This is a genomic window from Brachybacterium sp., from assembly GCF_052095815.1.
Taxonomy (GTDB): Bacteria; Actinomycetota; Actinomycetes; order Actinomycetales; family Dermabacteraceae; genus Brachybacterium.
This window is the reverse complement of record NZ_JBQDLF010000040.1, coordinates 1-40,519: the sequence shown is the minus strand read 5'-3', so window position 1 is coordinate 40,519 and position 40,519 is coordinate 1. Positions and strand designations below refer to the sequence as shown.

Sequence of the window (40,519 nt, the reverse complement as noted above, 5' to 3'; positions counted from 1 at the left end):
CCGTAGCGTGAATACCCGCCCCAGCAGGATCATTCACCACGAACCGCGAAGAGCCGGAAAAAGAGACCTATCGGCAGTCCGATGATCAAGGCCACGGCAAGAATGGCGATCAATACCTGGAACCTGTCGATCGTCTTCTCCACGGTGCCCCCCTTGCGCCAGAATCTGCCGATCTGGTGAACGCTACTGCGGCGCGATACGACTCAGGAGGGGTGATGGTGGGGGGTTTGTGAAGAGCTCTGGCCACGGAGACCATGGATGCCCTCCTGGCCGCGAATGCTGCGCTCCGCGCGTCAGCGTCGTTTCACAGCACGCGCTCGAGAGTCGGAACTGGCTGAGGTCGGTGCCTTCTGCGCGGCGGGGAGGTCGTGCTGCTCCGCACGTCGGAGGCTCAGATCCATGCGGGGATACCCTTCTGCAGGTCGGTCGGGAAGCGCAAGAGCGGTGCGGCAGAGCGTCAGCGGACGAGCCGGACCTCGGCGAGGTCGAGCGTCTCATCGACGTGACGGGCACCATCGGGAATGAAGCCGTTGCGCTCGTAGAACCGGCGCGCACGGGGGTTCTCCGCGGCGACCCAGAGCTGGGCCGGGACGTCGGCAGGCAGTACCGCGTCGAGCAGGATCTGGCCGGCCCCGCTGCCGTGATGCGCGGAGAGCACATAGAGCGAATACAGCTCTCGGTCGCGCACCGGCGTATGAGGACCGATCTGCCGCCCCGTATGTGCAATGGCGAAGCCGATGATCTGGTCAGCGGATTCCGCGACGGTCACGGCGACCCCGCCGTCGAGCCATTTCTGCCAGGTCGCAGTACGCTGCTCGAGCGTGTCGGTCTCCCAGTGCGATGCCGGAAGCAGTTCGGAGTAGGTCTCGACCCATGACGTGTGATGCACGCTCGCGCATCCGTGGGCGTCGTCCGCAGCGGCGGGACGGATGCTGAAAGCCGGGCGAGGATCGCAGTGCCAGCGAACCCACGTGGCTACCGTCCCGGGCCACGGGGCGGCGGTCGGGGCGAACCCCTCCCGCGCGTAGAAGCTGCCGGCGCTCGAGTTCTCCGAGACGTACTCGGTGAGCAAGCCGCAGCCGCGCGCCCGCGCACGATCCTTCGCGGCCGAGATCAGCTCATGCCCGATTCCTGAGCGCTGCTGCGAGGGCAGGACGTAGAGCTTCCACAGGACCAGGTCGTCCCCGAGCTCCGCGACCTCGGCCATGCCCACGACCCCCTCCGCGGTCTCCGCGACGTCGATGTCACCGGCCTCGATGGCAGCACGCAGGGCCTCCGCGCTCCAGTAGGTGTCCAGCGCGTCGAGGACATAGCGAGCACCCTTGAGCTGCCCATAGGTGGGAGGCCACGTCGAGAAGCCGAGGAAGCGCACTGCGTCGAGATCCTCAGCGACGGCTCGGCGGATTCTGATGCTCATGACCGGCATGTATACCAGCCCCCACACGGATCGACCCAGCCCTCAGCTCCCGCCTCCTGCACCCCGGGGCCACCCCGTCGCCATCTGTCACACCCCTCCCCGAGGCTTCGCATGTACGTTCGAAGTCACTGCCTGGGCACCTTGAGCCCCACCCCTCCGAGGCGTACAGTTCGAACCCCTGTTCGAACATATGTGCGAGGGGGACGGCGAGAGGCGGAAGGAGGAAACACGATGGGCACAGCTCTCCAGCGGGAAGAACGTGAGCAGCGCCTGTCCCGGGCTCGGGCCGCACTGGGCGCTGCCGAGCGCTCCGCCGCACGCTGGGGCGGCCGGATCGACCGCACCGCCCTGCAGTCATCGGCACCATCCCTCACACAGCCCGGCGCAAGGGCAGGCGCAGGGCCCGGCGCAGGTTCTGTCGCAGGGTCTGTCGCAGGACCCCGTGTGGAGCCCGCCGATGACGGCCTCGGCACGCGCCTGTCGGTCCCGGGACCTCTTGCCACGCTGTTCCCGCGCGGCAGCCTGCGCGCGGGCAGCTCCGTGGCGATCGAGGGCGCCGCGACCACCTCGCTGCTCCTGTCCCTCGCGGTCGCCGCGGTGGGGGAGGACTCCTGGTGCGCGATCGCCGGTATGCCCGACCTGGGCCTGCGCTCCGCCCTGGATGCCGGCCTGGATCCCTGCCGCCTCGCGCTCGCCCCAGCGGGCGGGGACCAGCGCCCCCAGGTGCTCTCCGCCCTGGCCGACGGCGTGGGCGTGCTCGTGCTCGGCCCCGACCTGGACCTCGCCCCCGCGCTCTGGCGCAGTCTGCTGAACCGCGCCCGCACCGCCGACACCCTGGTCCTCGCCGCCACCCCGCCCGGCCGCGCCGACCTCACCCTGCGCGCCACCACCCAGGGCTGGGCAGGGCTCGGGACCGGTTCGGGCCGGCTGCGCAGGCGCCGCCTCGAGATCACCGCCGACGGGCGAGGGATCGCCGGGCATCGCACCACCGATGTTCTGCTGCCCCAGGTGCGCGGGATGATCGCGGACGCTCCGCAGGGCAGAGAGGTCACGCAGAGCTCTGCGCGGAGCCTCGCGAGCACGGAGCCGGTGCGTCTGCTGCACCCGGTGCGGAGGGCCAGCTGATGAGCGCACCGGAGACCCCCCTCGCGATCGCCACCCCCGCAGCGCCCACCGCGACCCGCACCGCCGCCGTCACCGTCCCGGACTGGCCGCTGCTGGCGGCGCTGGACCGCCACCAGCGCCGCAGCGAGAGCGAGGCAGAAGCTGCGGCGGGGGAGGCCCCGCCCGTGCTCGACCTCGCCGTCGCTCCGGTGATCCTGCTGGACCAGCACCGCGTCACCCATGCCGGGGCCGCCGCCCAGGTGGCCGGGGTGGTGCCGGGGATGAAGCGTCGCGCCGCCCGCGCCGCCTGTCCCGAGGCGCTCGTGCTGGAGGCGGACCGGGAGCACGAATCCGCCTTGTTCGAGCTGGTCGCCGCCGCGGTGGATACGATCGCCGCCGGGGTCGATGTGCTGCGTCCCGGGGTGCTGCTGATGTCGGCCCGCGGCCCCGCCCGCCACCAGGGCGGCGAGGGACCCCTGGCGGAGCAGATCCTCGACGCCGTCGCCGAGCTCACCGGCTGGGACTGCACCGTCGGGATCGCCGACGGTCCCTTCGCTGCGCTGCTCGCCTCCCCGCGCGGGCGGATCGTGCGCGAGGGGCGCAGCGCCGACTACCTCGCCCCGCACCCGATCGCGACCCTGCGCAGCGCGCCCGTCGGCCCCGGCTGGGGACATCGCGGCCAGCCCTCGGCCACCCGCCCGGAACGCAGGCTGGATCTCGCCGAGACCGTCGACCTGCTGCAGCGCCTCGGCATCACCACCCTCGGGGACCTCGCCGCCCTCCCGTCGGCCGCCGTCGCCGACCGCTTCGGCCCCGACGTTGCGACCTTGCACCTGCTGTCCCGCGGTGAGGAGCCCACCCCGCCTGCGGCGCACCATCCCACCCAGCCGATCCTCGCCGAGACCACGCTGGAGACCCCGCTGGTGCGCACCGACCAGGCGGCCTTCATCGCCCGCCCGCTGGCCGAGCAGCTGCACGAGATGCTGGTCGCGAACGGCCTGGTGTGCACCCGGCTGCGGATCGTGGCCCGCACCGAGAGCGGCGAGGAGATGGAGCGCACCTGGCGGCACGACGGGGCGCTCACCGCCGCCGATGTCGTGGACCGCATCCGCTGGCAGTGCGACGGCTGGATCACCCGCGCCCGCCTGGGCGGCCCCGCGACCGGCGCGATCACCCGGATCGGTCTGCACCCGCTGCAGCTCGCCCCGGCCGGGGAGAACGCCCCCGCCCTGTGGGGCAGCGCCGGGGAAGCGGCCCAGCGCGCCTCCCGCGCCCTCGCCCGAGCCCAGGGCCTGGCAGGAGAGGACGCGGTGCAGGTCCCCGCCCTCACAGGCGGGCGGTTGCTCGCCGAGGAGGTGACGCTCGTGCCCTGGCGCAGCGAGAAGCCCACTCACCGCGACGGCCCCTGGCCCGGCTCCCTGCCGCGCCCGGTACCCGCCACCGTGTTCCGCGAGCCGCCCGCGGTGCGGCTCGAGGACGCCTCCGGCCGGCCCGTCGTGGTCACCGCCCGCGGCCTGCTGAGCGCCCCGCCCGCTCAGCTGCTGGTCAGCGCGCCCGGCGCTCCGGCCCTGCAACGGGCGGGACTGCGCGCCGGCTCCGGCTATCCGGTGCTCGGCCACGGTGCCCCGACGGTGATCGATGAGCGCTGGTGGGCCCGGGACGGCCATCGCGCCGCCCGCCTGCAGCTGGTCGTGCGGGGCGCGAGCGCCGAGGAGACCGCGGTGCTCGCGTTGTCGCGGACCGGCGACTGGGCACTGGAGGGACTCTATGACTGAAGCAGTGATCAACCCCTTGAGACTCACAATAATGGAGGATATCCTCCGTTATATGAGAACTGAAGCGCCTCTGCTTGCACCGATCTTCCGGTCGGACGGCCAGGCCCGACTGCTGTCCGCGCTCATGCTCGACGATGAGGAACGCAACCTCACCCAGCTCGCCGAGCAGACGGGGTTGGCATATCCCACCGTGCACCGGGAAGCCGCCCGCCTGCTCCAGGCCGGGATCCTGGCCGAACGGCAGGTGGGGCGCACACGTCTGCTCCGCGCCGATCCGAACAGTCCGCTCTTCACTCCGCTCCGCGAGATCCTGCTCATCACCACCGGACCCGTCGTGCTGCTCAAGGAGGAATTCTCCCGGATCCAGGGAGTCGAGAGCGCGTTCCTGCACGGCTCCTTCGCCGCCCGGATGCGAGGAGTCGACGGACCTGCCCCGAACGACATCGATGTCCTGGTCATCGGGACCCCCGACCCCGATGAGGTGTATGACGCCTGCGGACGGGTCGAGGAGATCGTGCGCCGTCCGGTGAATCCCACGATCGCCACCCGCGCCGAGTTCGACCGTGACTCGGGGTTCCACACCCAGGTGCGGAACAGTCCCACCGTCCCCGTCCTCGGAGAGCTGCCATGGCCCTGACCCCACTTGAGACCGCGCAGAGCCAGGTCATCAACGCGCTCGTCACCGCACATCGCCTAGAACAGGTGCCTGTCGACCTGAGACGTGCAGAGCTGTTCCTGGAGAAGGCGCGCCGGCGTCTCGATGACCTCGACAACCTCACCTGGGCCGAGAGCCGCTACAACCTCGCCTATGACGCCGCGCATGACGTCGGGGAGTCACTCCTGGCCGCCTACGGATACCGGACGACCAACGGCCCGGGGCAGCATGAAGCACTCGGTCGCTTCCTGAAAGCAGTGCTGACCACGCCACCGGGGCAGTCGGGCGCCCGACGCTTCGACCAGATGCGCCGGGCGCGCAACCAGCAGAGGTATGAGGCGCGCAGCGTCGGCGGCGCCGATGCAGAGACGGCGAGCAGGGCGGCACGCGCGCTCTACTCCGGCGCGGCAGCACGGGGGATCTGAGCATGGCCCGCTGGTTCCTCGGCCCACCCGCGTGGAAGGACCTCGAGGCGATCCTCTCGGACCGTCCCGCCGAGGTGGTCTCCCCGCCGGTCGTCATCGAGCACACCGGGCAGGTCACCGATGACGCCTACCGGCCTGAGCGCACCGTCGACTACGCGGAGCTGCACGCCCACTCCCACTTCAGCTTCCTCGACGGCACCTCGAGCCCCGAGGACATGGCCGCACAGGCCGCCCGGCTGGCGCTGGGGGCGATCACCCTGGTCGACCACGACGGGCTGCCCGGCGCGGTGCGCTTCGCGAAGGCTGCGGCGGAGGCGGGGATCGCCACCGTCTTCGGGGCCGAGCTGACCCTGGGCCTCGAACCCGGGGCGGACGCGGCGAGCACCACCCCGATCATCTCCGCTCCCCGGACCGGCGTGCCGGACCCGGAGGGGGAGCACCTGCTGGTGCTGGTGCGCGACACGGACGGCTACCGCCAGCTCTCGGCCGCGATCGCCCGCGCTCACCTCGACAGCAGGCAGAAGGCCGCCCCCCGCTACCGGCTCGCCGAGCTCTCCCGGCTCGCCCGCGAGGGGCACTGGCAGATCCTCACCGGCTGCCGCAAAGGCTCGGTGACCCGGGCCGCGGCCCCGCACCTGGAGGTCGGGGACCTCGAGGCGGCCGCCCACGCGGCCGCGGAGGCCATCACGCGACTGCTGGAGCTGTTCGGCCCCGGCAACGTCGCCGTCGAGCTGATCGCCGGCGGTGGGGGAGAGGCGGATGAACTCCACGACGCGCTCGCCCAGGGCGCCCGCCTGGTGCGCGAGAGCCACGGGCTCGATGCGGTCTCCCTGCCGCTGGTGGCGAGCACCAACGCCCACTACGCCCGCCCCTCCGACAAGCGCCTGGCGGACACCCACGCCGCCCTGCGCGCCGGAGTGCCGCTCGCCCAGGCTGATCCCCACCTCTCCTCCCGTCCCGCGCACCTGCGCAGCGGCGAGGAGATGGCCCAGCTGCTGCCCCGCTATCCCAGTGCGATCGCGCAGGCGGCACGGCTGGGACGGGACTGCGCTTTCGACCTGCGGCTGCTGGCCCCGGATCTGCCGCCATTCCCGGTGCCCTCCGGGCACGACGAGGCCAGCTGGCTGGTGGAGCTGGTGGAGATCGAGGGCCAGGAGCGCTACGGACCGCGCCCGACGGCAGAGCGTCCCGAGCAGATCCCGGGGGCGTGGGCGCAGATCGACCACGAGCTGAAGGTCATCATCGACCTGCACTTCCCCGGCTACTTCCTCATCGTCCACGAGCTCGTCGACTTCTGCGCCGGGGAGGGGATCCTCGCCCAGGGCCGGGGCTCGGCCGCCAACAGTGCCGTCTGCTACGCGCTGGGGATCACCGCGGTCGAGCCCGTCGGCCACCACCTGCTGTTCGAACGGTTCCTGGCCCCCGAGCGGGACGGCCCGCCGGACATCGACATCGACATCGCCTCCGACCGCCGCGAGGAGGTGATCCAGCACGTCTATGACCGTTACGGGCGGGAGAACGCCGCCCAGGTCGCCAACGTCATCACCTACCGGGCCCGGCTCGCGGTGCGCGACGCGGCTCGGGCGCTCGGCTACGACCCCGGCGCGCAGGACGCCTTCGCCAAGCGGATCGAGCGCTCCTTCTCCTCCCTCGCCTATGCGGACGTCCCCGCCGACGTGGTCGAGCTCGCCCACCAGCTGCGTGACGCCCCCCGCCACCTCGGCATCCACTCCGGCGGGATGGTGCTGTGCGACCGGCCGGTGATCGAGGTGTGCCCGGTGCAGTGGGCCGCGATGGAGAACCGCTCCGTGCTGCAGTGGGACAAGGAGGACTGCGCCGACGCGGGCCTGGTGAAGTTCGACCTGCTGGGGCTGGGGATGCTCACCGCGCTGGATCATGCGCTGCGGATCATCGCCGAGCACCACGGCCAGCACTTCGAGCTGCGCACCCTGCCGCAGGAGGACGAGGCGGTCTACGACATGCTGTGCGAGGGGGACAGCGTGGGCGTGTTCCAGGTGGAGTCCCGCGCCCAGATCTCCACCCTCCCGCGGCTGCGGCCCCGGGAGTTCTACGACCTGGTGGTGGAGGTGGCGCTGATCCGGCCCGGCCCCATCCAGGGCGGAAGCGTGCACCCCTACATCCGGCGCCGGAACAAGGAGGAGGAGGTCACCTTCCTCCACCCGCGGCTGGAGAAGTCCCTGGGCCGCACGCTCGGGATCCCGCTGTTCCAGGAGCAGCTGATGCAGATGGTGGTCGACGTCGCGGACTTCACCCCCGCCCAGGCCGATCAGCTGCGCCGCGCGATGGGCTCCAAGCGCTCCACCCAGAAGATGCTCGAGCTCTCCGACGCGCTGTTCGAGGGGATGGCCAAGCACGGGATCGTGGGGGAGGACGCCGACGCGGTCCACCGCAAGCTGCTGGCTTTCGCCAACTACGGCTTCCCCGAGTCGCACGCGTATTCCTTCGCGTACCTCGTCTACGCGAGCTCCTACCTGAAGTGCCACTACCCGGCCGCGTTCACCGCGGCGCTCCTGCGCTCCCAGCCGATGGGCTTCTATTCCCCGCAGTCGCTGGTCGCGGACGCCCGCCGGCATGGCGTGCTCACCCGCGGGCCCGATGTGCTCCGCAGCCGCGCCCGCACCGATCTGGAGACCGACGAGGAGCATCACGGCTACCGGGTGGATCCGCCGCGGGAGCAGATCCAGGGGGAGACCGCTGCGGCCGGTCCGGCGATCCGGCTGGGCCTGGATCAGGTGCGCGGCATCAGCACCGAGACCGCGGAGATGATCACGGGGGAGCGGGAGCGCGGTGGGGTGTTCGTCTCGGTCCCGGATCTGGCCCGCCGGGTGCGGCTGACCGCTCGGCAGCTCGAGGCACTGGCCACGGCCGGGGCGCTCGATGCGCTGGCGAGCTCGCGTCGGCAGGCTCTGTGGGCCGCGGGCGCCGCCGCGCAGGAATCCCCGGGCACCCTGCCGCATCTCGCAATCGGTGCCCAGGCGCCGATGCTGCCGGGGATGAGCGAGGCGGAGCTCGCCACCGCCGACGCCTGGGCCACCGGCATCACCCTGGATGACCACCCGATGGCGCTGCTGCGGAAGCAGCTCACGAGGGACGGGGTGCTCTCGATCGCCGGCACCCGCGAGGCGGAGGACTCGACCCGGATCCGGGTCGCCGGGGTGATCACCCACCGCCAGCGCCCCGCGACCGCCGGGAACGTCACCTTCCTCAGCCTCGAGGACGAGACCGGGATCCTCAACGTGGTCTGCTCCCAGGGGTTCTGGGTACGGCACCGGGCCCTGCTGCGCACCGCCCGGTCGATCGTGCTGCGCGGCATCGTGGAGAACCGCACCGGCGCGGTGAACCTCGTCGCCGACGACGTCACCGCCCTGGACCTGGTCGCAGCGGGCAGGTCCAGGGACTTCCAGTGAGCAGGGACTTCCAGTGACTGCTCCCGTCAGGCAGCCGCCGGGACCGCCCCCGCGCCCACCCGCACGGAACGCCGCGCGAAGCGGGCCCTGCGCGAGGCCACCAGGGTCAGCAGCAGCGACACCGCCGCCCACGCAACGATTCCCAGCAGGGTGCTCGAGGTGCTCACCAGCGACCCGCCGAGCGCCGCATGGACCAGGCCCTGGGTGACGATCGACAGCGGCATCAGCGAGCCGATCGACTGCAGCAGCTCCGGAGCAGTCTGCACCGGCACGATCCCCACCAGCGTCACCACCTGCAGCACCATCAGCACGATCGAAGAGATCCGGCCGATGCGATCGCCCAGCAGCGTCAGCAGCATCTGGTGCAGCGCGGCGAACATGACCGCCCCGGCGAAGGCCACCAGTCCCACCGACAGCGGGGACAGCGGCGAGATGCCGATGGCGGTGAGCACCGACAGCACCGCGACGGTCTGCACCACCGCGATCAGCAGCGCCGGTGCCAGCGAGCGCAGCACCACCTGCCACATCGGCAGCGCCCGGTCCAGCAGGCTGCGCCGCAGCGCCGGCAGCAGCAGGAAGGTGCCGAAGGCGCCCAGCCACAGCGCGAGCGCGGTGACGAAGGGGAAGGTGGCGGTATCCGCCCCGTTCGCCTCGTTCTGCCGCTCCACCTCGGTGCCGACGGGAGCGGCGGCCATCTCACCCATCCGGGTGCGCTCGGCCTCGGTGTACGAGGGCACGGAGTCCGCGCCCTCGCGCAGACCGCCGGCCAGCTCCTCGGTGCCCTCCGCGAGCCCGGTGGTGCCCTCGGCCAGCTCCTCAGTGCCCTCCGCGAGCTCCCCGGAGCCATCGGCCAGCTGCTGATTGCCCTGCGCCAGCTGCTGCGCGCCGGTGCCGAGCTCGGTCGCCCCCTCGGCCAGCTGATCGGTGCCATCGGCGAGGGTTCCGGCGCCATCAGCGCTGGTCCGGGTGCCAGTGGCGAGCTGCGAGGAGCCCTCCGCGAGCTGGTCGACGCCGTCGGCATACCGCACCAGCCCGTCATGCAGGCCGCTCACCCCGTTCACCAGTTCTCCGGCGCCGTCGGCGCTGGTGCGGGCGCCGGCGGCGAGCTGCTGCGCGGCCGCGGTGAGCCCGGGGTTCTCGGCGGTGCCGTCCCCGTCGACGGCGGACGCGATGCCCTGGGCGTAGGTCACCACGCCCTCGGTGCCCTGGACCAGGCCCGGCTGCTCGTCGGTGCCGTTGATGCCGTCGGCGATCTGCTGGACGCCCTCGGCAGCGGTCGTCGCGCCGTCGCCCACACCCTGCGCGGTGGCGGTCAGACCGGGGTTCTCGACGGTGCCGTCACCGTTCACGATGGTGTCGAGACCGCCGGCGGCCTCGCCCACCCCGGAGACATAGCCGGTCATCCCTCCAGCCTGCTGGCACAGGCCCTGGGCCTCAGGATCATCGGGGTAGCGCTCGGCGAGGCTGCACGCGGACTCCTGCATGGAGTCGGACAGTGCGGTCATGCCGGGATTCTCCGCAGTGCCGTCGCCCTGCACGAGCCCGTCGATCCCGCCGGCGATCTCTTCCACGGATTCGCCGTAGGTGACCACTCCCTGCGCGCCCTGGGCGAGGCCCGGCTGCTCGGGCGTGCCGGCGAGCCCGTCGGCGGCCTGCTGCGCGCCCTGGCCGAGCTCCGCGGTGCCCTCTGCGACGCCCTGCGCGGTGGGGACCAGGCCGGGGTTCTCCGCGGTGCCGTCGCCCGTGACCGCGGTTCCGGCCTGGGAGACGCCGTCCGCGAACTGCTCGATGCCGGTGGCGAGCTGGTCCGCGCCGGCCTCGAGACCCGGGTTCTCCGCGGTGCCGTCGCCTTCCACTCCGGCAGCGAGCAGCGAGGCGCCATCGAGCAGGCCCGGCTGGCCGTCGGTGCCGTTCATGCCGTCCTGCAGTCCGAGGACGCCGTCGGCGAGATCCTCACTGCCGGTGGCCAGCTCGTCGAGTCCATCGGCGAGCGTGCGGGTCCCGTCGGCCGCCTGCCAGGTGCCGTCGGCGAAGGTCCACACCCCGCCGGAGAACTCGTGCGCGCCCTCGGCCGCCTTCTCGGTCCCGTCGGCCAGGGTGCGGGTGCCCTCGGCGAGCTCCTGGGTGCCGCTGTCCAGATCGCTGGTGCCCTCGGAGAGGTCCTGCGCACCGTCGGCGGCATCGCGGAAGCCCTCGCCGAGGTCGTTGAAGCCGAGGTAGAGGCCGTCGAGGTACTGCTGTGCCATCTGCCCACCCATGGTGGAGGCGGACGCCTCGGCGACCGCAGTGCCCACCAGGGCGTTGATCTGGCCGCTGGCGTCGTTGGTGGTGACCTCGAGGATCGCCTGGGTGGCCTCGGGGGTGCCGATCGTGGCCAGATCCTGGGAGAAGTTCTCCGGGATCACCACCACGGCGGAGTAGGTGCCGTCCTGGAGACCCTGCGCGGCATCATCCTGGCTGGTCAGCTGCCAGTCGAAGCCGGTGGTGTCGGGGGCGTCCTGCCCCTCGACGGTGCCGGGCTGGGTCAGGGACCCGGCCAGCAGCCGGCCGAAGGGGACGGTCTGGACCTCGCCGTCGGCGTTCTCGATCTCAGCGCCCGCATCGAGGTTCACGACCGCGGCGGGCACCGTGTCCAGGCGGTCCACGCGCCCGCTGAGCGCCCACATGCCCAGTGCGGCCACCAGCAGCGGCAGCACCAGGACGACGATCAGGGTGCGGGGATGCGTGAGGCGGTTCATGCGAGGGCTCCTTCGAGGGAGGACGCGGTGTCTGGAGACGACGCGGTGGAGCGTTGGACGGACAGGGCGAGCAGCCGGCGCGGATCGCGCAGGCTCCCGGACAGGTGGCGTTCGGCGTCGACGGGACGGTCGGTGCGGGAGCCGACGACCACCGTGGCGCCCTTCTCCAGCAGTGCGTCGAGGCGTTCGATGAGGGTGTCGTCGCTGACAGCGGCGGCGTGGGCGAGATCCTCGATCTGCTCGATGACGATCACCGCCCGGCCGATGCCGTGGCCATCGATCTCAACCAGCCGGTGCGCGACAGGTGCGCCGGCGCCGATCCAGTGAGCACGTCCCTGGATCGCCCCGAGATCGTCAGGGGCCAGGCGGTCATGGACGGCGAGGATGCCGGAGGTCGGGGTGTGGCGACCCGCGGCGAGCGCGAGGAAGGTCGCGCGCGCGGCGTCGTCGGGCGCGCGCACCACCAGCAGGGTGCCCGGGGCGATGGAGCCGGTGAGCGGACCCACGGTGCCGGAGGCACCGAGCAGAGGCGCGACGACCTGGTCCAGACGCAGCGCGTGCTCGCCGTGCTCCCCGGTCCAGCGGCGGTGCTCGAGCACCGCGGCCAGCCCCTCGCCCTCGACATCGACCGTGGGCAGCGCGCGGGACAGCCATCCCGGCAGCCACCAGGCATGCCGTCCCAGCAGCGCGAGCACTGCGGGGACGAAGGTCATCCGCACCACGAAGGCATCGACCAGCACCCCCACCGCGAGCGCCACGGCGATCGGCTGCAGCATGAACCAGCCGGAGGTGACGAAGCCGGCGAACACCGCGACCATGATCAGTGCCGCGGCAGTGACCACCGGGGCGTTGGCGGTGAAGCCGCGTTCGATCGCGCCGCGGGCATCGCCGGTGTGCACGAACTCCTCGCGCATGCGGGAGACCAGGAAGACTTCGTAGTCCATGGCCAGGCCGAACAGCACGCCCATCACCATGATCGGCATGAAGGAGACGACGGGGCCGTTGACGTGCACGAACAGCGGTCCGTTGAACCAGCCGTACTCGAACACCATCGAGGTCACGCCGAAGGCCGCGGCGACCGAGAACAGATAGCCCACGGAAGCCTTGATGGGCACCCAGATGGAGCGGAACACGAGGGCGAGCAGGATCAGCGAGAGGCCCACCACGAACAGTGCGAAGGGCAGCAGAGCACTGGAGAGCTTGTCGGTGACGTCGATGCCGACGGCGGTCGCACCGGTGACCGTCACCTCGGAGATCGCCAGCTCGTCCTCCCAGCCGTCGGCGCTGCCGCGCAGCTCGGCGACCAGGTCCTTGGTGGACTGGTCGGTGGGCCCGCCGTCGGGGACCACGACCACCACCGCCATGTCGGCACCCCGGTTGGGGGTCGCCATCTGGATCTCCTTGACGTTGTCGAGGGAGGCGATGTCGCTCTCCAGCTCGTCGACCACGCCGAGCGGATCGGTGGTGTTGATGATGTCGGCCGTGACCAGCAGGGGTCCGTTGTAGCCGGGGCCGAACTCCTCGGCGACCAGGTCATAGGTGTCGCGGGCGGAGGTGCCCTGCGGCTCGGTGCCGAGATCGGGCAGTGCCAGCTCGAGGTCCTTGATCGGGATCGCGAGGGCGCCGACGCCGATGATCACCAGCAGGATCGTGAGCGCGGGCACCTTGGTCACCAGGCGCACCCAGGTGCGGCCGAAGCTCCGACGGGGTCGCGCGTCCGGCTCCGGGGCCGGCAGCGTCCCGCCGTGTTCTGCCATGGCCCGGCGGATCCTGCGCGGGCGCAGACGTTCACCGAGGATCCCCATCATCGCCGGGAGCATGGTCAGGGCGACGACCACGGACAGGGCAACGGTCGCCGCTGCGGCGACGCCCATCACGGTGAGGAAGGGGATGCCGGTGATGAACAGGCCCACCAGCGCGACGATCACGGTCAGGCCGGCGAAGATCACGGCGCTGCCGGAGGTGGCCAGGGCCTTGCCGATCGATTCGTGGACGTCATCGCCCTGGCTGAGCTGGTCGCGGTGGCGCGAGAGGATGAACAGGGCATAGTCGATGCCGACGGCGAGGCCGAGCATCGCGCCGAGCGCGGTGGTCACCGAGGGGATCTCGACCCCGGCGGAGAGTGCGACCAGGGCGAGCATCGAGACGCCGACGCCGACGATCGCGGTGATAATCGGGATGACCGCGGGGACCAGCGAGCGGAACACGATAGCGAGGATTAGCAGCGCGACGATGACGCCGATCACCTCTCCGGCGCCGAAGGGGATCTCGGCGCTCTGGAGCACCTGGCCTCCGACGTGGGTCTCGAGCGACGGGGTCTCCGCCTCCTCGATCAGCTGCGTGATCTCGGCGATGGACTCCGCGGGGTACTCGCCGTCATAGGGCTCCATCTGGAACTGGGCGATGATCGCGGTGTCGTCCTCGGTGCGGGTGCCGGGAGAGAGCTCGTCGAAGGGGGAGGGGGCGGCGGCGACGCCGTCGACGGCGGCGATCTCCTCCATGAGCGTCTCGATCTGGTCCTGATGCTCATCGACCGTGGTGCCGTCGGGGGCCACCAGCACCACCTGGCCGGCGGTGCCGCCCAGCTCCGGGAAGCGCTGGGCGAGGGCATCGATGCCGCGCTGTCCCTCGGTGCCGGGGATCTGGATGTCGGTGGCGAAGGTGCCGCCGAGGCCCACGGCGAGGCCGCCCACGATGAGCAGCAGCGCGGCCCAGGCGCCGACGATCTTCCAGCGCAGGGAGGCCATCAGACGACCGAGGCGGTACAGGGACGAGGACACGCGACCTCCAGGACGGGCACGAGCAGGGGGAGACGTCGGACCGCCCCACTGGAGACGCCCACGCATTCGATACACGAACGTATCGGTGCGATAGTATCGGCTGGTCCTCACGGACATCAACGTCCCCTGAGCATCACCGGGGTGAGAGTCATCCCACCCGCCCTGCCCTGCCGCAACCTGTCCCACCGCATCCCCATGAGGAGCCATGAGCGATCTGTTCGAGCCGCTGCCCGAATCCGCCGGCACCCGGCGCCGGGAGAACACGCGCGCGAAGCTCGTGCGGGCCTCGCTCGAGGTCTTCGTCGAGAAGGGCGTCGACGGCGCGACGGTCGACGACCTCGCCAAGGCGGCCGGGTTCACCCGCGGAGCCTTCTACTCGAACTTCTCCACCAAGGAGGAGGTCTTCACCGCGCTGTTCGACGAGGTGACCGCGGAGCTCATCGGCATCGCGAACAGCTCCGTCGAGGACGCGGTGACCCAGGCGTCGGCACAGAACTCCCAGCGCCTTCCCGACCTTGACGATGCCGACGTGATGCTCGCGGTGTTCGAGGGGATCCGACCCTTCGGCCGCCAGTGGTACCTGCTCTACTCCGATGCGATCGCGCACTCGCTGCGGGACGAGCAGATGCGGGTGGAGCTCGCCGTGCAGCGTGAACGGCTGCGGAACGAGATCGGCGCCATGCTCTCGATGCGGCTCGAGGCAACCGGGGCACGCGCACTGCTGGCGCCGGAGGATCTCGCGCAACTGCTGATCGGCATCTTCATCGACCTCATGCTGCGCGAGCACATGGAGCAGCGCGACGTCACCGAGCTCGCCGCGACCACCATCCTGGGCACGCTGCAGGCCTTCATAGCGCCGCGCGCGGACTGAGTGCCCCGAGAGGGCTGAGCGCCGGGACACGGCTGTGGGCCCGCTTCGGCGCGGTCTGCCCGATTCGTCGCGACACGCCGAGTTCTGCAGCTGCGGACCCCATGGGGGAGCGGTTCCGCGTACGGTGGCGGCGGTGTGACGGTCGTCGCACTGACTGTTCCTGCTTCCCCAGCTTCCCCGCTTCCCCAGGAGACGCCATGTCGTCCTATCGACCACGCCATCTCACCCCTCCTCCCGTTCCCGCCGATCCCGTCGGTGCCTCGCGCCGGTCCGTCCTGCGCGGAGGGGTCCTCGGCGCCGCGGCCCTCGGCGCCGGCACGGCCGCGCTGGCAGCCCCAGCGGCGAATGCCGCCGGCATCTACGGCCAGGACGTCTCCGGCTGGCAGGGGGAGGTCGACTGGGCCGCCCAGGCCGAGCTCGGCTCCCGCTTCGCCTACGTGAAGGCAACCGAGGGCCGCAGCTACCGCAGCCCTGCCTTCAATCACCAGTACACCGGTGCCGGGAACGCGGGCCTCGTGCGCGGCGGCTACCACTTCGCGCGCCCCGACTCCGGAGGCCCCGAGGAGCAGGCGGATTTCTTCCTCAACAACGGCGGCGGCTGGAGCGAAGACGGCGTCACCCTGCCCGGCATGGTCGACTTCGAGGGGTACAGCGGCTTGCCGCGCGACTACGGTCTCTCCCGGCAGGAGATGCGCGACTGGATCGTGGGCTTCTCCGATCACTACCGTGAGCAGACCGGTCGCCGACCGGTGCTGTACACGAACCTCCACTGGTGGAACGACGTGGTGGGGGAGTGGACCCCGAAGAATTCCCCGCTCTTCCTCGCCTCCTACTCCTCCTCACCTCCCAGCACGTTGCCGGGCCGCTGGTGGGGCTGGGAGATGTGGCAGTACTCGGACTCCGGCCCCTTCGCCGGCGACTCGAACCTCTGGCACGGCAGCGACGAGCAGTTCGGGCGCTTCGTCGGCGAGTACGACTACGGCGCCGACGGCATCTGAGCCTCCACCGGACTCCATCGCACCGGCCGGGCCGAGCCCTGACCGCGTGGTCTTGGCCCGGCCCGCGTGGTGTCGGTCCGGCCCACTGTGTACCCTGCCCCGGTGAACACTGAAACACCCCCCACCCCCTCCGCCCAGCACTCTGGACGCCCGGCCGGCGCCGTCTACGCCGACCGGGGCAGCTCTCACTTCGACATACTCCTCGCCGCCATGGTCACCGTGGTCGTGCTCTCAGGGATCGGCGCTGCCAAGGGCGTCAGCTTCGGAACCATCCCCGGCACCGGCTTCGAGATCATCACCGATGGTGGCTTCTTCCTCTTCCCCCTGGCCTATGTGCTCGGCGACATCATCACCGAGCTGTACGGCGCCCGCAGCGCGCGCCGCGCGATCATCACCTCCTTCGCCGTGAGCATCCTGGCCTCGATCAGCTACCAGGTGATCATCGCGCTGCCCCCGTTCCCCGATGCCTACGGGCTGGCCAAGCAGGAAGCTCTCGAACTGGCTCTGGGGCCGGTCTGGATCGTGGTGCTCGCCGGGCTCGCAGGCTTCCTCGCCGGGCAGAGCCTGAACTCCTTCGTGGTGACCCGTATGAAGCGGCGCATGGGGGAGAGGGGCCTGATCGCCCGGCTGTTCACCTCGAGCGGCCTCGGCGAGCTGGTGGACACGATCATCTTCTGCTCGATCGCCTCGGTCGCGATCGGCATCACCAGCATCGAGCAGTGGGCTGAGTACACGATCCTGGGGTTCGTGTACAAGGTCGCTGTGCAGTACGCGATGATCCCGGTGACCTCCGCAGTGATCCGCTGGATGAAGCGCACTGATCCCAGCTACCAGGCGGGGCTGGCCGCGCGGGAGGAGCCCGCCGTGTGACGGCGCGCGCGTGCCGCGGACCTGTACGGGGCCGCGGACGCGCCTATAGGATTGCTGATCGGGCCAGGCAGGATCGCCGAGATCCTCCTGGCCCGACGTCTGCACTCCGTGAAAGGACCTCCGTGGCACCCGCCGCCGACGACACATCCCGCGAGGACGCTCGCGAAGAGCCCCCGACCTCCACAGGCTCGATCCCCACCACCACTGGATCCATCCCCACCACCACCGAGTCCATCCCCACCACCACCGGGTCCATCCCCACGATCACCGGTGCGATCCCCACCATCACCGGCGCGATCCCCGTGCTCGAGGACCCGGCGGACCACGAGATGGCCCGCCTCCCCGACGAAGAGCAGCTCAGCCGCACCCGCAGCAAGGTCACCGCGATGGTGATCCTCGTGCTCACCACGCTCAGCGCGATCGGCCCGCTCGCCACCGACATGTACATCCCGGCCTTCCCGGAGGTGGCCGAGGAGCTCGGCAGCACCGCCTCGATGATGCAGCTGACTATCACGGCGTTCTTCCTCGGCACCGCGAGCGGACAGATCGTCGCAGGCCCGCTCTCGGACCGCATGGGCCGCCGCATCCCGCTGCTGATCGGCATCGTGCTGTGCCTCGTGGCCTCGATCGGCTGCGCCCTCGCCGGGGACGTGGAGATGCTCCTGGTGATGCGCGTGCTGCAGGGCATCGGCGGAGGCTTCGGCATGGTGCTGGGCCGCGCGGTGCTGATCGACATGACCGACGGCCCGGAGCTCTTCCGGATCATGAACATCATGCAGGGCGTGGGCGGCGTCGCACCGATCGTCGCCCCGCTGCTCGGCGGGCTCATCCTGCTGGTCGGCCAGTGGCGGGAGGTGTTCGTCGTGATCGCCGCGATGTCCCTGGTCTCGCTGCTCGGCGTGCTCTTCCTGATCCCCGAGTCGCTGCCGGTATCCCGACGGCACTCGGGCGGCTTCCGCACCTTCCTGCGGAACGTGCACACGCTGCTGCGCCGACGGATATTCGTCGCGTACCTGCTGGTCAACGCCTTCTCCGCATTCGCGCTGATGGCCTACGTCTCCGCCTCGTCCTTCGTGGTCCAGGAGATGCTCGGCTTCTCCTCCAGTGAGTACTCGGTGAGCTTCGCGATCAACTCCGTGGGCATGATGGTGCTCTCGCTCCTCTCGGCGCGCCTGACCCGCACCATCCATCCCCGGGCCCTGATCCGCGTGGGTCTGATCGTGGTGTCGCTCGCGAGCTTCGCGCTGCTGTTCGGCAGCCTGTTCCTGGACACCCCGGCGTGGATCGTGCTCCCGGCGTTCTTCTTCACCGTCGCGCCGCAGGGCATGATCTTCGGCAACGGAGGCGCGCTCGCCTCGGACCAGGCCCGCGAGTTCGCCGGCACCGGGTCGGCGATGCTGGGCCTTGGCTTCTCCTTCTCCGCCTCGATCGCCGCGCCGCTCGTGGGCATCGCCGGAACGCACTCCTCGCTGCCGATGGCGATCACCATGGTGGTGGGCTGCCTGATCTCGGCGACGTTCTTCGTTCTGGCGGGTCGGGGGAGCGGCACCGCGAACCCCCACACCGTCGCAGCCTGAGCGGATCGGCCGCGAGATGAGCCGGCGATGATCCTGCCCGAGGTGCGTGATCTGCGGATGGTGACGATCCGTCGCGGAGGGACCCTGCGTGACGAGCACCATCAGCTGCTGGCTCGCTGGGCGGCCGACTGCGCCGAGCACGTGCTCGCGCTGTTCGAGACCGTCCAGCCGGGGGACGCGCGTCCCCGCGACGCGATCGTCGCGGCGCGCGCCTGGGCCGACGGCGAGATGTCGATGATGCAGGCCCGGACGCTGGGCGGGCACGCGATGGGCGCCGCCCGGCCGCTGCGCGGTGCCGCCCGTTTCGCCGCCTATGCCGCCGGGCAGGCCGCCTGCGTGGGCCACGTCGCCGAGCATGACCTGGGTGCTGCCGCCTATGCGCTCAAGGCGGTGCGCAGCGCCTCCGGCGACGACGCACTGCGCGGCGAGCGGGACTGGCAGCGCGCCCGCCTGCCGGCAGCGGTCCGGGAGCTCGTGCTCGAGGACCAGGGGAGTCGTGACGCGATCTGCTGGTCGGTCTTCTCTCTGTGAACTGGTGCTGCGCGCCGCGCAGCACAAGACCCTCGAGGAGGCTGCAGGAAAAGTCCGTGACGCCCATGCGGGTCGGCCTGCGGCATCCGATCGACGCGCGAAAAGAATCCCGTCGAGCAGAGCTGTGCCGTGACCTGCGACGATGCAGCAAACCTGCAGGTCGCAAGCACTTTACAAGAGAGTGCCGGGGGAGAGGTCGCCAGGAGCGTGCGGAGATCAGGGCTGCACGGAGAAGGTCTCCCGAAGCGGGCGATACAGCGTGCGAAAGATGTGTTCCTGAGTTCAGTGTTCAGATGCTGTCTCGATGGCCCGGATGCCCGGATCCCCGAGCTTTGGCGCAGGTTCGTCACTGTCGGTGCAACGCCGTCGATGGTGCCGAGGGTCGATGTTCCTGACGGCCTCAGTGGGATCCTGGACGTAGCCGTCGTGGGCGACACCTTGTAGGTAGTGCGCCTGAAGTGTCAGTGGTGCGGCGACACGGCCGACACATGCCCGGCCAGGCCCTTCATGCGCCACCGATATTGCACGTTATGTAAAGTGGGCCTGGAGCGACGCGCAGAGAGTGCTCCCCTGACGGTTCTGTGTTCTGTGTCCTGTGTCTAGTCCAGCTCACGCTGGCTCCACGGTCATGACCATGACGCAGTTCTTCAGCCCCTTGGGTCGGTCGTAAGTGAAGCCGAGCCGCTCGTACAGGCGCCGGGTGCCGTTGTACAGGAACGACGAGGACATCTTCTTCGTCTGATGCGTCAGGTCGTGAGGATAGCTCTCGACCGTTCCGCCGCCGGCTGCCGCGATGTGCCCCAGCGCGCCGGTGATCGCCAATTCGGTCAGGCCGTGGCGCCGATACCGCTTGTCGACGAAGACACAGGTGATCCGGAAGTCCGGCGCCGCAGTGCTGGTGGCGTCGTACTGCTTGCGATGATGGATCGTCGGCAGCTCCTCCGGGGTGCCGTACTCGGCCCAGGCGATCGCCTCCTCGCCGTCCATGACCAACGCAGCGTGTGCTGTCCCCTGCTCGACGTGAGCCTTCTTCAGCAGGCGATTGCCCTCGAAGCTCTCGCCGCGCCCTTCGCAGGCCGGATGGAAGTACAGGCACCAGCAGCCGCCGAAGATGCCGTTGTGCCGCTGCACCAGAGCCTCGAAGGCAGGCCAGGTGCGGATGTCCAGCGGCTCGATGCGGTACGACGACCCTTCGGGCATGTCAGTCCCCTGTGCCCGCGATCGGCGCCGGAGCGCACACGACTCCCCTGTTGCCGTCCTGGTCGGTGATCACCACGAGCGAGGGCGCCTGACTGTCATCGACGACAGTCCCCCCGGCGGCCACGGCCGCCGCGATCCGCTGCGGCGCGACCTCCGGGGTCACGTACACCTCGAGATGGAACCGCTGCTCGCCCGCCTGTTGCCCGTCCCCGAACCACAGATTCGGGACCCGCCCCGTGGCATCTCGCACCTCGTCGCTCGGTGTCCCGCGGCCCTGGGCCGCAGGGTCCCCGGTCAGGAGCGCTGCCCATACCGGGGCGATGATCGCGGAGCTCTGGGTGTCGAGCCCGAGCTCGATGTGGCTGACCGCAGCCACCTCGGCGCGAAGATCGTGGAGCGCAGCGATCTCGGTGATGCGCCGTGCCAGGTCCAGGTCCCTCTGGGTGACCCACTGGACGACGTGCTCAGTCTCTCCGTCCCGATAGATCGCGTCGTCACTGACCAGCTTCAGATCGACATGACCGGCGTCCATCGATACTCGAGGCTGATGGCCGAGCTCGGTGCCGACCTCGCCGATGGCCACGAGGAAACGTGCTCCCGCTTCGAAGTCGTCGATGAGATACCGGGCGTGCAGGCCCTGGGCGAGTTGGCACCAGTCCGTCAGGCGGGCTGCGGCGATCTGAGCTGCTCCGAGCATCTCCATGAACGTGACCCTAGCGGTGAGGCGACGGTGGCGCCAGACCGCCGGACCCTCGGAAATCCCCTTGCTACTGCCGATGCGGAGCATTGCCTGGAGTTCGCCGATCCGGTGGGCCACCCGTTCTGCCTCACGCTGGTGGACATCCCCGGCTGAGCTGCGGGCGGTGCTCAGTACGCGACGACGACGCCGTCGCCGCCGGACCAGCGGGCACGCAGCCGTACGGTGCCGTCGAGATCACCGAGGGTGCGCGCGATGGTGAACGGCGCGCCGTCCAGCAGCTCATCCCCCGTCGGCGGCTGCTCGCCTTCGTCGACCTCGAGGCTGAGCGTCACGCTCTGCGGAAGCGTCTCGCTCAGCGTGCCGTCCTCGTCATAGATGTCGAGCGCCGCCTGCTGCTGCTCCCCACAGATCGCGCGCCGGAAGCAGTCCAGTGCGGTCTCGTCGGCCAGGCCGTCGTAGACGAAGCGCTCACCGAGCACCGAATGCTGCATGATGGCCAGCAGATGCTCGTCGGCACCGTCAACCCGGAGGGGTCGGTACGAGAGCGGCAGATGGTAGGTCGTCTCCCCCACGCGCACCAGATGGCACTCCACGCCGACCTCGCCCTCGGGGTCGTCGAAGCGGTAGGCGCCGAGGAGCACGAGCTCACCGGTCTCTCCCCAGGAACGCGAGGACAGGAAGTCGTGGAGGATCTCGGTCTTGTTGGGGCTGAGCTCGGCACGGTAGATGATCGCCATGGCTCCCACGGTAGTGCCCTGCTCCCCCGCGACACGCATGAGAGCGTCCACATCCTGGGTTCACCCCGAACTCATCGAAAGTTCATACACTCCCGATATGTCCACCTCGCCCTCCGCGCCCGCGGGCTTCAGACCGCTGTCCCAGTACCGGGTCGCCCTCTGCCTGATCGCGGTCGCCGCAATGATCATCGTGATCGCGCTGTTGTTCCTGCTCGCGCATCAGCGCACCACCGGGCTGCTCTCGCAGAACCTGCACACCGTCTTCTGGTATTTCGATGTGGGCCGCGAGTACAACATGGCCACCTGGTACAACTCCGGGCTGTGGCTGCTGCTGGGCGTCCTCGCCGCGATGTTCGCCGTGACGGGATCAGCCCGACGCCGGTCCTGGTGGCTGCTGGCAGTCGTCGCCCTGTTCGCCTCGGTGGACGAGTACCTCGAGGTGCATGAACGGCTGGACGTGCCCGGGAACCTGATCGCGGAGCATCTGCCCGTCACCATCGGCTTCTCCTGGGTGCTGCTCGGCGCCCCGATCGCCCTGGTGATCGTCCTCCTGCTGCTCCGCCTCGTCCTCTCCCTGCCCTCACGTGCACGCAACGGACTGTTCCTGGGAGGCGCGCTCTTCCTCGCCGGAGCGGTCGCGGTCGAGACCCTCAATGGGCGGATCCTGGTGGGGAACGACGGCATCGTCAACAACGCCTATATCTACAGCACGATGCTCGAAGAGCTGCTGGAGATGAGCGGGATCGCGGTCGCCTTCGCCTCAGTGCTGAGCCTGATCCAGCGCGATCCCGTGGCACGGGTCCTGCGACTGGATCCCGCGGTGCTCCCGGACGTCAGCCGTTCCCAGGAGCCGGCCGGTCGCCGCTGATCCGACCATCGGCCAGGGCGATGATCCGGTGCGCGCGCTGCGCGACCTGGGCGTCATGGGTGACCAGCACGATCGTCGTCCCCTCGGCGCTGATCTCAGCAAGGGCATCCATCATCTCCTCGGTGGCTGCGGAGTCCAGCGCTCCGGTCGGCTCATCGGCCACCAGCAACCGAGGATGGTTGATGAGTGCCCGGGCGAGAGCCACCCGCTGCAGCTGCCCACCGGAGGCTTCACCGACTCCACGCTCGGTGAGATCGTCGACGCCGAGCTGCGTCATGAGCTGCTCGGCTCTGGTGCGCAGCACGGTGCGCTGCTCGGTCCGGGCGAGCAGCCCCGGCAGCAGCACGTTGTCCAGCAGCGAGAGGTTCCGCAGCAGATGGAACTGCTGGAACACGATGCCGATCTCCAGCAGTCGGCGGCGCGAACGTGCCTTCCCGTCGAGCGTGCTGTGGTCCTCCCCCGCCCACAGCACGCTGCCGTCGGTGGGGTCCTCGAGACCGCTGAGCGTGTACAGCAGGGTTGACTTCCCACAGCCGGAAGGGCCCATCACCGCGAGGAACTCCCCGTCCGCGACCGTGAGATCGATGTCGTGCAGGATGGTGGTCCGCTGCAGGCGGCGCGTCACTCCTCTGGCCTCGAGCAGCGGAACGTCCAGGCCGGTGGTGCTGAGGGTGGTGGTCATGACGGTCTCCTCCGAGGGGATCATTCCGTGGTCTGGGCGCGCACGTCGGCGGTGCGCAGCCGGCGGCAGGTCCACAGCGTGGCGAGCGTGGCGATGGTGCCCAGCAGCAGCGGCATCGCGATTCCGGTCAGCAGCGGATCGACGACGAGATCGATCCGGCTGGTGCCCTGGAACAGATGCTCCATCCCCCCGAACATCCCCTCGATCAGGACGTTGAACAGTCCCTGTCCCAGGGTGAGGGAGAGTGCGGCACCGGCGACCAGGCCGAGCAGCAGGGTGACCAGCATCCGGATGAGGTACGGGGCGCGCAGCGTGAGGGGCGAGGCACCCAGCGCCCGCTGGACGGCGAGCGGGGAAGCATCGGTGGCCAGCCAGAGTCGGGAGATCATCACCGCCAGCAGTGCGGCCAGGGCCACCGCCGCCGCCGAGGCCAGCGCCGCGGCGACGCTGATCCGCTCCGCCACCGGACCCAGCAGCTGGGACCGGTACACCTCGGTCTCCGAGACCCGGGCGTCAGTGAGCTGAGCGGACAGATCCTCGGCGACAGCGGCGGTCTCAGCGCCCGGGGTCAGGGCCGCCCCGAGCACGTACCCGATCACCTGCTCGCCCTCCGCGGGCAGCATGCCCCTGGCGGTCCGCCCGCCGTTGGTGAGGTCCTGATAGGAGCCGACCACCTCCAGCTCCTGTCACTGCCCCTGGACCTGGATCGGCAGCTGGTCCCCCACGGAGACCCCGGCCTCCGCCAGCGACAGCAGCGAGAGGGCGATCTCCACCTCGCTCCGGGGCGCTCGTCCCTCGGTGTAGATGCCGGGCGTCGCGGAGCGGTCCCCGCTGGAGACGGCCAGGCCCAGCTCCTCGCCCTCATCGGTCTCGACGAGATGCCGGGTGGTGACCAGGGCGGTGTGCTCGGCCACGCGGGCGTCGTCGGCGAGCGTGCGGCGGGCGCTCTCGAACCGGTCGGTGCTGTCCTTCCCGGTGTGCGGCAGATCGATGCGCACATCGGCCGCGCCCAGTCCGAAGTACGCGGAGAACTGCGGAGAGGACAGCGTGGTGGCGATCGAGGTGGGCACCATCACCAGCAGGGTGCACACGGCGAAGACCGTGACCAGCAGCGGTGCTGAGCTGCCGCGGCCCAGCAGGGACATCAGCCCCAGGCTCACGCCGACGGGCAGGGGTGAGCGGCGCAGGCGCAGGCGGCCCGGTCCAGCGGCGTCGCCGACCGAGCCGCTCCTGCGCAGCACCTCGAGCGGCCCGATGCGGCGAAGTCGGCGCAGCAAGCCTGCGACCATGGCGAGCACTCCGAGCACCAGCAGCATCGCGGCCAGGGCCGGCACGATCACTACGCGGACTCCCCCGGTCTCGCCGAGGAAGCGGGTCAGCCCCGAGGAGAGCACCCGCTCGAGCGCGATGCTGCCCAGCAGTCCCAGCGCTCCCGCGACTCCGGCGAGGGTGCCGTAGACGAGCAGGTGGAGCGTGCGCACGTCGCGGGCGGAGATCCCGATGGCGGTCATCACCGCGATCTCGCGACGGTCCCGCGCGAGCGCCGTGCGCAGGGCGAGGCGGAGGGTGAGCATCCCGATCACCAGCACCATCCCGGCGGCCAGCAGCACCAGCGCCGCGACCAGGCCCTCGGCGAACACGGTGAACAGTATGAACGCCGAGCGGTCCACCGACGGGCCGGCCGCGGGCAGGCCCGCCTCCTGGTAGGCGGCGCGCACGGTGGTGAGGTCCCGGGAGCGGTCCTGGACCCAGAAGCTGATCAGGTGCTCCCAGGTCCCGGTGTGCTCGGCCACCGCGGCGAGGTCCTCGGCGCTCACCGCGAGCCGCTTGGAACCGGCGATCGCGGGGCCCATGCTTGAATCGCGCAGGAATCCCGCGACCTCGAGGTCCAGGCGGAAGCCGTCCGGGGCGGTGAGAGTCACGGTGGAACCGGCGGCGAGGCCGGAGTCCTCATACAGCAGCGGGAGCCAGATGGTGCCGGGCTCGACATCGATGATCGGGCGGTCCTGCAGGCCCAGCAGCAGATCTCGTTCATGGCTCGGGACCACCAGGGAGTTCTGCTGCACGTTGCTGGACTGGCTGGCCCCGTCGAAGAACAGCTGCGCGCCGTCGATCCCGAGCAGGGGCGTGACCTGGTGGGCGGTGATCTCGGGGCGGTCGGCGGCGAAGTCGGCGATCTCGTCGACATCGACGTCGCCGGTGTGCAGCTGGGCGAGGTGCGGGGCATCGGCCCGCTCGATCAGGGCGTCGCCGCTGCCCACCAGGCGAGTGATCAGGCCGGTGCCGGCGCAGGCGAGCAGGACCGAGAGCATGATCAGTCCGGCCAGCGTCGTCATCACCGCGCGCTCCTCGCGCAGCTTTCCTCTCGCCATCCGCCACAGCACGGTTCCACGACCCTCCGCCGGACGCCGCTCGATGCCGCGCCGATCACCTCACGGTAGGGTCATGCTCCCGTGGTGACCAGTGATTTCAGGGGACCTGGCGGGAGTCTGAGGGGATCCCCCGCCTCCCTGCGGGGGTCAGCGGGAAGGAGCCTGCGGGGGTGGGCCGCTCCCCGTGTCACTGGACCGCTGGGCCGAACAGCGCGCCCAGGGCATACAGGGAGGTCACCCGCTCGGAGTCCCCGGCATCGAGGGCGATGCCGGCGGTCTCCAACAGCACCCCGCGCACCCCGGCGGCCCGAGCGGCCTCGACGTCGCCGGGGCGGTCCCCCACCGCGAGGCACTCCTCAGGCGCGAGCGCGTGCCGCGCGAGGAGAGCCAGCACCATCGCCGGATCGGGCTTACGCGCGAAGCCGTCGGGAGCGCAGACCATGTCGTCGACCGGCAGCTCCAGCGCCTCGATGAGCGCAGTGGCGCTCCCCCGCTCCCGATGGGTCGCGACCAAGTTCAGCCCGCCCGCGCGGTGCACGGCCGCGAGCAGCTCATGGGCGCCCGCCATCACCGCCGGCGGATGCTGCTGCCAGTGCACCTTCGTCGCCTCGTAGGCGGTGCGCAGCCGGCGCTCGGGCACCTGGTGCCTGGCGGCGAGGGTGCTGATCGCGTGGGAGCTCGAGATGCGGGTCAGCTGCCCCACCTCGCGGAGCAGCTCCTCACCGGGCTGCGGATCGAGCGCCGATGCGAGGGCGCGGTCCACATCGGGATATGTGTCCACCAGAGTGCCGCCGAGGTCCCAGATCACTGCTCGCATGTCACCAGTCTGTCAGGGAGCGGACTGATTCGTCCCCCGCGCGGCAACCGGTGTTCACTGAACCGGTGCCCCTGCTCGATCAGCTGCTCCAGCTCTCCGCCCTCACGCTCGTGCTGCTCATCGGCGCCGCGTTCGTGGCGGGATGGGTGGATGCTGTCGTCGGCGGCGGTGGGCTGATCCAGCTGCCGGCACTGCTGACCTCCCTGCCGGCCGACGCCTCCACCGGCGCGGTGCTGGGCACGAACAAGGTCGCCTCTGCGGCGGGTACGGCGATCTCCTCCTGGACGTACATCCGCCGGATCACGCCCGTGGCCGCGACCGCTGTGCCGCTGGTGCTGTGCGCCCTCGCGGGGAGCGCCCTCGGCGCGGGCCTGGCCTCGTTCCTCCCCCGGGAGTGGCTCTCGCCCATCGTGCTGCTCGCTCTGCTCGGCGTCGGCACCTACACACTGCTGCGGCCCGCGATGGGGCTCGTGCACGAGCCGCGGCATCAGGGCCGGGCCCATGTGCTGCGCTCGGGCGGAATCGGCGGTGCGGTGGGCGTGTACGACGGCGTCCTGGGGCCCGGGACCGGCACCTTCTTCATCATCGCGATGGTGGCTCTGCTGGGGTACGGCTTCCTCGAGGCGAGCGTCCACGCGAAGCTCGCGAACCTCACCACCAATCTCGGTGCCCTGCTGGTCTTCGGGCTGCAGGGCGAGGTGTGGTGGATCCTCGGAGCGGTGATGGCGCTGGCGAACCTGGCCGGCGGCTACCTCGGTGCCCGGCTCGCGCTCAGGCTCGGCTCACGGTTCGTGCGGGTGGTGTTCCTGGTGGTCACCGGGGCGCTCGCGCTGCGCCTCGCGATCGACTCGGTGGCGCTGGTCACGTGATGTGTCCGCTCAGGATGGAATAGGCCCGCCGCGGACCTCGTTGCAGAAGTAGTCACCCGCGCCGCCTTCCCGCGGCCCGTCGCCTTGGAGGTCAAGATGGATCCGACGACCCTGTTCAGCTACGAGCGTCACGTCGACTCGCGCGCCCTGCGCGGTCGGACCCTGCTCGTCACCCTCGGCGCCTACAGCGATGCCGGCGACGCCCAGCGGCTGGTCGACGATCAGCTGCTGAACGCCCTCTCGAGCCGCGTCGTGGGCCGGCTCGACATGGACCAGGTGTTCGACTACGCGGGACGACGCCCCGAGGTGACCCTCCAGCTCGACCACTTCACGGACTACGAGAAGCCGGAGATCCTCCTGCACGAGGTGACCGCACCGGACGGCGAGACCTTCTTCCTGCTCACCGGTCCGGAGCCGTCGTTCCAGTGGGAACGGGTCGCGAACGCGCTGCGGATCGTGGTCGAGCAGCTCGGCATCGAGCGGACCCTGCTGCTGCAGGGGTTCCCGGCACCAGTCCCCCACACCCGTGAACTCCCCGTGACCCGTTTCGCCGGCGACCCGGACTCCATCACCGTGCGCCGCACCATGCCGGGGACCTTCCGGCTGCGCGCCCCCTTCACCGCGCTGCTGACGATGCGACTCTCCGAAGGTGGCCATGAGGTGGTGGGGCTGACGGTGCACGTCCCTCAGTACCTGCACGAGATGACCTATCCGGACGTGGCGATCGCCCTGCTCGGTGCGATCACCGAGGAGCAGGGACCGGAGCTGCCGCTGGACGCGCTCGAGACCCAGGCCGGGCCGGTGCGCGAGGCGGTGGCGGCACAGATCGACGCTCAGCCCCAGCTGCAGGAGATGGTCCAGGGCCTCGAGAAGCGATTCGATCGGATGATCACCTCCGGTGCCGGCGCCGAAGTCCCCACCGCGGACGCGATCGCCGCGGAGGTCGAGGAGTACCTCGCGAGCTTCGACGCGGAGGGTGAGGACGGCAAGAGCAGCTCGGACCCTGACGGCCCAGGAGCGGCCGACGGCCAGGAGCCCCTGAACGGTCCAGCGAACCCCGGCGATCTCGAGACGCCGAGCGCTTCGGAGACGCCCAGCACGCCGGAGAGTCCCGGCGGGTTGGACTCGCCGAGCGGGCCGGACTCGCCGAACGGACCTGCGGACTCACGGTCCCCGGAGGCCTGAGCAGCGCGTCGCGAAGCGGCGAGCGTCAGCGCAGCGGGAGCCGCTCCCCCGGCGTCTCGTGCGGCAGTCCAGGATCCACCACCGCGGTGACCTGGATGCCGCTGAGGGTGACGTTGCCCGCCAGGGTGGTCATGAAGGCGGTGTCCGCCGCATCCTGACCGGTCGCGATCCGCACCATCGAGGCGCGGGGAGCCAGATGAGTCGCATCGACCACCTGCCACGAATCCTCGACCAGCGCCTCGACCACCAGGTGGAAGTCCATCGGGCTGAGCCCCGGTGCATAGACGGAGGAGCAACGGGCGGGAATCCCGCTCGCGCGCAGCAGCGTCGCGGTGAGATGCGCGTAGTCGCGGCACACCCCCTGACGCGCCAGGTACGTCGAGCGCGCGGAATCCGTGATGGTGCTCGATCCGGGCACATAGTCCAGATGCTCGTGCACCCAGTCGACCACCGCCTGCACGGCGGCATCCCCGGTGCGTTCACCGACGATCTCCGCCGCGATCCGATCGAACTCGTCCACCTCGCAGTATCGCGAGGGCCGCAGATGCAGCACGGCATCCGCCTCGTCGCTCTGCGGCACGGGGGCCTCCCCCACGCCGGTGGCGTCATAGACGAACTCCACTGCGCCCTCCGGGAGGCCGTGCACCAGATGCAGGCGGCTGCCGAAGCGGTCGCGGGTCTCTGTGACGGGGTGGTCGACCCCGTCGGCGAGAACCTGCAGCGACTCCTCCGCAGCAGGAGCATCGGAGACAGCCACCAGCAGGGCGATGTCGGTCCCGGCGGCCACCTCGGCCCTCATCCACGCGCGCACATGTCGTTTCACCCCTTCAGTGTCCAGCATTCGGGCGCCCGGGGCATGCGCGGCCCTCGTCTTTGCCGCCACGTGATCTCCGACATAGAGTTGTGACCCAGCCGTCACCACCGATCCCCCCGGCCCTCACCGTCCGGTTCTAGGAGCAGCAGTGCAGATCTCCGTTCAGCTCTACAGCGTGCGCGAGGCCTTCGCTGCTGACCCCGCGAGCACGCTCCGGCGACTCGCCGAGATCGGCTTCACCACCGTCGAGCCCTACGGGCTCATGGACCATGCGGAGACCCTGCGCACGCTGCTGCCCCAGCACGGGCTGACCGCCCCCTCGGCGCACGTCTCGTTGCTCGGGGCGGAGGATCCCGCCGCGATCTTCGCCACCGCCGCCGCCCTCGGCGTGCAGTCGGTCATCGACCCGCACTGGGACCGCGAGCACTGGGCGCGTGAGGACGACATCAAGGCCACTGCTGAGCGGCTCGGCGAGCTCGCCGGGATCGCTGCCGCGAACGGGGTGCGCGTCGGCTACCACAACCACGACTTCGAAGCCCGCCCGGTGTTCGACGGGCGCTGCGGCCTGGACATCCTGGCCGATCATCTCGACCCTCGCGTCGTGCTCGAGCTGGACACGTTCTGGTCCGCCGTCGGCGGGACCGACCCGGCCGCGCTGCTGAGCCAGCTGGGCCAGCGCATCCAGCTCGTCCATCTCAAGGACGGCCCGCTCCAGGGCGACGTGCGCGATCAGCTCAGTCTCGGCGAGGGCGAGATGGATGTGCCCTCGATCCTCGCGGCCGCCCCCTGGCTCGAGCTCGGGGTGATCGAGTTCGATGGCCACGACGGTGACATCTTCGAGGCTGTCGACCGGTCCTACACCGTGCTGAACCAGTACCTCCGCGAGGTGCAGGCATGAGCCGTAGGACCGGCCCTGTGGGCGTGGGGATCATCGGCGCCGGCGTCATCGCCGCCCAGCACCTCATCCACGTCGTGCAGATGCCCGACATCGACGTGCGGGCCATCGGAGACCTGCGTGCCGAAGCCGCCGCCGCCACTCTCAGACTCGCACCACCGCGACCCGTCATCCTCGACCCCTCCTCCACCACCACCAGCCATCCACGACCTTTCCTCCACGACCCGCTAGTCACCACCCGCCATTCCTGAGAAGGAGCATCACCCCATGTCCCATCCGCACACCCTGTTCACCGGCCAGTGGGCCGACCTCACCCTCGACGAGGTCGCCGAGCTCGCGGCCGGCTGGGGATACGACGGTCTCGAGATCTCGGTCTCGGGCGAGCATCTGGACGCCGCACGCTGGGATGACGAGGAGTACGTCGCCGAGCGGCTGGGAATCCTGGAGAAGCACGGCCTGAAGTGCTGGGCCATCTCCAACCACTTCAAGGGCCAGGCGATCTGCGATGACCCGATCGACTTCCGCCACCAGGCGATCGTGGGCGCCGACGTCTGGGGCGACGGTGACCCCGAAGGCGTCCGTCAGCGCGCCGCGGAGGACATGAAGAACACCGCCCGGCTCGCGCAGAAGCTCGGGGTGAAGACAGTCATCGGCTTCACAGGCTCGAAGATCTGGAAGTACGTGGCGATGTTCCCGCCCGTCTCCCAGGAGGTCATCGACGAGGGCTATCAGGACTTCGCCGATCGCTGGAACCCGATCCTGGACGTCTTCGACGAATGCGGTGTGCGCTTCGCTCACGAGGTCCACCCCTCGGAGATCGCCTACGACTACTGGACCACCCAGCGCACGCTCGAGGCGATCGGCCATCGCGAGGCCTTCGGCCTGAACTGGGATCCCTCGCACTTCATGTGGCAGGAGATCGACCCGGTCTCGTTCATCACCGACTTCGCCGACCGGATCTACCACGTGGACTGCAAGGACGTCCGGGTCCGCACCACGGGGCGCAACACCCGCCTGGGCTCGCACCTGCCCTGGGGTGACCCGCGCCGTGGGTGGGACTTCGTCTCCTTCGGCCGGGGAGATGTGCCCTGGGATGCAGCATTCCGCGCGCTGCGCTCGATCGGCTACGACGGACCGCTCTCGATCGAGTGGGAGGACGCCGGGATGGACCGGCTCCACGGCGCGAAGGAGGCCATCGAGCTGCTGCGCAGCTTGGACTACCCCACCTCTGAGTTCTCCTTCGATGCCGCCTTCTCCCAGGACAGCTGAGATGGCGGAGAGCGCGAGGACTCACGGGACCGAGCGGGAGGACTTCGCAGCGAGCTTCCTCGCGCTCGGCCCCGTGGCGCCGACGATCCTGCCGGGCTGGGATGCCGCCGCGCTGCTGGAGCACCTGCATCTGCGGGAGCGGGCACCGCACCTGATGCTCGCGCACCGGCTGCCGGATCGGTGGGCAGGGCGAGCCCGCTCAGCGCTCGAGCGGTACCGGAGGACTCCCTGGGAGGAGAGGGTGGCGGCTTTCCACGCCGGCCCCGGTCCCCTCTCCCCCATCGGCCGGATCGATGCGCTCAGCGGCCAGGCGGAGCTGCTGATCCATCACGAGGACCTGCGCCGGGCGCAGGACGGCTGGGAGCCGCGGCGCATCTCGGCCGCGCGAGCTGAGGATGCGTGGCGGGCGGTCGGCCTGATGGCACCGCTGGCGATGTCGGTGCAGGCCGATGTCACCCTCGTCTCCCCGCTCGGCGGCAGGCGCCTGCGCGCCCGCCGCTCGGCGGGGAGCCTGCGGGTGCACGGCGAGCCGCTCGAGCTGCTGCTGTGGGTCAGCGGCCGCGACGAGGTCGCCCGGGTGCAGGTCCACGGGGAGCCAGCCGCGCTGCGTGCGCTGCAGGACGGCCGGCGGGGCCTGTAAGGAATGCCCGGAAGGATTGGCCGGCGGGCCCGTGTGGCCAGGTCCCAGCCGCACTCCAGGTCCCAACCGCGCTCGAGGTCTCAGCCGCGCTCGAGCAGGAACAGGCGGGGGTGGTGGCCTTTCTGGAAGAACCGATGCTCCCCCACAGGTCGCCAGCCCGCCGGTGAGGTCTCCAGCACCCGCTGCATCCTGGTGATCTCGTGGGTGAGCACCCCCATGCGCGACTGCGGGGCGGAAAGCTCAGCGGCGCGGCCCAGCAGCGCGGCCAGCAGCTTCTCGTTCGTCTCGTGCTCGCCATGGAGGGTGCCCCAGGGCGGATTGGTCACCAGTCGGGAGAATCCCGGCTCGAGGTCCACCTCCAGCACGTCCCCGACCACCCAGTCCACTTTGCCCTTGCGCCGGGCGGCGCGCTGGTGCTCGCGGGCGGCGTCGATCGCGGCGGGATCCAGATCCACACCGACCGCGCGCGCGGGTGCCACCTCGTGCAGCTGCTCCACCAGGAAGGTGCCGGAGCCGCAGGTCATGTCCAGCAGGGAATCGTCGGCTCTCACCTGGAGCTGATCGAGCACGGTCGCGGCGATGGTCGCGTTCACCGCGCCGGGGTAGTCCACTGTGCGCCAGGCGCGGGTGGCCAGCGGCCGCGGGGTGGTGCGCAGCAGCACCTGCCAGGTTCCGGACGGCGCCCCTCGCCGCACCCGCATGACCAGGTCACCGTCCGCGGCGACCGGCACCCCGGCGAGCTCGGCGACAGCGGTCGCCAGGCGGCGCATATCGGGTGTGTCAGAGCCGGCGGCCTCGAGGCGCAGGCCGTGGAAGCGCATCCGCGGTCGTTGACGGCGCACGTCCTCGAGCAGCTCGCCGAGCCGCTGCTGGACCGAGGTCTCGAGCAGCTCTCGCGGCCGACGGGCCGCGACGGTATGGCTCGTCGAGGCCGCGACCACGCGCCGCAGCGTGCGCACGGCGTCGAGATCCGACGTGCTCAGCACCAGCTCGGTCGGTCCGACCAGCCGTGCGAACCCGAGTCGGCTCGCCTCCTGCAGGGCGCTCGCGCCGCAGCCGTCGAGCACCTCGAGCACCAGTTCGTGGGTGATCTGTCCCATCGATTCCCCCTGATCGGCTGTTCATCGAATGATTCACGCAGGTTACCGCCCGTCGTGGCGTCCGTGCGCAGGTGCTGTCGGTAGACTGCGGAGCGTGTTCATCGTGAGTGTGTGTTCCCTGAAGGGCGGCGTCGGCAAGACGTCCGTGACCCTGGGCCTGGCCTCTGCCGCCCTGCATCAGGGGGTGAATACCCTCGTGGTCGATCTCGACCCGCAAGGGGACTCGACCCTCGGACTGCTCGGTGAGCCGGCGAGCACGCTGGACATCGCCGAGGTGCTGTCCTCCCCGCGCACCGAGACCATCGACCGGGCCATCATCGAGACGCCCTGGGCGGCCGGGGCGGCCTCCCACCTGGACATCATCCCGGGCTCGAGCCGTTCGGCAGTCATGGACTCCCCCGCGCCGACCCCCAAGGACGTGCGCCGCCTGCATCAGGCCCTCGACAAGCGCTCGCACCAGTACGACATCGTGCTGATCGACTGCCCGCCGTCGCTGAACGGGCTCACGCAGATGGCGCTGGCGGCTTCCGACCGCTCCCTGGTGGTCGCTGAGCCCGGGTTCTTCGCGGTGACCGCCGCGGACCGGGCCCTGAAGCTCGCCACCGAGATGCATGCCGACGGCGTCGCCCCCCGACTGCAGCCGCTGGGCCTGGTGGTGAACCGCTACCGTCCGCGCTCGGTCGAGCATCAGTACCGGCTCGCGGAGCTGCGTGAGCTGTTCGGCGATGCCGTGCTCGAACCAGTCATCGAGGAGCGCGTCGGGCTTCAGCAGGCCCAGGGCGGCGCCGTGCCGCTGCACCGCTACGAGGGCGCGTCCGGCAAACGTCTCACGGAGGACTTCGACGCGCTGCTGGCCACGGTGATGGACTCGCGCCAGAACTCCTGACCGCCGGTCGGGACCCGAGGCGCAGAGGCCTCTGCGTCGCTGCCCGGTTGTGGTCCCTGCTCGCCTGCTCGTCGCTCCCCTGCAGGTCCTGAGACACAGCAGGTTTCAGCGCACGCGCATCGGATCAGCAGCATCGGCACAGCAGAGCGGCGAGTCCCTTCCCAGGACTCGCCGTTCTGCTGTGCGACTGTGGTGTGTGGGCTGGCTCAACCAGCCTGGCGGGAGCGGCGCCGAGCGGCCAGCTCGTCCTGGAGCGCGAGTGCGGCATCGTCCGCGGGGTTGACACCCGGCAGGCCCAGCAGGTCGTTCTCCACCTCGCGCCAGACTCGGCCGACCGCGATGCCGAACACGCCCTGGCCGCCCTGGACCAGGTCGAAGATGTCCTCGGCGGAGGTGCATTCGTAGACGGAGGCGCCATCGCTCATCAGGGTGATGCCTGCGAGATCGTCGATCCCGCGCTCACGCAGCGCACTGACGGCGACGCGGATCTGCTGGAGGGAGACGCCGGTGTCGAGCAGGCGCTTGACGACCTTCAGCACCAGGATGTCGCGGAAGCCGTAGAGACGCTGACTGCCGGAGCCGTGGGCGGCGCGGACGCCTGGCTCCACGAGACCGGTGCGGGCCCAGTAGTCGAGCTGGCGGTAGGTGATGCCGGCGGCCTTGCATGCGGCAGGGCCGCGATATCCGAGCTCGCCCGGCGTATCCACGATGTCGTCGAAGAGCACGCCCTGGGCGGGCTCTGCGGGGACGGTGGACTGCTCAGTGCGATCATCGCCAACGGCGTTCACGGCTACCTCCGGGTTCAGGCTCTCCGAGGGGGAAGGGTGAGAGCACCTGCTCAGAGTAGCGCGAAGTGCCCGCCGGCCGACAGCAACGCGCCGCCCGAAGGTCACGGAGAGGTGACGGCCCCCTGCTGGTCAGCGATCCCGGAGCGCGGTCCGCAGCACAGCCCCGTGCAGTGTGATCATCGATTCGCCCAGGTCACGAGCAAAATCCTCAGCTTCTCCGCGTGCCGCAGAGTCGCCGGGACGCGAACGCGGGCTGGCGACAGAGCGGATCATGTGCGCCTGCCGCTCCGCTGCGGTGCGCAGCATCACCAGGTGGCGCGGATGCAGGCCCTCCTCGGCGAGATCCCGGGCCGCCCCGACGAGCTCCAGCTCGGTGGAGCCGTAGAAGAGAGCGCCATCACCGAGCAGTCCGTACTGCTCGAGCTCGGCGAGGAACTCCTCCTCGACGGACGCCTCACGAGCGAGCCCTCGCCGGTCCAGACGCACCGCCTGGAGCGACGCGGTGGGGCCGGGGCGGGAGGCGATGGACGTGACCTCGGAGTCGACGCCGTGCTCGAGCAGGTGCTCCTTGATGACCTTGAGCGGCCAGAAGCGGTCCCGCTGGGCCCGCAGCACGAAGCGCAGACGGTCCACGTCCTCACGGCTGTACTTGCGATAGCCGGCGGCGCTGCGGTCCGGGGAGATCAGACCCTCGGACTCCAGGTAGTGCAGCTTGGAGTGCGCGAGGTCCGGGAACTCATCGCGCAACATCTCGAGCACCTGCCCGATGCTCAGTCGCGCTGCGCCCGAGGAGCTCGGCCTGCGCGCGGCGGAGGCCGACATCAGGTCAGGCCGTCCCGTGGAACAGGTGATAGGTCAATCGGTACTTGCCGATCTGGACTTCCTGGCCGGCCTGGAGGCGAGCTTCGTCGACCCGGTCCTTGCCCACATATGTTCCGTTGAGAGAGCCGAGATCCCGGACCAGGAAGCCATCGCCATCACGCACGAAGGCGGCATGCTTGCGGGAGACCGTCACGTCGTCGAGGAAGATCTCGCTCTTGGGGTGACGTCCCGCGATGGTGGTCTCGGAATCCAGCAGGAAGCGGGCGCCGAGATTCGGGCCCTTCTGCACGATCAGCAGCGCACTGCGCGGGGGCAGGTTCTCGATCGCCCTGCGGTCCTGGGACGAGAGACCGGGCTCGGTCTCCTCCAGGGGATCGTTGGGCGAGATCGCACTCAGCTTCGATGTGTGGTCGAGATTCTCGTCGTTCCACTCGGTGTTCCCTGACACCGCGCACCCCTTCCTGGCCTGCAACGGACCCTGCGCAATGGGCGCGCAGGATTCGGCTCCACCATCCTCGCACGCGAATCGCCCTGCAGGGGACCTTCCAGGCGGGGAGACGCCAAGAATTGACGATCACTTGACCACTCGGGAGTGTTCGGGGTCCTTCAGCGCGACGGTGGCTTCCACCCGGACCGCGTCGTCGGCGGTCGCCGCGAGCGTTCCGCCGTCGCCTGCGACCGAGTCCGCCGCCCCGCCCGGGATCCGCAGCGCCGGCTCCATCACGGAGGGGTCCCCGATAGCTCGGATCTCATAGGGCGCTTCGATCGGCGTTCCGTCCACCAGCAAGCCGCCTGCGGGGGCGGTGGTGATCGAACTCGAGGCGATCACCCGCACATCCTCGATCTGGATCACCTCTGCCCCGGCATTGCGCAGCTCCTGGATCACTCCCAGGAGCGTGGACGCGCGCAGCTCGCCGTTCGGATCGGCGATCGAGACCACCACTCCCCGGCCCTTGGCCGGGGCGGTCCCGGCGAGGATCTCGAGGTCCTCCAGCCGCTCCTCGGCCGCATTCTGCGCCGCGACGTCATCCTCCTGGCCGGAGCGCAGCGCCTCCAGGGTGCGATCGAGCTCCGCGTTCTCGACCTCGAGATCGGCGGCGTGCCTCCCCGACTCATCCAGCAGGCGCACCAGCTCCTGCTGGCTCGCGCCCTCGAGGGACTCATCGCCCTGCCGCACCTGGGCGGCGATCGAGAGCCCCAGCAGCAGGCACAGCAGCCCCACGATCAGCTGGGAGAGATTCGCCTGCGGGCGGAGGGTGTCGCGCAGCCGACGCCAGACCAGCTTCTGCTGCGTCGGGGAGTCGGGAGTGCGGGTGCCGTCGCTCATGACCGGAACAGCAGACGTCTGATCGCTGCCGCGTTCGAGAAGATGCGGATCCCGAGCACCACGATCACGGCGGTCGAGAGCTGCGAGCCGACTCCGAGCTGATCGCCCAGGAAGACCAGGAACGAGGCGATCAGCACGTTGAACAGGAACGAGGTGATGAAGACGTGGGAGTCGAAGGCGCCGTCGAGGCTCGCCCGCAGGCCGCCGGCGAGGGTGTCCAGGGCCGCCACCACCGCGATCGGGAGATAGGGCTGGAGCACAGCGGGGACATCGGGTTGGACGACGACGCCGAGCACGATGCCCAGCACCAGTCCGAGAATGGCGATCATGGGGACTCCTCCTCGGCGCCGCTGCCGGCGGTCGATGATTGGTTCGAGCTGGGGGTCGGCGGGGTGTCCGGGGCGCCCTGGGTCTCGTCGTCGAGCACCGAGGCCTCCTGGAGGATGCCCACCGCGCGCGCCGGAACGGTGAGCTCCTCGCCATCCTCCCAGGACATCCGGATTCCGAAACGGGTCGAGATCTCCGTGAGGTATTCGCCGGTCTCAGCCTCGAGCACCCCGGAGTGCAGCTGCTCGGAGTCGCCGAGCGCCGTGATCCGGTATGGCGGAGACAGGGGGCGGAAGTCGACCAGGACCGCGGAGCCCGCGGTCCGGATCGCGGTGGTGCTGGTGATGCGCTGGCCGTTGATGGCGATGGCCTCCGCGCCGGCGGCCCACAGTCCGTTCACGGCGATCTGCAGGTCACCGTCGGTCACCCGGTTCACGGTGCCGGCACCGCCGCCGGGGCTCGACGGCAGCGGAGCGGAGTCCTCGAGCTCCAGGACCGTTCCCGGGCCGCTCAGCGGCACTCCTCCCCCGGCCTGCTCGTAGCTGGCCAGGCGCTCTGACGCGCCGGCGTCGGTGCTGTCGAGGACGGTCCCTTGGGCGTCGGCGATCTGTGCCTCCAGCTCGGCCTGGCGCTCCTCCAGCTGCTCGGCCTCGGCCCGAGTCTCGAGGACCTCCTGCTCGAGCAGGGCGCGCGGGCCGTCCGCCGCGCCGGCCTCGTGGCGCAGATCCAGCACCGAGACGGCGACTGCGAAGCCCAGCGCCAGTGCCAGCAGCAGGGTCACCCCCCGCATGATCCGGTTGTCAGGCGGCGCGGCCTCGGCAGCCGGGTGATCGTCCTTGCGCAGAGTGTCCACGCCGTACGGGTCCGCAGTGAGTGCGCGCAGCAGCGAGGTCGGCGAGTACGGGGTCTCGCCGTGCGGGGTCTCATGCTCGCGTTCGCGCATGTCAGCAGTCTAGGAGCGGCAGCAGTGCGGAGCCGTCAGACCCGCGGGACATCCAGCTGCTCACCGAGCAGGGCCGAGAAGTCCGTGCGGCCGGCATCTGGCGTCTCGGGCGCGCTCGCCTGGACCAGGTATCTGCTCACGGTGGCGGAGAAAGGTCCCTTCCGCACCTGCGCCTGGAGGTGTTCGAGCATGTCCCGGTAGCCGTCGACATCGAAGTCCTCCGGGGCATCCCAGGGGGCCCGGCGCAGGTAGCGCAGGAAGGTCGGCACATCGTCGAACTCGAAGTGGCCGTGGAAGGTGTCTGAACGGTCCACGCGCAGGCCGGCTCTGGTGAGTGCGTGGACCGTGCCCTCGAGAGTCTCCTCTTCCTTCGGATCATCCATGCCGAACAGCTCGCGGATCTCGTGGCCGTCGTCTCCGCCCACCTGCTGGGTGAGGAAGGTGCCGCCGGGGCGGAGCAGCCGGGCGACGTCCGTCGCGTCGAAGGCTCCATGACGGTTCAGCACCAGTCCGAAGGCGGCGTCGGCGAAGGGCAGGCGCGATCCGGCGGCTTCCGGGTCGTGCTCGTGGACCTCGATGCCCAGCGGCGTCAGGCGCTCCCGGGCGGCAGGCAGGTGGGAGGCCCGTCCCTCGGTCGCGGTCGTCCCCTCCGGCAGCACATCCGCGAGGGAGGCGAGCACCTCTCCCCTGCCGGTGCCCAGGTCCAGCACCCGGTCCGCCATCGGGGCGAGGTTCTCCACCAGGGTGCGCCACCGCCACGGCGGCTCCGTCTCCCGAAAGCCGGCGAGGGCGGAGACGTCCCACCCCGTCGGCTGCTCCGCGAGGGCCTCTCGCCAGCGCTGCAACTGCTGCTCGTCGGTCATCATCGATCCTCCTGCGCGTCGGGTCCCGCTGGGTGGATGGTCTCGGCCATGGCGGGGGCACGGCCTGCGCCCACTATCGCATCCGCGTCCTCGCGGGCGGGTACGGCGCAGGTGCCGCAGGTCACGCACCTCCCGATTGGCTCCTAGGGGCTTGCTCGGGGTACTGTGATCCTCGGTCCTCCGGTGACGGAGGATCACGCAAGATCTCGGGCTGTGGCGCAGCTTGGTAGCGCACTTGACTGGGGGTCAAGGGGTCGCAGGTTCAAATCCTGTCAGCCCGACAAATGCCCTGGTGAGAACAAGTTTCTCGCCAGGGCGTTGTCTTTTTGGCGGCGATGTGACCGCTAGAGTCGCGCCGGCTGGAGACCGCACGAGCCTCGGGGTCACCATCACGACGGCGATCGACGTTCGAGTGCCGCACTCGGACCAGGGGCACGCGGGGCGAGCACAGAACGGGGCCGGCTGGTGGCCAGGGCCAGGGTCTCCCCCAGGTTCTCTCGTCGCCGCGACTCAAGACCAGGCAGGCCGGCTCGCCCGTCGCAAGGCTGCCCTTCCCGTCGGAGCTCACACGTGGGGAAGAACTGCGGCAGTGTCGGCGCGGCCACTCTCGGCTGCCGGGGCATCGATAGCGCTGCGCCCTCACGGGTCATCCACCGGGTCACCTTCCACGTACGCCTCGAAGTGCCCCTGCACCGCGGCTACCCGTCAGGGCGAACAGGACCCACGCCGCGGTGGGAAGCCATCCCGCTGCACCGAAACGCATATTTGGCCGTGCGGGCACCATCTGCGGAGTGCTCAAGTTCTATGCGTCAAGCTCCTCCAGCTGATTGCTGAAGAGGTGTCCGGCTCTCTGTTGATGGGTTTCGTGTGACACGTGAACTCAATGTCCGATAATGGCTGTTACCGGACATTGAACGATTCCGGGGTACCAGTATCTGTGCAGTCCACAGTTCCTTGCATCCACCGCCAATCATGCAGCGGCCACATTCCGAGTAGCGCTCACTTCCCGGGCATCGTGCACAATCTGCGTGCCACTCGAAATGACGATTCGGGTATGGAATGCTTTGTTGAAGCCGACCGTCCGCAGCACCAAACCGAATCCCGACGAGCAGATCCCCGTGGCCCTCGCCGCGCGCATCGCCGACATCGACCGATCCTCCCTCGCGCACCTGGTCGATCACGGGCTGATAACCGGCTCTTCGCGGTTCATGGTGAATGACCCTGCTGTAGCGGGTATTCACGCTAC

The 40,519-nt window shown here is 70.2% G+C and carries 37 protein-coding genes and 1 tRNA gene; 19 read left to right on the top strand and 19 right to left on the bottom strand.

Annotated elements, in window-relative coordinates:
* Positions 1–457: 457 nt before the first annotated feature.
* The gene (locus ACTH43_RS14420) at positions 458–1,417 is read right to left on the bottom strand and encodes a GNAT family N-acetyltransferase (RefSeq protein ID WP_441445594.1); all 960 of its coding nucleotides are present in this window, start codon (positions 1,415–1,417) and stop codon (positions 458–460) included.
* Between the two features lie 444 nt (positions 1,418–1,861).
* Here ACTH43_RS14420 and ACTH43_RS14415 point away from each other — a divergent pair, with 444 nt between their 5' ends.
* From ACTH43_RS14415 to ACTH43_RS14395, 5 genes are read left to right on the top strand one after another with little or no spacing between them, the layout of a single operon-like run.
* Positions 1,862–2,542 (top strand): hypothetical protein, encoded by a 681-nt coding sequence (locus ACTH43_RS14415; RefSeq protein WP_441445593.1) that lies wholly within the window; start codon positions 1,862–1,864, stop codon positions 2,540–2,542.
* Positions 2,542–4,296, top strand: coding sequence for a DNA polymerase Y family protein (locus ACTH43_RS14410; RefSeq protein WP_441445592.1), 1,755 nt, complete (start codon positions 2,542–2,544; stop codon positions 4,294–4,296). The genes ACTH43_RS14415 and ACTH43_RS14410 overlap by 1 nt, the downstream gene beginning before the upstream one ends.
* 52 nt (positions 4,297–4,348) lie before the next feature.
* Positions 4,349–4,933, top strand: coding sequence for an ArsR family transcriptional regulator (locus tag ACTH43_RS14405; protein ID WP_441445591.1), 585 nt, complete (start codon positions 4,349–4,351; stop codon positions 4,931–4,933).
* Positions 4,924–5,376: a hypothetical protein gene (locus tag ACTH43_RS14400; RefSeq protein ID WP_441445590.1), complete on the top strand. Its 453-nt coding sequence runs from the start codon at positions 4,924–4,926 to the stop codon at positions 5,374–5,376. The genes ACTH43_RS14405 and ACTH43_RS14400 overlap by 10 nt, the downstream gene beginning before the upstream one ends.
* 2 nt (positions 5,377–5,378) lie before the next feature.
* Positions 5,379–8,804: an error-prone DNA polymerase gene (locus tag ACTH43_RS14395; RefSeq protein ID WP_441445589.1), complete on the top strand. Its 3,426-nt coding sequence runs from the start codon at positions 5,379–5,381 to the stop codon at positions 8,802–8,804.
* A gap of 26 nt (positions 8,805–8,830) precedes the next feature.
* On the opposite strand, the gene ACTH43_RS14390 is transcribed toward ACTH43_RS14395, so the two are convergent.
* Positions 8,831–11,542, bottom strand: a complete 2,712-nt coding sequence (locus tag ACTH43_RS14390) for a YhgE/Pip family protein (RefSeq protein ID WP_441445588.1) — start codon at positions 11,540–11,542, stop codon at positions 8,831–8,833.
* Complete coding sequence (locus ACTH43_RS14385) at positions 11,539–14,322, bottom strand: MMPL family transporter (RefSeq protein WP_441445587.1); 2,784 nt, start codon at positions 14,320–14,322, stop codon at positions 11,539–11,541. The genes ACTH43_RS14390 and ACTH43_RS14385 overlap by 4 nt, the downstream gene beginning before the upstream one ends.
* 205 nt (positions 14,323–14,527) lie before the next feature.
* Between ACTH43_RS14385 and ACTH43_RS14380 the strand changes: the two genes are divergently transcribed.
* From ACTH43_RS14380 to ACTH43_RS14360, 5 genes are all read left to right on the top strand, one after another.
* Positions 14,528–15,193, top strand: coding sequence for a TetR/AcrR family transcriptional regulator (locus ACTH43_RS14380; RefSeq protein ID WP_441445586.1), 666 nt, complete (start codon positions 14,528–14,530; stop codon positions 15,191–15,193).
* Positions 15,194–15,390: 197 nt separating this feature from the next.
* Positions 15,391–16,191, top strand: a complete 801-nt coding sequence (locus tag ACTH43_RS14375) for a GH25 family lysozyme (protein WP_441445585.1) — start codon at positions 15,391–15,393, stop codon at positions 16,189–16,191.
* A gap of 102 nt (positions 16,192–16,293) precedes the next feature.
* A complete protein-coding gene (locus tag ACTH43_RS14370; RefSeq protein WP_441445584.1) occupies positions 16,294–17,061 on the top strand; it encodes a queuosine precursor transporter in 768 nt (255 codons plus the stop codon).
* 122 nt (positions 17,062–17,183) lie between these two features.
* Positions 17,184–18,638, top strand: a complete 1,455-nt coding sequence (locus ACTH43_RS14365) for a multidrug effflux MFS transporter (protein WP_441445583.1) — start codon at positions 17,184–17,186, stop codon at positions 18,636–18,638.
* Between the two features lie 27 nt (positions 18,639–18,665).
* The gene (locus ACTH43_RS14360; protein ID WP_441445582.1) at positions 18,666–19,169 is read left to right on the top strand and encodes a putative immunity protein; all 504 of its coding nucleotides are present in this window, start codon (positions 18,666–18,668) and stop codon (positions 19,167–19,169) included.
* A 609-nt stretch (positions 19,170–19,778) separates the two neighbouring features.
* On the opposite strand, the gene ACTH43_RS14355 is transcribed toward ACTH43_RS14360, so the two are convergent.
* The 3 genes from ACTH43_RS14355 to ACTH43_RS14345 all read right to left on the bottom strand — a co-directional run bounded on the left by ACTH43_RS14355 (position 19,779) and on the right by ACTH43_RS14345 (position 21,806).
* Positions 19,779–20,369 (bottom strand): GNAT family N-acetyltransferase, encoded by a 591-nt coding sequence (locus tag ACTH43_RS14355; RefSeq protein WP_441445581.1) that lies wholly within the window; start codon positions 20,367–20,369, stop codon positions 19,779–19,781.
* A 1-nt stretch (position 20,370) separates the two neighbouring features.
* Positions 20,371–21,072, bottom strand: a complete 702-nt coding sequence (locus tag ACTH43_RS14350) for a 4a-hydroxytetrahydrobiopterin dehydratase (protein ID WP_441445580.1) — start codon at positions 21,070–21,072, stop codon at positions 20,371–20,373.
* Positions 21,073–21,236: 164 nt separating this feature from the next.
* Positions 21,237–21,806, bottom strand: a complete 570-nt coding sequence (locus ACTH43_RS14345) for a maltokinase N-terminal cap-like domain-containing protein (protein ID WP_441445579.1) — start codon at positions 21,804–21,806, stop codon at positions 21,237–21,239.
* 97 nt (positions 21,807–21,903) lie between these two features.
* On the opposite strand from ACTH43_RS14345, the gene ACTH43_RS14340 reads away from it, so the two are divergent.
* Positions 21,904–22,674: a hypothetical protein gene (locus ACTH43_RS14340; RefSeq protein WP_441445578.1), complete on the top strand. Its 771-nt coding sequence runs from the start codon at positions 21,904–21,906 to the stop codon at positions 22,672–22,674.
* On the opposite strand, the gene ACTH43_RS14335 is transcribed toward ACTH43_RS14340, so the two are convergent.
* The 4 genes from ACTH43_RS14335 to ACTH43_RS14320 all read right to left on the bottom strand — a co-directional run bounded on the left by ACTH43_RS14335 (position 22,640) and on the right by ACTH43_RS14320 (position 26,545).
* Positions 22,640–23,356, bottom strand: coding sequence for an ABC transporter ATP-binding protein (locus tag ACTH43_RS14335; protein ID WP_441445577.1), 717 nt, complete (start codon positions 23,354–23,356; stop codon positions 22,640–22,642). The two genes, ACTH43_RS14340 and ACTH43_RS14335, sit on opposite strands and share 35 nt — an antisense overlap.
* Positions 23,357–23,376: 20 nt before the next feature.
* Positions 23,377–24,030: an FtsX-like permease family protein gene (locus ACTH43_RS14330; RefSeq protein WP_441445576.1), complete on the bottom strand. Its 654-nt coding sequence runs from the start codon at positions 24,028–24,030 to the stop codon at positions 23,377–23,379.
* A gap of 12 nt (positions 24,031–24,042) precedes the next feature.
* Positions 24,043–25,692: an ABC transporter permease gene (locus ACTH43_RS14325; RefSeq protein ID WP_441445575.1), complete on the bottom strand. Its 1,650-nt coding sequence runs from the start codon at positions 25,690–25,692 to the stop codon at positions 24,043–24,045.
* Between the two features lie 223 nt (positions 25,693–25,915).
* Complete coding sequence (locus tag ACTH43_RS14320; protein WP_441445574.1) at positions 25,916–26,545, bottom strand: HAD-IA family hydrolase; 630 nt, start codon at positions 26,543–26,545, stop codon at positions 25,916–25,918.
* 65 nt (positions 26,546–26,610) lie between these two features.
* Here ACTH43_RS14320 and ACTH43_RS14315 point away from each other — a divergent pair, with 65 nt between their 5' ends.
* Both ACTH43_RS14315 and ACTH43_RS14310 read left to right on the top strand, forming a co-directional pair.
* Positions 26,611–27,414 (top strand): TSUP family transporter, encoded by an 804-nt coding sequence (locus ACTH43_RS14315; protein WP_441445573.1) that lies wholly within the window; start codon positions 26,611–26,613, stop codon positions 27,412–27,414.
* A 96-nt stretch (positions 27,415–27,510) separates the two neighbouring features.
* The gene (locus ACTH43_RS14310) at positions 27,511–28,599 is read left to right on the top strand and encodes a PAC2 family protein (RefSeq protein WP_441445572.1); all 1,089 of its coding nucleotides are present in this window, start codon (positions 27,511–27,513) and stop codon (positions 28,597–28,599) included.
* 25 nt (positions 28,600–28,624) lie between these two features.
* Here the strand turns inward: ACTH43_RS14310 and ACTH43_RS14305 are convergent, their stop codons facing one another.
* Positions 28,625–29,422, bottom strand: a complete 798-nt coding sequence (locus ACTH43_RS14305) for a transglutaminase-like domain-containing protein (RefSeq protein ID WP_441445571.1) — start codon at positions 29,420–29,422, stop codon at positions 28,625–28,627.
* Between the two features lie 139 nt (positions 29,423–29,561).
* Between ACTH43_RS14305 and ACTH43_RS14300 the strand changes: the two genes are divergently transcribed.
* Genes ACTH43_RS14300 through ACTH43_RS14285 form a run of 4 tightly spaced genes read left to right on the top strand, consistent with a single transcriptional unit; the run spans position 29,562 to position 32,217 of the window.
* Positions 29,562–30,311, top strand: a complete 750-nt coding sequence (locus ACTH43_RS14300; protein WP_441445570.1) for a sugar phosphate isomerase/epimerase family protein — start codon at positions 29,562–29,564, stop codon at positions 30,309–30,311.
* Complete coding sequence (locus ACTH43_RS14295; RefSeq protein WP_441445569.1) at positions 30,308–30,559, top strand: hypothetical protein; 252 nt, start codon at positions 30,308–30,310, stop codon at positions 30,557–30,559. The genes ACTH43_RS14300 and ACTH43_RS14295 overlap by 4 nt, the downstream gene beginning before the upstream one ends.
* Before the next feature lie 16 nt (positions 30,560–30,575).
* Positions 30,576–31,577 (top strand): sugar phosphate isomerase/epimerase family protein, encoded by a 1,002-nt coding sequence (locus ACTH43_RS14290; protein WP_441445568.1) that lies wholly within the window; start codon positions 30,576–30,578, stop codon positions 31,575–31,577.
* A gap of 1 nt (position 31,578) precedes the next feature.
* Positions 31,579–32,217: a TIGR03085 family metal-binding protein gene (locus tag ACTH43_RS14285; protein ID WP_441445567.1), complete on the top strand. Its 639-nt coding sequence runs from the start codon at positions 31,579–31,581 to the stop codon at positions 32,215–32,217.
* A gap of 80 nt (positions 32,218–32,297) precedes the next feature.
* Here ACTH43_RS14285 and ACTH43_RS14280 read toward each other — a convergent pair whose 3' ends face one another.
* Positions 32,298–33,317: a methyltransferase gene (locus tag ACTH43_RS14280; protein ID WP_441445566.1), complete on the bottom strand. Its 1,020-nt coding sequence runs from the start codon at positions 33,315–33,317 to the stop codon at positions 32,298–32,300.
* A gap of 94 nt (positions 33,318–33,411) precedes the next feature.
* On the opposite strand from ACTH43_RS14280, the gene ACTH43_RS14275 reads away from it, so the two are divergent.
* Positions 33,412–34,203, top strand: a complete 792-nt coding sequence (locus ACTH43_RS14275) for a ParA family protein (RefSeq protein WP_441445565.1) — start codon at positions 33,412–33,414, stop codon at positions 34,201–34,203.
* 206 nt (positions 34,204–34,409) lie between these two features.
* On the opposite strand, the gene ACTH43_RS14270 is transcribed toward ACTH43_RS14275, so the two are convergent.
* The 7 genes from ACTH43_RS14270 to ACTH43_RS14240 form a co-directional block, all read right to left on the bottom strand.
* Positions 34,410–34,991 (bottom strand): MerR family transcriptional regulator, encoded by a 582-nt coding sequence (locus tag ACTH43_RS14270; protein WP_441445564.1) that lies wholly within the window; start codon positions 34,989–34,991, stop codon positions 34,410–34,412.
* 129 nt (positions 34,992–35,120) lie between these two features.
* Complete coding sequence (ftsR, locus tag ACTH43_RS14265; protein ID WP_441445563.1) at positions 35,121–35,813, bottom strand: transcriptional regulator FtsR; 693 nt, start codon at positions 35,811–35,813, stop codon at positions 35,121–35,123.
* Between the two features lie 4 nt (positions 35,814–35,817).
* On the bottom strand, positions 35,818–36,261 hold the full coding sequence (locus ACTH43_RS14260) for an FHA domain-containing protein (protein WP_441445562.1): 444 nt from the start codon (positions 36,259–36,261) through the stop codon (positions 35,818–35,820).
* Positions 36,262–36,387: 126 nt separating this feature from the next.
* Complete coding sequence (locus ACTH43_RS14255) at positions 36,388–37,140, bottom strand: DUF881 domain-containing protein (RefSeq protein WP_441445561.1); 753 nt, start codon at positions 37,138–37,140, stop codon at positions 36,388–36,390.
* On the bottom strand, positions 37,137–37,469 hold the full coding sequence (locus ACTH43_RS14250) for a small basic family protein (RefSeq protein WP_441445560.1): 333 nt from the start codon (positions 37,467–37,469) through the stop codon (positions 37,137–37,139). The genes ACTH43_RS14255 and ACTH43_RS14250 overlap by 4 nt, the downstream gene beginning before the upstream one ends.
* Positions 37,466–38,410 carry a DUF881 domain-containing protein gene (locus ACTH43_RS14245; protein WP_441445559.1) on the bottom strand — a complete coding sequence of 315 codons (945 nt, stop codon included), beginning with the start codon at positions 38,408–38,410 and terminating at the stop codon, positions 37,466–37,468. Before ACTH43_RS14245 ends, ACTH43_RS14250 begins: the two co-directional genes overlap by 4 nt.
* 35 nt (positions 38,411–38,445) lie before the next feature.
* Positions 38,446–39,276 carry a class I SAM-dependent methyltransferase gene (locus ACTH43_RS14240; RefSeq protein ID WP_441445558.1) on the bottom strand — a complete coding sequence of 277 codons (831 nt, stop codon included), beginning with the start codon at positions 39,274–39,276 and terminating at the stop codon, positions 38,446–38,448.
* 204 nt (positions 39,277–39,480) lie between these two features.
* On the opposite strand from ACTH43_RS14240, the gene ACTH43_RS14235 reads away from it, so the two are divergent.
* A tRNA-Pro gene (locus ACTH43_RS14235) sits at positions 39,481–39,554 on the top strand.
* The last annotated feature ends 965 nt before the right edge of the window (positions 39,555–40,519 follow it).

Bases quoted from the DNA above. Each gene is read 5' to 3' on its own strand.
- ACTH43_RS14420 (WP_441445594.1), bottom strand. From the start codon at position 1,417: ATGAGCATCAGAATCCGCCGAGCCGTCGCTGAGGATCTCGACGCAGTG.
- ACTH43_RS14380 (WP_441445586.1), top strand. From the start codon at position 14,528: ATGAGCGATCTGTTCGAGCCGCTGCCCGAATCCGCCGGCACCCGGCGC.
- ACTH43_RS14395 (WP_441445589.1), top strand. From the start codon at position 5,379: ATGGCCCGCTGGTTCCTCGGCCCACCCGCGTGGAAGGACCTCGAGGCG.
- ACTH43_RS14285 (WP_441445567.1), top strand. From the start codon at position 31,579: ATGGCGGAGAGCGCGAGGACTCACGGGACCGAGCGGGAGGACTTCGCA.
- ACTH43_RS14360 (WP_441445582.1), top strand. From the start codon at position 18,666: ATGATCCTGCCCGAGGTGCGTGATCTGCGGATGGTGACGATCCGTCGC.
- ACTH43_RS14255 (WP_441445561.1), bottom strand. From the start codon at position 37,140: ATGAGCGACGGCACCCGCACTCCCGACTCCCCGACGCAGCAGAAGCTG.
- ftsR (WP_441445563.1), bottom strand. From the start codon at position 35,813: ATGTCGGCCTCCGCCGCGCGCAGGCCGAGCTCCTCGGGCGCAGCGCGA.
- ACTH43_RS14345 (WP_441445579.1), bottom strand. From the start codon at position 21,806: ATGGCGATCATCTACCGTGCCGAGCTCAGCCCCAACAAGACCGAGATC.
- ACTH43_RS14355 (WP_441445581.1), bottom strand. From the start codon at position 20,369: ATGCCCGAAGGGTCGTCGTACCGCATCGAGCCGCTGGACATCCGCACC.
- ACTH43_RS14350 (WP_441445580.1), bottom strand. From the start codon at position 21,072: ATGGAGATGCTCGGAGCAGCTCAGATCGCCGCAGCCCGCCTGACGGAC.
- ACTH43_RS14410 (WP_441445592.1), top strand. From the start codon at position 2,542: ATGAGCGCACCGGAGACCCCCCTCGCGATCGCCACCCCCGCAGCGCCC.
- ACTH43_RS14335 (WP_441445577.1), bottom strand. From the start codon at position 23,356: ATGACCACCACCCTCAGCACCACCGGCCTGGACGTTCCGCTGCTCGAG.
- ACTH43_RS14290 (WP_441445568.1), top strand. From the start codon at position 30,576: ATGTCCCATCCGCACACCCTGTTCACCGGCCAGTGGGCCGACCTCACC.
- ACTH43_RS14280 (WP_441445566.1), bottom strand. From the start codon at position 33,317: ATGGGACAGATCACCCACGAACTGGTGCTCGAGGTGCTCGACGGCTGC.
- ACTH43_RS14240 (WP_441445558.1), bottom strand. From the start codon at position 39,276: ATGATGACCGACGAGCAGCAGTTGCAGCGCTGGCGAGAGGCCCTCGCG.
- ACTH43_RS14320 (WP_441445574.1), bottom strand. From the start codon at position 26,545: ATGCGAGCAGTGATCTGGGACCTCGGCGGCACTCTGGTGGACACATAT.
- ACTH43_RS14325 (WP_441445575.1), bottom strand. From the start codon at position 25,692: ATGACGACGCTGGCCGGACTGATCATGCTCTCGGTCCTGCTCGCCTGC.
- ACTH43_RS14250 (WP_441445560.1), bottom strand. From the start codon at position 37,469: ATGATCGCCATTCTCGGACTGGTGCTGGGCATCGTGCTCGGCGTCGTC.
- ACTH43_RS14310 (WP_441445572.1), top strand. From the start codon at position 27,511: ATGGATCCGACGACCCTGTTCAGCTACGAGCGTCACGTCGACTCGCGC.
- ACTH43_RS14245 (WP_441445559.1), bottom strand. From the start codon at position 38,410: ATGCGCGAACGCGAGCATGAGACCCCGCACGGCGAGACCCCGTACTCG.
- ACTH43_RS14400 (WP_441445590.1), top strand. From the start codon at position 4,924: ATGGCCCTGACCCCACTTGAGACCGCGCAGAGCCAGGTCATCAACGCG.
- ACTH43_RS14295 (WP_441445569.1), top strand. From the start codon at position 30,308: ATGAGCCGTAGGACCGGCCCTGTGGGCGTGGGGATCATCGGCGCCGGC.
- ACTH43_RS14405 (WP_441445591.1), top strand. From the start codon at position 4,349: ATGAGAACTGAAGCGCCTCTGCTTGCACCGATCTTCCGGTCGGACGGC.
- ACTH43_RS14340 (WP_441445578.1), top strand. From the start codon at position 21,904: ATGTCCACCTCGCCCTCCGCGCCCGCGGGCTTCAGACCGCTGTCCCAG.
- ACTH43_RS14390 (WP_441445588.1), bottom strand. From the start codon at position 11,542: ATGAACCGCCTCACGCATCCCCGCACCCTGATCGTCGTCCTGGTGCTG.
- ACTH43_RS14375 (WP_441445585.1), top strand. From the start codon at position 15,391: ATGTCGTCCTATCGACCACGCCATCTCACCCCTCCTCCCGTTCCCGCC.